The organism is Gracilimonas sp. BCB1 (assembly GCF_040117685.2).
Lineage (GTDB): Bacteria > Bacteroidota > Rhodothermia > Balneolales > Balneolaceae > Gracilimonas.
This window is the reverse complement of record NZ_JBEDYP020000015.1, coordinates 1-57,671: the sequence shown is the minus strand read 5'-3', so window position 1 is coordinate 57,671 and position 57,671 is coordinate 1. Positions and strand designations below refer to the sequence as shown.

The window sequence follows — 57,671 nt, the reverse complement described above, 5'->3', positions numbered from 1 at the left end:
GGGGCTTTTGCTCTTTTCTTCGCCGCCGGCGTTGCTTAAAAGAATGATATTTTTTCTGAATTGGGTATTTCATTAACAAATAGATTTAATTGCGCTCAATATTAAGAATTAATTACGGTTATTTATAGGTTCAATCTCAAACCATTATAACTCTTAGCATTCAATTGATCTGTTCAATTCGCAGATATTCATTATAATTCCGTTATCAAATAAAAAGAACACTATGAAAGAGATAACCGCAAAAATACCAGACCAAAAAGTGGATTTCTTTATGGAACTGATTGCTCAGTTGGGATTGGATGCAGAGCAACACGAAGATTTTGCAATTCCAGAGGAACACAAAGCAATTGTCAGAGAGCGCATAAAGAATTCTAGTCCTGAAGAATTAATTCCGTGGGAGGAAGCCAGAAAGCAACTTAGATTTAAAGACGATTAGTTGTGGAGAAATTGAAGGTGGTTGTGGAACCTCCTGCTTTGGAGGATATACAATCAGCAATTAATTACTATGAAGAAATAGAGATTGGTTTGGGGAGAACCTTCGAAAATGAATTAGACAATTTTATATCTACACTTAAGACGTTCCCCTTTTTCCAAAGGAGATATTCTCTGATGTGCACTGCCTTCCTCTTAAAAAATTTCCTCACATGATTCACTTTACGATTGACGAAAGAAGTAAAGTGGTAAACATTCGGGCAGTTTTTGGAACGGGTGAAAATCCGGAAAAATGGGAAAAGCGAAATTATGCTGAACTCTTCGCTTTTATCTCACCTAAGATTGATTCCCCTGCCCTGGTAGTATCACCCGGTTTTACTTTCACCTCAACGTTTCCGGGAACGACAACATCCATTCGTGACCCGAATTTCATAATACCAAATCGCTCTCCGGCTTTTATCTCATCTCCTTCCTTGATGTTATAGACAATCCTTCTGGCAAGGAAACCGGTTATCTGCCGAAAGAAAATTTTTGTTTTGGATGGATGAAGAACGCCAAAATCGGCTCGTTCATTGAGCTCTGAAGCATGTTCGGTCCAGGCCATCAGGTATTCCCCGGGATGGTATTTTACGTATTCGAGCGAACCGGAAACCGGATTTCGGTTTACATGAACGTTCAGTGGTGAAAGGAAAATACTAATCTGAGTGGCTCTATCTTTCAGGTACACCTCTTCATTCACTTCCTTCACGAAAACTACTTTTCCATCAGCCGGTGAGATAATCAGGTTTTCATCTTCAGGAATATTGCGGTCCGGATCCCGGAAGAAGAAGATAGTCAGACAGCTCAGGGTTCCCATTCCTGCATATATCACATAGGCAAACCAATGATCCAAAAAATAATAAGCGAATCCACATACCAATATGGAAACGGTTAGTACAAGCGCAATTGTGGGATATCCTTCCTTAGATAACATATTTATAGTCCGAAGTATCTGAATGCATCATTAAACATTACAAAAATGAATAATCCAATCATCAGGAAAAAGCCTATTTGTTGGGCAATCATGCGAACTTTTTCAGAGGGCTCGCGACGGGTAATGCCTTCGTAAAGCAGGAATACAAGATGACCGCCATCTAATGCCGGAATCGGTAATATATTCAGAATTGCGAGCGTGATACTGAGTAACGCTGTAATGTTCCAAAAACCAATCCAACCCGCCTGATCGGTTGCTTCACGGGTTATGCTGGCAATGGCAATCGGCCCGCCCAGGTTTTGGGTTACGGAAATGTCGCCTGTAATCATCCGGGTAAAGCCCTGTACAATTCCTACGGTTTGCTCAACGGTTTGATTGTAGCCTTCGGCAACAGATTCCCATAATCCATATTCGATTCGTTTCAGTCCCAGGGTTTGGATTTGTGGTGAAGCAATCCCGATTGTTTTGGTTTCAGGGTCCGGGGTGATGGCAGCGTAGAAAAGTGAGTCTTCTCGCTGGACGCCAAAAGTGACTGCTGAATCTGCATTTTGGATAATCTCCACCAGCTGAACCCAGTATTTAACGGTATCGCCATTGGCGGAAACAATACGATCGCCGGCTTCTAACCCGGCCTCCGCTGCGGGTCGTCCTGCTGGGACAGAAGATATCTTACTTGGGAAAGAGTAGGTCGGGTCTAAAAAGCCACGTGTTTGCAGGCTATCGAGGAAATTTGGGGTAACAGGAACGGAAATCTGTTGTCCGCCTCTCACCACCATGTAGGTCAGGTTATCCGAAGTAAGCTCCGATGCAGACACCAGTTCATTAAAATAAACCACTCGTTGCCCGTTTACACCTACGATCTTATCACCTGTTTCAAAGCCGATTTCATGCAGGATAGATGTTTCCGGAACATAAATTCCTTCCGTTTCATCGATCGGGAGAACGGCCTTACCCTGGCTGTAAGTCAACCCAAAGTAAATGAAGAAAGCCAAAATCATATTAAAGATAACCCCGGCCGTGATGGTAACTATGCGCTGCCATACAGGTTTACTTCTGTACTCCCAGGGCTCGGGTTCTTTCTCGAGGTGATCAGTGTCCATACTCTCATCAATCATCCCGGATATTTTCACATAACCACCAAGCGGAGTAGCCCCAATACAATAATCGGTGTCTCCTTTTTGGAAGCCCCAGACCCGGGGTGGAAAACCGATCGAAAAGCGCTCAACCCGCATTCCAAAAAACTTTGCTGCTAAAAAGTGCCCCAGTTCATGAATAAAAACCAGGATCATCAGGGCTCCGCCAAAAATAAGGAGCGTATTTAATAAGCTTAAAAACCAGTCCATGTAAATTATTTAATAATTGTATGCGCGTAGCTTCGCGTCTCTTTGTCTATTTCTTTTAACGTCTCTGCGTTCAAACTATCATTCAATTCGATGGTAGCCAAACTTTCTTTTACAATTTCAGGGATGTGAATATAACCAATTTCTTTGTTCAAAAATCGTTCAACAGCAACTTCGTTGGCAGCATTTAGAACCGCCGGAGCATACCCCCCTTTTGTGATGCTATCCATAGCCAGCCGAACGCAGGGAAACTTATCAAAATCAATGGGTTCGAAGGTTAAATTTTGGGCTTCATTCCAGTTCATTCTCGGAGTGTCTAAAGAGAGTCGTTCAGGGTAACTCAATGCATAAATAATAGGCACTTTCATATCAGGCAGACCGAGTTGTGCTTTGCTGGATCCGTCTATAAAAGTGATCATGGAGTGAATGATACTTTGAGGGTGAATGACCGGCTCAATTTTCTCTACCGGAAGGTCAAAAAGCCAGTGTGCTTCTATGATTTCAAGTCCCTTGTTCATCATGGTGGAGGAGTCGATGGTAATTTTAGCCCCCATACTCCAGTTAGGGTGATCAAGAGCCTGCTCAACTGTAACCTGCTGCATCTGATCTTTACTAAGCTCTCTGAAAGGCCCTCCGCTGGCCGTGATGATAATCTTCTCGATGTCGTCCATCTTCTCTCCCACCAAGCATTGCAGCATGGCGCTGTGCTCAGAATCAACCGGAATGAGCTCTGCCTCAGAATTCCTTAGTTCATTCATGATCAATTCACCGCCCACCACCAATGACTCTTTATTGGCCAAAGCCACTTTCTTCCCTGAGCGAATCGCTTCAAGCGTAGATTCAAATCCGGCAAAACCAACAAGGCTGTTTAATACGGTATCAACCTCGGGCAAAGAGGCTATGACCGGAAGATGTTCAGCCCCGGACATTAATTGGGTACCGGATACGGCTTCTTTCAAATCCACGTAATGTTCTTCATTACTGATTAAAGTATAAGCCGGTTTAAATTCCTGTACCTGTTCTGCCAGTAATTTCCAGTTGGAATGAGCAGTAAGAGCAATTATCTCAAACTTATCAGGGTGCTGACGTACTATCTCAAGCGTTTGTGTACCAATGGATCCCGTTGATCCCAGAATAGCCAGTTTTTGTTTCTTCAAATCCTTGTCGATTAAATTCCTTTTCAAATTAAGCAATGATTTCTAAAAACCCATTTCTTTTGCCACTTCATACATTTGTGCGTGAGCAATAACCGTATCATTTAATGTGGGTGCATATCCACCCGACAATAACAACACTAACGGCAGATTTCGTTGAGAGATGGTTTCGATAACTATTCGTTCTCTTTCCCGAAGGCCATTCAACGAAAGTGAAAGCCGGCCAAAATGATCGGCTTCCAACGGATCTATTCCACCAAGGTAATACACAAGATCGGGGCTGAAGTCCTCCAAAATGGTATCAAGTGCAGATATCAGGGCTTTATGATAAACTTTATCTTCGGTTTTATCCGGCAAACCCACGTCCAGATCCGAAGGGGGTTTTTTGAATGGATAATTCTTTTCTCCGTGTATGGAAAAAGTGAAAACACTTGGGTCATCTGCAAAAATGTAAGCAGTGCCATTACCCTGATGAACATCACAATCAATCACCATTACCTTATTCACCCACTTGGACTGTTGCAACACATTAATGGCAACAGCTACATCGTTGAATACACAAAATCCTTCTCCTAAATCAGGCATGGCGTGATGGGTTCCACCGGCTAAATTTCCTGCAATCCCATCCTGAAGGGCCATAAGCCCGGCATTTATGGTTCCCTGAACGGCCAATCTTGACCTTATAGCCAACGACTTGCTCCAGGGAAGTCCCATCCTTCGCTCCTCTTTCCTGTCCAGCGTTCCTTCCCAAATGGCCTCAGCATAACGGTGAGTATGAGCCATGATAAGGTTCGATTGGTCAACCATAGATGGTTCAATAATTTCCGATTTCTTTAAAACCCCTTTATCCAGTAAATAGCGGTGTAAGCCCCGGAATTTCTTCATTGGGAAGATGTGGTCATCCGGAATATCGGCAACGTAACCGGGGCTGTAACTAACTCTCAATGTGTAAACGTTCTTAGTTCAATTTGATAATTCCCATCATTCGCCCGCTCTTATCTTTCTGTCTGCGGTAGGAATAAAAGCTTTCTTCAGCAATAGTACAGGAATCATCGATCTCAATGTGTTCTTGTGAAATTCCTTCCCCTAACAGCTGCTGCTTAATGAATGCTTTCAGGTTAACATGAGGCTTGACGTAATTCGTTCTGTCTACAAACTGATCAGGAAACTTAGCAGCAACCTCTTCCCCAACCTCAAAATTTTCGAGTGAAATACACGGGCTCACAAATGCCTTAATGTGGTTAGAGTCGGCTCCAAGATTCTTCATTTTTCGAATTGTTTTGGGAACAATATCACCTACAGCTCCCCGCCAACCTGCATGCACGGCGCCAATTATTTTATTTTCGGCATCTCCCAGTAGAACTGCTGCACAATCGGCAACTTGTATGGCAAGAGCTAATTCGGGCGTGTTCGATACAAACCCATCCGTCTGTTCATAAATACCACCCTCTGTCACTTCTTGTATATCGGTTTTATGGACTTGTACTCCATAAGCTATCTGGCCGTCCTCCGCTCCGATTTCCTTCAACAACCGCTGTCGGTTCTTTAAAACAACAGAAGCTTGTTCTGAGGTATTAAGTCCCAAATTTAGGCCGGGAATATCTTTTCCGGGATGAACCGATTCCTGATTCCGCAGCGTAAACCAGCTGGAAATGACCTCATTGTTTAGTAAATCCGGTTTAATAAATTTAATTCGGGAAGACATCTTCTAACTTCATTTTGATGAGTCCGGTTGGGAATTCCTGTCCGGTCCAAAGTTTAAAGGATTTCGCGCCCTGGTAAATTAACATATCCAGCCCTTCGATAGGAATACCACCTACTTCCTTAGCTTGTTTCAAAAACGTGGTTTCGCGAGGATTATAAACTGCATCATAGCAGATTTTTCCTGCCAGAACTTCTACTTCATGGTCCTGTACTGGGGAAGCATCCGTGTTTGGCACCATGCCCAATGGAGTGGCATTAATTATGATAGCCGCTTGTTCCGCATAAGCAATCCAATTCTCATAATTGCACATGATGATATCTGAACGTTTATCATACCGGCCGGGGCGGCGGGAAACCATCACAATCTCTTCAATCCCAATTTCACGCAGTGCATAACAAATTGCTTTGGTTGCACCCCCTGTTCCGAAAATGATGGCTCGTTCACCGGCAAGGTCATCTTCATATTCTTCAATGGGAACACGGAAGCCGTATTCATCCGTATTTTCCCCAATAATTTTACCATCCCTTTTTACAATGGTGTTAATAGCCCCGATTTGTGCAGCTTCCATTCCCAGTGTATCCACAGCATCGAATAATGTTTCCTTGTAAGGAATGGTGATGTTGGCACCCAAAAATTCTAATCGGTTGAAGTGGGCAATCAGGGTAGCAATCTCACTGTTTCTGACGGCTACGGCATGATACTCCGCCTTCAATCCATGATGATCGAGAGCCGTATTATGCATTAAAGGAGAAATACTGTGGCTAATCGGACTGCCGATTAATAAATAATGGGGTTGGCGGCTTGATTCTGATTGTAAAAACTCGCTGAAATCCATACGTATTTAAATAATGACAAAAAAAATGCGCATCGGTGAGATGCGCATCAAGTAATGTAAATAATATAAAGATTGAAATACCTTATGCGGTAACTTCTTCTTCGGTCTCTTCCGTTGGCTCGATTGGAGTTTCTTTGAAGGTTCCGCCTTCAGCTAATTCCTTGAATTTCTCCAGGTCTTTTTTGAGCTGAGCAGGTGAATCTTCAATGAAAGAAGCCAATTCTTCTTCAGGATCACCGAAAAATGTTCGGTAGTCCAGAGAAAACTCAACGCGTGTGCGTTCGCCATTATCAAGCGGAGTAAATCGAATGGTTCCGGTTTGATTCAGATTACCATTAATTGTAATCCAGGCAAAGCGAGTATTACGAAGATTATCGATAAGATTAGTTGTCCACTGATACTCTTCTCCTCCAATGTCAGTCTTGTACTCGAAAGTCTGAGAGTTAATTCTTTCTACTTTGTCTATGCGTTCCAGGAACTTAGGAAATTCAACTGGATTAGAAAGGAGCTCGTATACTTTGGCAAGAGGTAGATCAATTTCGATTCTTTCGTGCGCCATAATTTATTACTTGGTAGTTATGATCGTTAGAATTGTATTCTTTTGATGAACTGGTTGTCATGGAAACAGGCAGGACTCATCCAGATTGCTTTAAATTTACGGATAAAAAGATTAAGCCTCAATGTTCATCACAGATAAATAATCGGATAACCGTAAAGTTTTTTAAAAAAGATGCACTTCCCTCCCGGATGTTACACCAATTTCCCCATTCAGAATTTATCAGGAGTGTAATCAAAGAGAAGATTCCAACTCAGAAAAAATATTTTCGTGTATGGAATCTTTATCCTGCCCCGCATTAATGGTTTTAAAACGGGGTTCTGTTTTAGCCAGATGTTCAAATCCATCAAAGACCCGCCTGAAAAATGAATCACCTGAGAGTTCCATACGGTCTTTTTCGAAGTTCTTGGTCCGCTCCGATGCCTCTTCCAGGCTGAGCCGCAAGTAGAAGGTAAAGTCCGGGATGAGATTGTGGGTTGCTGCCGCATTGATCTGATTAATCTGCTCTATCGACATACTCTTGCGCCCAAAACCCTGGTATGCCGTTGTGGAATCATAGAAACGATCCAGAATAACGATTACATCTTGGTCAAGCAGTGGGCGAACTTTTTCTGCTACCAGCTGAGAGCGAGCCGATGAGAATAGCAGTAGCTCCGTTACGGGATCAATATCCAGTTCAGGGTTGAGCAACATCCCTCTAATCATTTCAGATACATCAGTACCCCCCGGCTCCCGAAATACTTCTACCTGGTGTCCTGAATTGAAGAGTCGTTCTTTTAAAAGAGAAATCTGCGTGGACTTCCCGCTTCCGTCTATTCCTTCAAATGTAATTAGCATACAGTAAAGTTAAGGAGAATTCAGGAGTAGAAAAATATATCAAATTGATGGATTATGACTTTAGTACTCGTCGCACTGGTTCCGTCGCTCCGCTGCGGAACCTTAATCAGAGGCTCTGCCTCTAATGTGACTGGATACAATAGAGTAAAGCTTACTGTACAATCATTAGGCGGAGCCTCGGAGGAGCGTTTCGAAGCGGAGCGCCGTCACGAGACTTAATGTTATTCTCAAATAAATTTCTATCCCCCCTTAAACATTAAAGCCACCATTTCTTATCTTCGGAAAAAAGACGGATAAAACTCATTCATGCCCAATAAAAAACGTATTCTTGTTACTTCGGCGCTGCCTTATGCCAACGGACCTATTCATCTTGGTCACCTTGCCGGAGCTTACCTCACCCCCGATTTTTACTGCCGCTACAAACGCCGAACTGATGCGGACGTAGCTTTTATTTGCGGATCAGATGAACATGGTGTACCCATAACCATTGCGGCCGAAAAAGAAGGCGTTTCCCCTCAGGATATTGTGGATCGCTATCATGAGATGAACAAAAAGGTATTTAAAGAGTTTGGAATCACCTTTGACTATTACGGCAGAACCAGCTCCGAAGTGCATCACGAAACGTCACAGGAGTTCTTTACCAATCTGCATGATAAAGGCTTCTTTAAGAAAAAAACCGAAGAGCAGCTTTATGATCCCAAAGCAGATATGTTTCTCCCCGACCGCTACGTAAAAGGAACCTGCCCCAACTGCGGATTTGAGGAAGCGTACGGAGATCAGTGTGAGAACTGCGGTACTTCCCTTTCCCCTACTGAGCTAAAAAATCCGGTAAGTGCATTGACTGGTGAGAAGCCCGAGCTTAAGAAAACCGAGCACTGGTATATGCCGCTCGGGGATGTGCAGCCTAAGCTCGAGGAATGGGTTGAAAGCCGTGAAAACTGGAAGCCCAATGTAATGGGTCAGGTTAAAAGCTGGCTGAATGACGGCCTTGCTGATCGAGCTGCCACCCGCGACTTAAGCTGGGGTGTACCTGTACCACTTGATGAAGCCAAAGGAAAAGTATTGTATGTGTGGTTCGATGCTCCTATCGGGTATGTATCGGCCACCAAAGAGTGGGCGCAGGAACAAGGCAAACCGGAGCTCTGGAAAGATTTTTGGCAGGATGAAGATACCGAACTGTATCACTTTATCGGAAAAGATAACATCGTATTTCACTGCATCATGTTTCCTGTGGTACTCATGGAGCATGGAGATTATGTACTACCCAAAAATGTGCCGGCAAATGAGTTTTTGAATCTGGAGGGCAAGAAATTATCCACCTCAAGAGGCTGGGCTGTTTGGCTGCATGAATATCTGGATGTGGAAGAGTTTAATCCGGACCTGCTTCGGTATGCTTTAGGTACTACCCTTCCCGAGTCAAAGGACTCTGACTTTTCATGGAAAGATTTTCAGACCCGGGTAAATACCGAGCTGGCAGATGTGTTGGGTAACTTCACTAACCGCTCTCTCTCCTTTACCGCCAATTATGCGGAAGGGAAAGTGCCTGAACTCATTGAGCCTTCTGATTTAGATAAGGAAACGTTGGAGGCTATCAGTGAACAAAAAGATAAAATCACACAGGCGTATGAGAACTTCCGGTTTAAGGAAGCTATCAATGAAACAATGAATCTTGCGCGGATTGGTAATCGCTATTTTACCGAAACTGAACCGTGGAAAACGCGCAAAGACGATCCCGTCAAGTGTGGTAATACTTTATATGTGAGTCTGCAAATCAGTGCGGCTCTCTCCTGTTTGTTTGATCCAATACTGCCGGAGAAAATGAAACAACTGAGAGCACAATTTGGGTTAAGTGATGATTTCAGCTGGGATGATATCACCCCGAATATGCTCGAAAAAGAAACTCCTGTTACTCAGGGTGAAATTTTATTTGACAAAATTGAGGACGAACTCATCGAAGAACAAATTCAAAAACTACACGACAAAGCCGAAGCTGCCGATCCTAAGCCGGATGTTCCTGAACTGAAAAAGGATATCGAATTCGGTGACTTTATGAAGCTGGATCTGCGGGCCGGGAAAATCCTGACGGCAGAAAAAATCGAAAAATCCGATAAGCTGATTAAGTTTACCGTAGACATCGGGCTCGAGAAACGACAGATTGTGTCCGGAATCGCAAAGCATTACAATGCGGAAGACCTGCCCGGGCAGAAAGTAAGTGTAGTTGCCAATCTTGCCCCAAAGAAGCTGATGGGAGTAGAAAGCCAGGGTATGATATTAATGGCAGAAGATTCTGAGGGTAACCTCAGGTTTGTAGAAACCGACGCCGAACCCGGAAGCACGATTACTTAAAAAGGATAAAGAAACCTGAATACTGACTTCATTCTAAAAATAAGAGATTGAGTTCTTCTGCTGAAGACATAGAAAATTGCACCATCGAAGGGCTTGATAAATTTCCTTTGGGTTATACTACTCGAGGGAATCAAAGTGTATTCCGGCTTTTTGCTCCTAAAGCAAATTCTGTGGCTCTTATCATTTATGATGAATATGAGCATGATTCCGGGCTCCAATTTCCTTTAGAAAAGAACGACGATGGAATTTGGCAGACTTTAATTCAGGATACTTTTTACGGAAAGTGGTACACGTATAAGATAGAAGGGCCGAAAGACGATCCCTTTTTTGCACATACCGAACATCCTATCGCTGATCCCCGAAGCAGGCACGTAACATCAACAAACCATCACCTGCAATTTCCCAAAACAAAAATTACCGGGCATTCTTCATTTGATTGGGAAGGTGATAATTTTGTAACACCTGAAGATCCCCGGGATTTGGTCATATATGAAACTCATATTAAGGACATGGTAGCCCACTCCTCTGCCAAAACCTTTGTGCAGGGAATTTACAATGATTTTCGGGAAGCTGAAGTCGGGGGAATCAGTCATTTAAAAAGGCTTGGGGTAAATGCGGTTGAATTCCTCCCTCTTCAAAAGTTTGGATATTTCGAGCCTCCGTTTAATGAAGAAACGGAGGAAGGAGTAATGAATACATGGAATCCCTATTCCCGAAATTATTGGGGATACATGACCTCCTTCTTCTTTGCCCCGGAAACTATGTACGCCTCTGATGCAACACTCGAACCCGGAAGTGTAGTTGGCAAAAACCAAAAAGCTGAGCACGAGTTAAAATCTTTGGTAAAAGCCCTTCATAAAGAGGATATATCCGTCATTATGGATGTGGTGTACAATCATGCTTCTCATTATGACCAGAATCCTCTGAAATACACTGCTAAGGATCACTATTTCCGGCTGGATGAAAAAGGCAATTATCTGAACGATAGCTGGACTGGGAACGATATTGATACTACAAAAAAGTATGCCCGGGAAATCATTATCGAGTCTGTTAAACACTGGATGACAGAATATCACATAGATGGGTTCAGGTTCGATTTAGCCGGAATTATTGATTGGGATACTATTGATCGTATCAAAGAAGAAGCTCAGAAGATTAATCCTGGCGTAATACTAATCGCAGAACCCTGGGGTGGTAATTATAAACCCGCCGGTTTTTCAGATCATGGATGGGCATGCTGGAATGATAAAATCAGAAATGGCCTCAAAGGGTATCATCCAAAAGAGAATAAGGGGTTCATTTTTGGTGAAGCCAGTTCTCAGCTAACCCGATTTGGTATTGAGAATTTATTTCGTGGCACTTTGGAATCCGGAGAACAAGGCTTGTTCAATCACTCAGGTCATTCAGTAAATTACCTGGAAAGTCATGACGGGTACACATTGGGAGATTACATTCGCATTGCCCTTAACCCTTCCAAAGCAGACACTGTGTTTGAAGACAAAAGACAGCTCACCTCCCTTTCAGAGAAAGAATTGCAAATAGCTAAGCTTGGAGCCTTGTCTTTATTTGTTTCTCAAGGGATTCCAATGATCCACGCCGGACAGGAATGGGCGCGCTCAAAAATGATACAGGATCCTTCCGGTTTTGATCCCGGGAAAGGGAAGCTTGATCATAACAGTTACAATAAAGACGACGAAACGAATTGGCTGAATTTTAATGAAATCAGCATTAATAAAGAATTATTTGATTACTATAAAGGGTTGATAGAGTTACGATTAGATGCCCCTGCATTAAGAAAGTCAAAGCCTGATGAAATCAATTTCAAAGTATATAATGATCCGCTTCATATCACCTTTTCAATAGACGGAAAAAGTTCAGGTGATATGTATGATTACTTTGTATCATTGAACGCAAGTAAAGATCATGCCCACGAAATAATACTTCCTGAAGGATATTGGGAAATCGTTGTAAATCCCGAAAAGTCGGGTGCTTCAACCATTCAAAGCGTTGAAGAATCAATGATGGTACCGGCCACTTCCGGAGTAGTATTAAGAAAGTTGCGTGTGAGCTAAGCTTAAAATATTTTACCCCCTCATTTTAATAATCCTAAGGAGGAACACACTTGGCTGGAACAACCACAACCGACCGCGGTTCATGGAATTCAAAACTTGGCTTTATACTCGCAGCTGCCGGTTCAGCGGTAGGACTTGGTAACATTTGGGCTTTCCCCACGAAAGTTGCTACAGAAGGCGGTGCCGCTTACCTGTTAATTTACCTGCTATGTACCTTTGCTATTGGGTTTCCGGTAATGGTAGCCGAGATTTCAATTGGTAGAAAGTCCGGTAAAAACCCCGTTGGAGCATTTAAAGCTATCAGCTCCAGTAAATTTTTCCCTTTAGTGGGTTTATGGGGTGTGATTTGTGGAGTGATGATCCTCTCCTTCTACACCGTAGTTGCCGGATGGGCCTTTGGTTTCGCCTTTGAAGAAATCTTCTACTTCTTTGGGTGGTCGGGTGCAGCAGATTGGCTTACCGACACCAATAACGGATTTAAGAATGCCATTATAGCCACCGTTTTCATGCTGGGAACCATTAAAATTATTACCGCCGGTGTAAGTGACGGTATTGAGCGTGCAACCAAGGCTATGATGCCCCTACTCATAGGGATTATCATTGTGATGATTATTTATGTATTACTACAACCCGGCAGTGCTGAAGGTGTAAGCATTTACTTACTCCCGGACTTCAGTAAGATTAATGCCGGCCTTATTTTTTCTGCTATGGGGCAGGCTTTCTTCTCCCTCTCTTTGGGGATGGGTGCCCTTATCACCTACGGTTCCTATCTTAATAAGAAGGAAAACATTCCACAGGCAGCTGCTTATGTAACCCTGGCTGATGTTGGAATCGCCTTCCTTGCCGGTTTACTTATTGTTCCTGCGATGTACCTTGCTCAAAGTCAGGGTATCAACATTAATGCCGGTGGATCATTGGCCTCCAGTACAGATCTTGTTTTCCAAATCCTTCCTGCTCTCTTCCACACCATTGGCGGTTCGGTAGGAATGATATTAGGTGTGACCTTCTTTCTGTTGCTAAGTATTGCTGCCTTAACATCAACCATTTCGCTGTTAGAAGTTCCAGTTTCTTATGTAATCGATGAATTTGAAGTTCAAAGAAAAAGAGCAGCCTGGACAGTTGGTTTGGGTATATTGGTTGTTTCCGTGGCCGTTGCTTTCTTCCCTGCCTTAATCGGCTGGTTTGATTACCTGTTCAGCACCATCGGTTTACCCCTTGGTGGATTTTTAATCTGCTTGTTTGTGGGTTATGTATGGAAAACCGACCAGGCGCTAAACGAAATGGAATACGGATTTGCAGGAATCAAGCAAACCCTGTTTTCTAAAGTCTGGCCAATATTCATTAAATATATTTGCCCTGCAGCCATTCTCTATAATTTGATCTCGAATTTCATCTAAACTCATTTGTTATCCAAGCGGGCAGGTGCTATTTTTGAGCGAAATTTATCAGAGGAAAAATTAAAGAATGTCAAAAGTATCAACATCAGATTTCAGAAACGGTATGGTTCTGGATCTGGACGGAGAACTCTACTCCATTACTGAGTTTCAGCATGTAAAGCCGGGCAAGGGCCCTGCTTTCGTCCGTACGAAGCTTAAAGGAATCGTAAACGATAAAAATATTGACAAAACCTGGCGTTCAGGTGAAAATGCAGAAGCTGTCCGGGTTGAAACCCGTGAGTATCAGTATCTCTATAATGATGGAGAACTATATTACCTGATGCATACCGACACCTACGAGCAGATTCCCGTGAACGCTTCCCAGGTTGAAAGAAAAGGGTTCCTCATTGACGGTCAGAATTGTGTTGTGGTCGTAAATGCTGATGAAGAGTCGGTTTTGTATGTGGAACCTAAAGATCATATTGAAGCCACGGTAGAACAAACAGACCCCGGTGTTCGTGGCGACACCGCCCAAGGCGGAAGTAAACCCGCTACTTTGGAATCTGGAGCTACGGTTCAAGTTCCACTTTTCATCAACGAAGGCGAAAAAATTCGCGTTGATACCCGAACAGGAGAATATATAGAACGAGCTAAATAAGACTTATCATGGATTTAAAACTGATTAAAAACATTTTAGATATGATCGCCGAGAGTGATGTTAACGAAGTATCTCTCGAAGAAGGCGATTTCAAAATCAAAATTAAAAAACAAGGTGAAGTTCAGCAGGTCACTTACTCACAGCCTGCCGCAGCACCTCAAGCACCTGCTCAGCCTGCTGCCCCGGCTCAACCAGCTGCTTCTTCAGCTCCTGCACAGGGCGAGTCTGATGATTCAGCAGCGCAAGCTGAGGGTGATACTGTCACCTCTCCTATTGTTGGAACTTTCTATGAGTCACCATCACCCGACTCTGATCCTTTTGTGAAAGTTGGCGACAAGGTTTCTAAAGGCGATACACTTTGTATTGTTGAAGCCATGAAGATCATGAACGAAATTGAAGCTGAATTCGGCGGAACTGTTAAGCAAATTTTAGTTGACGATGCACAACCCGTTGAATACGAACAACCACTTTTCATCATCAAAAAAGACTAAGCGGCTTTCATGTTTAAAAAAATTCTGATTGCCAATCGAGGAGAAATTGCACTGCGAATTATTCGCACCTGTCAGGAAATGGGCATCAATACTGTAGCCGTTTATTCTACAGCCGATGCTGACAGCCTGCATGTTAAGTTTGCCGATGAAGCAGTTTGTATTGGCCCGGCTGCCGGTAAAGAAAGCTACCTTAAAATTCCAAGCATCCTGGCAGCTGCCGAAATTACAAATGCGGAAGCTATTCACCCCGGATACGGATTTCTTGCAGAGAATGCAGAGTTCTCCCGAATTTGCGGAGAGCATGACATTAAGTTTATTGGCCCATCACCTGAAGCCATAGGTAAAATGGGTGACAAGTCCGTTGCAAAAGCTACCATGATTGCCAACAATGTACCGGTTGTACCGGGTAGCGATGGGGAAGTGGATAGCTATGATGAGGCTAAAAAAGTTTGTGATGAAATCGGCTTCCCGGTTATTATTAAGGCCTCAGCCGGTGGCGGAGGCCGTGGTATGCGCATGGTAATGGAAGCCTCAGAGCTTGAAAAGAATTACAAAATGTGTCGAAATGAGGCTGAGACCGCCTTTAATAATCCGGCCGTTTATATTGAGCGCTTTGTAACCAATCCTCACCACGTTGAGATTCAGGTTTTATCCGATCAGCATGGCAATCATACCCATTTAGGTGAGCGTGATTGTTCTCTGCAACGTCGTCACCAGAAGGTGCTGGAAGAGTCCCCTTCCCCTCTTATGACCGAAGAACTTCGGAAAAGAATGGGTGATGCAGCCACTAATGCTGCCAAAGCGGTGAATTATGAAGGCGCAGGAACGGTCGAGTTTTTGGTTGATGACGACCACAACTTCTACTTCATGGAAATGAACACCCGTATTCAGGTAGAGCATCCCGTTACGGAAGAAGTTACCGGTATCGACCTGATTGAAGAACAGATTAAAGTTGCAGCCGGTGAAAAGCTGAAGCCTTTCACGCTGGAGTTTAATAATCATGCGATTGAATGCCGTATTAATGCAGAAGACCCGGAACATAATTTCCGTCCTTCTGCAGGTGAGATTACCGTATTTCATCCTCCCGGAGGACACGGAGTTCGTTTAGATACGCACGCTTATTCCGGCTACCGAATTCCTCCTCACTATGATTCTATGATCGCTAAACTTATTGTAAGCGCCCCTACCCGTGAGGATGCTATCAAGAAAATGAAGCGTGCTCTCAGAGAATTCATTATTGAAGGAATCAAGACCACTATCCCCTATCACATTCAGTTAATGGATGATGAAAACTTCATAAAAGGAAAGTTTGATACCAAGTATCTGGAAAGAGAATTTAAATACACACCCAAAGAAGACTAAACTACGATGAGCATACCAGCTGAACTGAAATACACCCGCGAACATGAGTGGATTAAAGACAACGGCGATGGGACAGCCACCATTGGTATCACCGATTTTGCTCAGGGTGAATTAGGCGATATTGTTTTTGTGGAACTGGAACCTGAAGGTTCCGAATTCTCCAAAGATGATACCTTTGGAACCGTTGAAGCTGTAAAAACGGTATCCGACCTCTATGCTCCTCTTGATGGCGAAATTATTGAGCTTAATGAAAAGCTTGAAGATGAACCCGAGCTGGTGAATGATGATCCTTATGGAGACGGATGGATGGTAAAAATCAAAGTTGCTGATGACGCTCAAATGGGTGACTTGCTCTCAGCTGAAGAATACGAAGAAGTTATAGCCTGACCCCTTTCCGGTACAGGCTTTATTTATTTTACTTAATAATTTTTTAGAAAAGCTTCATGCACAGCCGACATTCGGAATGGATTCTCATCCTTGATTACGGTTCTCAATTCACTCAACTCATCGCACGCCGGCTACGTGAGCTTCACATTTATTGTGAAATTCACCCTTACAATGTAGACCTGGATGAAGTATCCACACCTACTCCGGGCGGAATTATACTTTCCGGCGGCCCAAAAAGTGTGAATGATGAAGGTGCTCCGGATCTTCAAACAAAAATACTGAACTGGGATATCCCCATTTTGGGCGTTTGCTACGGTTTACAACTACTGGCCCATACCGAAATTCCCGGTAGTGTTGAAAAAGCAAAAAAACGTGAGTACGGACGAGCCAATCTCCTCATCGACAATGATGAAGACCTTCTGAAAGATATTGAGGATGAAAGCGTGGTTTGGATGAGCCATGGTGACCACATCCATGAGCTTCCTCCCTCCTACGAAATTATCGGGCACACTACGAACGCCAAAGTTGCGGCTGTCAGGCATAAAGAAAACCATATTTACGGGGTTCAGTTTCACCCGGAAGTTGCTCATACCGAACATGGGAAGCAGTTACTTCAAAATTTTGCTTACACTATTTGTGGCCTTAAAGGTGACTGGACTTCTGAGTCTTTTATAGATGAGCAAATTCAATCCATCCGTGAAAAAGTCGGAGACGACAAGGTGTTGTGTGCACTTTCCGGTGGAGTAGACTCCACGGTGGTTGCAACGCTTATTCACAAAGCAATCGGTGATCAGCTGCAATGTGTGTTTGTGGATAATGGGTTATTGAGAAAGAACGAATTTGAGTCGGTATTAAATCTCTACACCCAGGACTTACACCTTCCGGTTAAAGGTGTTGATGCCTCCAAACTATTTTTAGATCGTTTATCCGGTATTTCTGATCCTGAAGAAAAGCGTAAGATTATTGGAAATACCTTTATCGATGTTTTTGAGGAAGAAATTGGCGACGATGTTGATTTCAAGTACCTGGCACAGGGTACTCTTTATCCCGATGTAATCGAAAGTGTATCCTTCAAAGGCCCATCTGCTACTATAAAATCGCACCACAATGTGGGCGGACTTCCTGAGAAAATGAAGCTGGACCTGATAGAACCGGTACGAGAACTCTTTAAAGATGAAGTACGTGAAGTTGGACGTACATTGGGTATTCCCGAACATTTTATAGGCAGACACCCTTTCCCGGGGCCTGGGCTTGGGATCAGAGTCTTGGGTGAGTTGTCGGAAGACCGCCTGAATTTATTGAGAGAAGCCGATTACATTTTCGTTGAGGAGCTTAAGAAACAGAATTTATATAATGATGTATGGCAGGCACTGGCTGTTCTTTTGCCCGTTCAAAGTGTTGGTGTTATGGGTGATGAGCGCACCTATGAGTTCACCATTGCACTGAGAGCGGTAACCAGCCTCGACGGCATGACGGCAGACTGGTCACACCTGCCCTATGAGTTTCTAGCCCATGTGTCTAATCGAATTATAAATGAGATTAAAGGAATTAATCGTGTGGTTTATGATATAAGCTCAAAACCACCGGCCACTATTGAGTGGGAATAATTTAGTCAGAACTTTTTAGTCTCAGCTCAGTTATAAATCAGGTAACCAAATTATTTAAGATCTTGATGAAACGACTTTTATCTATTCTAGTACTTCTGCTCACTTTTTCTTTCTCTGTCTTTGCTCAATCCATAGAAACCGGTATTGAGTTTTATGAAGAAGGAAATTACGAACGTGCCCTTCGAATTTTTGAACAATCCGACAGCCCGAGCGCTCAATTATTTGCCGGAAAAAGTCATTATGCACTGAATAATTTTATAAAAGCCAAGGAATATCTTAGCAGGGTTGATAGTACAACCACTGAAATTTTCAGTGAAGCTAAATACACTGCTTCTCTGGCCGATTTTCAGCTAAAGAACTTTGCAGCTTCCCTGGATGCCCTGCATGAACTAAAACAAAATTCACGAGAACCTTCCATATCCCGGGCAGCTTTCTCTTTTTACAGGGATGTAGTTAACTATCTGACTCTTGAGCAGCGGTTCAATACATTCAGAGCTACTAAGTATGATGCCGTACGGCTTGACCTTGTTGAGGCCGGGGTTGGAAAGTTAGACCTGGTTTCGGCGCGTGCCCTTTTTAAGGCGTATAAAACCAGTACCATATCGGATACAACCAATTATGCTTCCATTGAAGCGCTGTTAAGTGATTCTGCTGCCTATATGCAGAGATACAACCCAAACCGATACACGAAAGCTCCATCTGGTCTGGCCTACAATATTGGTGTGGCTCTACCTCAGTTTGATATTGACTCTCCACAGTTTGAAATTCCTCAACACCTGTATTTCGGAATACAGCTCGCCGTCGAGAAATTCAATAGTGAAAATTCAGATTTAAAAGCTTTTCTCACCTACAAAAATACAGGGGCTGATGCGGCTAATGCTCCGGCCATTGCAAATGAACTGGCTTGGAATCACGATGCCGATGTTATCATAGGCCCGCTTTTTTCGGAAGTTGCGGTAGCTATGTCCCAATATGCGGAACTCTACGAAATTCCCATGCTTACCCCCCTCGCTAATTCAGACAGCCTGAACCTTGACCAAAACTATACTTACCAGCTGAATCCAACCTTTGCGATCCAGGGCCAGAGAATGGCACAGTTTGCTATCCGGGATCTTGGGTATGATACGTTGGCTGTGATTGCAGAACGAGGATCTTTAGGTGAACCTTCAGCCGTGGCTTTTCTTGATGAGGCTCGCAAACTTGGTGGCGAGGTGGTCCGGTATTACGTGGAGGAACTTGAGTCAGAAGGCTATGACATCAGTAAATATGCCAGGAACTTTGATCCCGAAGTTGATACGGTATTCAATTACAATATAGACGCCGTATATGCGCCTTTTACCGGGAATATCGCCGAGACCCTTATAAGTTCTTTACTCACTAATTTGGAAGCCATAGGAATCAACATGACCGTTTTGGGTTCAGAAGAGTGGGAAATGGCAGATATCGATTCCCGTAATCTGCCCGACACTGAATTTTATTATACCAAAACCTTTGAGCAAGACCCCGGCAATACTGATATAGAAGACTTTGAAAGTGAGTTTCGCCTTCGTTTTGATACCGAACCTAATCGATTTGCCCTGATCGGTTATGATGCAGCCAACGTTGCACTTCGAACCTTAAAAAGGGTGCAGAATCCGGCTTACTTGAAGGAAGGACTTAAGAAATTCAACAACTACCGTGGCCTCATCATGGACGTGAGTTTTAAGAATACGCACATAAATCAGGAAGTGAGTATCAAACAGATTCAGGACAGAAACAGGGCATCCGATAATTAACTAAAAAACCAGAAGGTTTTACCTTACCGGGTTTCTTGTTCGTTTGCTTTCTCCTCAGCTTCACGCTGCCTTTTAATACGATATTGCTCACGTAACCAGCGTCGCCATTTTTCACTTTCCGCCTGATGCTCACTAAATGTACGAGTGAAAATATGCCCGCCTTCCGGATTAGCTACCATATATAGATAATCATGATCTTCAGGATATAGAGTAGCCTCAATAGTTGATAGGCTAGGATTGGTGATTGGGCCCGGAGGCAACCCACTGTTCATGTATGTGTTGTATGGATGATCTATTTGGTAGTCTTCGAAAAGAAGTCGCCTGCGCTCCCCTAATGCAAAGTTTACGGTAGGATCGGCTTGTAAACGCATTCCCCTATTCAGACGATTCCAATACAGCCCGCTAATAATAGGTTTTTCATCCTGGTTTTTAGCTTCCCATTCCACAATGGATGCCAGAGTAATAGCTTCATTAATGGTCATATCTATTTCCTCAGCCTGTTCACGGTACTCTTGCGTTATCGCATTATCAAATTCACGCAATACTTTATTGAGAAACTCTTTTGGAGAACTGGTCCAGTAAATAAGATAAGTTTCTGGAAGCATCCGACCGAAAAGCTCCTCTTTGGTAAGGCCCTTCTCTGCCAAAAAAGTGCTGTCGTTCATCAATGATGTTAATGAATCGGCATCGAAATGCAGGTTTTCAGCTGTTGTTTGAGCAAGCCTGTCGGTTGTAATACCCGGTAATATCACCACTGAAACAGGGTCCTGAATACCACGGGCCATTTTTGACAGAAATCCGTTATAAGAATACTCCCCTTCAAATACATATCGACCACGCTGCATGTTTCTCCATCCAAGAATTCTTGCCGCCCACTCTATTTCGGATTTATCAAATCGGATTCCTTCGTTTTCTAAATATTGTTGCAACCCGGACAAACCGGAGTTCATGGGAAGAAGTATTTCTGTTTGTTCTTCAAATACCAGCGAAGAACCAGATGTGAGCCGAATAAGCCTTGAGCTCAATACCATTACTACGATAAGTACAAAAAGTAGAATCGTTGTAATGAATTCGGGCTTTGTTACCGCAAATTGTCTTTGAATATTCATGCGCTAAAGATACAAATTGATATACAAAAGGGAATATCAGAAGTAAAGCCGAACATCTTTAATAATTTATGAATCTACTGAAACATTCCTTTTTCAGGAACGTACTTGTTGGGCGAAGAGCAAAGAGCTTTTGGATGCTGCATAAGCACCAAATGCCCTAAAGAAAAAAACCCGGATCCTGATCGGTCCGGGTTTCTTTTTTTAAATAAGATTGTGTTTAGAAAGTTGGATTAAATCGTATCCAAAAAGACGTTCTCCCCTCCGATCCTGCTATTGGTTTTGCTACCTCTGCTCTAAACATCCCAAAACCTAAGCCTATACCGACATTATGAGAAAGTTCAGAGAAGCTTATCTCAAAATCAGATATTGGATTGGTTGATCCTAAATTACTTTGATTAAACATACTCGTTCCGGAGTCAAGGAAAAGTGAAAGGTAGAACGAACTCAAATCCGGCCACCCTTCTCTGTAATTGGTACTTCTACCCAGCTCTACTTCAAGATTGCTCAGCACCATTTGGTTTCCGGATAACGACTTATAGCCCAACGCCCGCATACTCCCTATTCCACCGAGAGCAAAATTTTTGAAGTCCGGAGCTTCCCCGGTAATACTTCCGGCCATAAGTCTCCACTTGAATAACGTAGAGTGATCTAAACGAAAGTATGATTTTGCTTCAACCTGGTATTTGTTGTAGAAAAAATCATTACCGGTTCCTCCAAGGTCAGCAATTTCGGCCCTGGCTGACACAGTTGACCATGCAGATGAATATTTGTTTATCGTACGCGGATTAAGTGTAAGGCCAAATGTTAGACTTTGCTGATTAATTTGATCAAATCTACTGTCAATACCCGGGTTTATTCTGAAGCTGGAGTATTTTGTAATTACAGAAAAATCTGTATTCATCTCCACAGAACTGAACTCATCCACATTATAGGACGCTCCTAATTCTAAAAAACGCAATGGCTTGAGAATAGCATAAAACCCATAGCCGTCGGCATTGTAATAATCGTGATAATCAAATCCTGAAGTAAATGACGTAAGAGCATTTTCGTAGATACCAGTTCGCCAGTAATCTTCTGTAGAGGTGGTATTATGAAGATCTCCACCGATGAGCAACCACTTTCTTTCCATACCTATACTTTTCTCCGCACCTATGGAATACTGCAATTGATCCTGAGCAACGGAATACCCAATCAACCCATGAAGGTCTACGTTTTCAATTCCCAGAAAATTAGCGTTATTCCAATCCATCTTTTCTTCCTGGTATCCAAGAAATAAGCCATCTACTCTGTTATGTCGAATCATTCCGGAAACGGGATAAGCTGAATAGATAGGGTTTTTCACTCCAAAATTACTGCCGGAATAAAATTTTTCGTCGACCCCCTCATACAAGTCAATACCTTCATAAAATTTGACATCGAGATCTTGTGCATGCAACCCAAATGTTACACTCAGTGCAATCAGAAATGCAGTTATTACTCTCATTGTAATGTACCTCGTATTATGTTTCTCTTAAACCACTATGAATAATAACGTTAAAAATACCCAAAAAAGGAAGCACAGAAATTAGGAACGAAAAATACTGATCATGAAAGCGATGTGTTCATTCAGTTCTTTTCCGATTAACTCCGCCCCTCTTCTGATGTCATCTCGGGGCACATTTGCCGCAAACCTGACATCTTTCAGCTTTTTAGCAACTGATTTTACCTTCATATCCTCAAACCCATTGGGCCTCATCAGTGAAACGGCATTCATAAAACCGGATAACTCATCACAGGCAAAGAGATACCGCTCTATCTCCGTCTCAGGTACTTTCCCGGTGCGTTCTGGTGCATGTGCTTTTATTGCTTGAATAACCGACTCAGGATAATCATACTCAGGAAGTATTTCATTTACTGCTTTATGAGGATGGTCGTCAGGAAATTTTTCCCAATCCAGGTCATGTAACATACCGGCAGCCCACCACTCTTCCACCTGTTGATCGTCTTTATTCAATGAGCGTGCATAAGCTTCCATTGCCTTTGCAACCATCATTGAATGATTCAACAGACTTTCTCCTTCTATAAATTCATTAAGCAGCTTTTCAGAAGCTTCTCTATCTATCAGCGCCATAACATCTGATCCAAATTTATGTTCGTATTAACAGTTGCATTAGTTAAACAAAATCATTTAACATTCAACAGTTATTTTTTAATAACTAATTAATTATTTAACCGAGGCTAACATGCGTCCATATTTACAAGCCCTTCTTATTAGTTTGTTTTTTTTCAGTTCCGGTTGTATCAGTAATGTAGAAGATATCTCTGAAACTCCCGATATTAATCCCAATGATATTAGCTATTCTGAAGATATTCAGCCAATATTTACCTCAAATTGTGGAAGCTGCCACATTAATTCTACTACAAACGGGGTTAACCTTACTTCCTACAATACTACTATCAATAGCATGGGTTCCGTAGCAGGCGGACCTATTGTTGTGCCCGGTGAACCGGAAAACAGCCCCTTGGTGGAAAAAATTAAACCGGACCCTTCTTATGGCAGTCGAATGCCTACCACAGGTCAGTTTCTAACCCCAACCGAAATTGCACAAATTGAAGCCTGGATTACAGCCGGTGCGGAGGATAATTAGTATGAAGAAACTTATAGCGACGTTCATTTTTATTTCAGCAATTGCCTCAGCGGCTATGGCGCAGTCTTACATGACGGAGGAAGGTTCTGCCGTGTTTTATTCCAAAGTGCCTTTACACACTTTTTCCGGTGAATCGGAAAACCTGACCGGAATTATTAACCTGAGCAACAGCAAAGTTGATTTCTATATCGACTTAACGACTTTGGAAACAGGAATTGAGAAGAGAGATCGTGACATGAAAGAAACCCTGGAAACGGAAAAATACCCCTTTGCTGAATTTTTTGGAGAACTGGTTTCAGATTTCAACCCGGACACCACAGCCGAACAACCCGTGACAGTTAAAGGAGAATTTAAAATTCATGGAGTGAGTCAAGAAGTTACCATCGATGGAACACTCCAAATGAAACCGGAAGGATTGGTTGTGAAAGCCAGCTGGATACTGTTGCTTGAAGATTATGATATCGTGCCTCCCAGCCTGCTTTTTGTGAAAGTGGATCAGGAACAGGAAATAGAAATTGAAGCTTTATTAAAACCGGTGGAAAACTAAGATGAATATTCGCAAAACAGCATTATTGATTCTGGTAACACTATTTGGGAGTTATTCGGTTTCGGCTCAAATGTTAGAAAGAAAACGAGCGGTTCAGGACGGACCGGTTGAAGATATTTTTCTTGCAGGAAGTATTGCCGGCCTGAGTACGGTTACCGCTCTTCCACAGAAGAATATGAATAGCATGGTTATGCACAATTTTGGACTGGTTTCGGGCGGAATTGAAGATTTTTACGGACTGGATGGCGGAGCGGCTGTCCGGCTTGGAATTGATTACGGAGTAACCGACAAACTGGATATTGGAATTGGCAGAACCGGAATCGAAGATGTGGTAGATCTGCGGGCCAAGTATGTTATTCTGGAGCAATTAAAGTCGGACAAAGTACCTGTACAAATAGCTATTAAAGGTGATTTGGGGATCTCAACCCAAAAGGAAAGGCGCTTTGACTATACCTTCACCGAACGGCTTAATTATTTCACTTCTGTGATGGTAGCACGGAAATTTAATGACAAACTGAGCCTTCAGGTTGCCCCAATGGTCTCTCACTTTAATACCGTAGTGAAAGAACAGAACAATGGTAAGCTGTACAACACAATAGTTGGACTTGGAATAGCTGGCCGATATAAACTAAATAACCGAAATGCCCTGGCTTTCGAATATCTGCCCGTGTTGGGAAACAGAAACCCGAATACCAAAGATCATGTTGCCGTGTCTTTTGAAATCGATACCGGCGGGCACGTTTTTCAGCTCTTTTTTATGAGCGGACGGTGGTTCACCGAACAACACCTGCTTGCCCGTACCGATACCAATATTCTTGATCTGGACTTCCGGTTTGGTTTTAATATAAACCGGTTCTTTGGCCTGGGTAAATAGACAAAACAGCTTATACGTAGGACTGTATTTCTTTTGCTACGCCACGGTTGTACTGAAAGGCCATATCTTTGTAATTCACCAAATCAACAATAGTACCGATTAAGCAAAGTCCACCGGTAAAGATGTACAGGATACCCATCCCTATTTGATTCAGTAAAAGACGATGCACACCTGCAATCAGGAAAAATCCAAGAATACAGGTAATTAAAACCGTTTGCGGGTCTTTTCTTCGTGAACGGTACACAGATGCAAACTTAGAAGCCTGTTCATCCGATAAGTCAGAAAATAACTTTCCAACATAAAGTGCTTCGTCCCCTTCTATTTCCGGTAAATGATCTATTACATTAGCCATGCTGTTCCTTATTCGTAGTTAGTTTTGATTCTTGATAAAGCTCTTTCAAAATGTAGATGATTCTTCCTGATAGGATGAAAACGGCAGCCGGTCCGGCAAAATGAGCTTGCAGTGCAGCCTCAAAGTCACCCCTGAACGTATAGGATACCGAATGTCCCAATCCCTCACCGGGGCAAAAATTTATACCAATCCATTCAAAAAAGCAGAGTGAGGTTCCGGCATTATCAGGACTCATAAGCGCAAGTAACAGAAGCCCGGCACTGAACATAAACCATTCCAAATGTTTTCTTATAAAGCGCATATCCCGACTACGCATGTTTTCAGGTTAAGTTTCTAATTTTTAGGTCTTAACTTTCTGGGAAAGTAATGAGAAATAGTGAAGAAAATCCGATTCGATCGATACACGTCACTGGTAGAAATTTCACTTCCTATGCTGATCTGCCAGAAGTTTTTGAATTTGTGTTCGAGCTGAATTCTTCCAGAGTAAAAGAACCCTTCCCTCTGTTCGTGTTTACCGAAAATTTCACCCGTTAACTGGGTACGATAGTCAAAATTATCGGGGTTGCGGAACCTGAAGTCAAGTCCTACACCCTGGGCAAAATATTGGTCGGGGGTATAGTACGGTATGCCGGTTAAAAAGCTTTCTGTGGCATCTGCATAACTCACTTCACCCACAGGCCTAACCCTGAATTTTGTTTCCATTAAATCAAGAAACAGGCGGATTTGCCCTCCGTATCTCAACACATCATTGGTATAATATTTCCCGTTTGCTGACAAGGCGCTAACTACTTTTCCATTGAATAAATAATCCTGCCTGTAGAGTTGAAGCTGAGCCTGATAGTAGTCGTTTTGTAGAGAAGTAGAAGTAAGCTCAGCCCCTCCGGTCAACTCGATGGAAGTGAAAGCAGAGTCTTTGGTAAAACTCATGCCTATGAGTCCTTCAGGAATGAATTCAGTGCCATCAACCAAAACGGTTGGTCCTATACGAAATTCAAATTGCTGGTTATCAGATCGGTGCGTAAACAGATACCCACCTCCCTGATAATTCCGGGCTTCATTGCCGGTAAGGTTTTCATCTGAAAAAACCAGATACTCTGATTTTATGGTGTGCGTGTTTTGTCTGCGGTTTCCAAATTGAAGGGAAAGGCCTCCGCGAGCAAAAGTGTTATCAAAGTTATCGTTTCTATATTCACCAAACAGGGAAACTCTTGCACCCTCTGTCCATCGGTATTCTCCCTTAAGTGATTTTTGCTGATCCGGATCGAAAAACTTTGGGTAATTTCTATAAAAACTTTTTTTCTCTTCATATGGCTTAAAACCAATTTCATTTCTGATCAGCGTATCAGCAATCAATCCTTCTTCTCTGTCATACTCAAATAGGGAATATAAAGTGCTGTAGGACTGCTCCTCAAAGCCCTCATAAAATAAATTGGAACCAACAAAAGAGCGAAGATTATCATTGTCTGGGTCATTGGTAACCAGTTCATTGGCTTTAGCAAGATATAATGCATCTAAATTGAGTTGTGAAAGCCAGAATAGCTTTAACTGTTCTTCAAAGTCAGGAGCGTTATTGGCCCAGAACAATGCTTTCTCATACTCTTGAGCTTCAAAACCGTACATGAGTGCTAAGTTGGAAGCAAACGGAGTAAGTTGATCGTAGGCCTGATCGGGAAACTCTTCCACAAGACCCATCGTGCTATCCGGATTTTCGTAGTAAATGGATCGTTGTATTGTGAAAGCATAGAGAGAATCTGTTTGAGGGCGCATATCCAGTAATTGCCTTAGATTCTTTTTCATCTCCGGCCAGCTCTCCTGACTTTCCATTGACTTGGTATAACTGAGCAGTGTTTCATAGTCGTCGGGTGCAAGTTCTAAGGCTCTCATTCTCCATCGGCGATTAAAGTCCTCACCAAACAACCCAAGCGCGGCTACCACCTGATTCTTAAAGGCTATAACTTTTGCCGAGCGGTGTACTGCCCATAATGTTTCCAGGAACATTTCGGCCCTGGATTGCATCCCCTCCCATCCATAATAGGTTATCAGGTGGTCAATATCTTCCTGAACCCAAACGTCATTTCGAAGTAATCGGCCTTCAAGAATATCTATGGCACGGGAAATCTGGCTAAACTCTACGCTAAGGGAAATGAGCCGTTCCTGATTCGCCACCGTTGGGTTTCCTCGCCATGCCTTCACAGCGTCCTCCAGTCGGGTATCCCGCCAATTTCCGGAATCGAATGCAGAACCTTCTGATGCTATTAAATTAAACTGACGGAAGTTGTTTATTTGATCCCGGACCAGACTATTGACGAATTGCCGGTCATAGTAAAAACTCTTGTCAAAATTAGGAACGAAGAATACATCACCTGAAGTTTCGAACTGATAAAGATATCCATCCCAAATTTCAGTCCTGTAATAGCTTAAGCCTTGTTTGATAAGCGCACTTTCAACTTCTCTCACCTGCTCCTGGGTAGCATACATATACCAGTGTGCATTATCGTTGGGAAAATGGGGCAAATAGTTATTCCTGAAACCGATGTTTATTTTAATAGACGGCCCGTTTAAAGAATAGCTGGAAAGCCGCTGCCTCCAGTCTTCGGTTTTCTTAGCTCCCATTGTAGCTGCAACAAACCTATTATTGGGATAGTGACGGTATGTATGCTTTATTCGTTGACTTAAAAGCTGATACAATCCGTACCCATATTCCGGATCCGATTTCCAGCCAAGTCCCAAAGGATTTCGACTCAAAAATTCATCTTCTCGACGCTGAGTAACCTGAAATACATCGTCCGGATGCACAAAGTGATTCCAGATTCCGGTAAGCAGTTGCATACCGTGTTGATCCATCAGGGAATTTTCATTCATGGTAAACCCGCTGCTTATTCTTGGATAGTTGAATAAAGCCGTTGGAGCATATGGATCGGGGTCAAATTCACGCCCTTGGCCTACCGAACGATCACCAAAATAGAGAGAGCTCATATATTCAATACTCGGCATCCCCTTTACAATGGCTTGTATGCCTATAGAATCAATCTGGTTTGTGGGTGGAACATAATTGGTGGGTAAAGGTCCTAAATTATCAATTCTCCATCGCTTACGAGCCGCCTGAAGTGCAGAAACCATGAAGTTCATATTGTCCCAGTCTTCGCTCCATAGCGAAAAATGATTATACCCATGAAATGCCAGCTCGTGGCGGGTATTCTTTATACTGTTGGCCAGAAAAATACTACCCTGAATGATATTATCATTATAGATGATAGAGCCCTGTCTCCACTCCTGGAAGTCAAATGGAGGTACTACATTTGCATTATAGTTGAATGCGGTCATCGCGGAGTAGCTCATGTTGAATGAATCGGCTAAGGCTACCATATCCGGCCACCAGATTTTACTTACAAACTCTGCATGGGTAAGATCATATTCCTCATCTATAGGCGGCATCTTTTCGTTATACAAGGGAGCGGGAAAGTCATCCAGAAAAATGGTACTTACATCTGCCACCTGGTATGGAACACCTTCCAATCCCCGCAAAATGGAAGAAAAAAGTATCCCCCGGTATATCTTCCCTCCAACCACATAACTATTCACAGTAACTACTTCACCAAGTCCGATTTTATTGGATATTATAAATGGTTGACCGAGATCAGTTGCGGTACTTGCTAAAATAGAGGTATTATCGTTGAAGTCTTCACCCTTCAGTCCAAAGTGAGGAAGCAAGCCATTGGGATTAAAACTTCTGTTCTGCATTCCCGGGAAGGCTTTGCTGTTTAGCCGGAAACCAACGTTTATTGAATCTGCATCAAAATCAGCATCCTGTTTAATGCCTTGCAGAAAAGAAAACCTGGGATTATTAATAGGGCCGAGAATTACAAGCGAATTTCCCCGGGTAACAAACTCAATTATTTCCTCCACATCCGCATCCGATAACTCTTGAATTCGTTCGGAGGTTACAACCAGACTTCGTACCGACTGAGGAATGGCAAATTCCTGAGTTAAAATTCCAAAGTCGATGGTGAAGTATGGAATCTTGGAGTAATCGAGTGCTTTCTGCACCTGTTCTGAGGCTTCTGTACTGAACTCACTTCCCTGATTCTTTATCACCATAACCAAAGGAGACTGCGATGATACGTCAATACCGGAAAGACCTCTGAATGAGCCGCCTTGCTGGCAACCCGTTATTACGGCCAAAGAAATTACCATGAACGCAAATACTGCGCTATGAATAATTCTGTAGGTTTTGGTTCTTATGTTATTTGAAGAGTCGTGCTGCACGTCCTTCCTCTGTTGGGTAGATATTTCTTAAAACTCCGCCTATGGTAGATTCATCGTCCCTATTTACAATTTCATAAACAATAGCCTCATCGGTCTCATAATAAACTCTGACTTTCCTTCCTTCAAGCCGGCGGAAAGTTACCAGCCATTGCTCAATATCCCTCATAATATTCTGAGCGTCATACAATATTCCCTGCTGAATGGAACCGTAGGGTGGTTTTTCCACAAATAAAAATATACTTGCCGGTGGTACTTCCTGTACTTCCGGACGTTGATCGTCTGGTACCATTAAATATTGCTGGTATAGTGAATCGATGACACCATAATTATTAAGAAAAAACTGATAATTCATAAAAAAGTGTCGGTTTTTAGACAGCTCTCGATCCAGTTCAGGGCCTACGGTAGCATAGGTATAGGGTATACGTTCATTAATGATATTGTAATAAGCGTTAAAAAAACCATTGGGTTCTGTTTTAGGCAGCAAGCTACTTTTACGCAATCCTCCCTGATAAGAAAACAGGAAAGCTACTATTCCCAATATTAATATTGGCATGATAAAGGGTGTGGTTTTTTTAACAGGTTTAATTATCCATTCCAGGAAAATGAATATAGAATGCATGCTCAAACCAAAGAAAATACATATCAGCATCCCATAAAAACTGTTCAGCTGATCAGGATCTATGTACACATACTGATAGTCGAAAAAAGGTGTATACAGGTATGAGATGAAAACAAAAAGCATCAAGAAGACCATCTCGTCCCCAATTCGCTTTTTCTTTTGAACAAAAAGCCGGATCAGGAAACATGTAAATAAAGTTATTCCCGCATAGAAATATATCAGGCTTAACTCCTCAATGGGTACTATCAGGTCTGTGGTAAAACTGAATACCTGTGTATTAAATAGCTGATCCTGAAAGAAAGTGCCGACGCTGAGTCCTGATGACAGGCAGTAAATGATGTAGGGAGCCAACGTGAGTATGTAAATAGAAATCAGGTACAGTGTTATTTTTCCAAACCTTTGGAAGAAATACTTTTTAGGGATAGATATAATCCCAACCAACATAAAGGGCAACAACACCATCAACAGCACAAATACGTTTGTTAGGCCCGTTGCCACTATTCCCATAAAAATATAGAACCAGGGCGTCTTCCCACCAGACCTTATATTCCGAAGAAAAAACAGCATGGTTGGTAATGCAAAACACAGAGAAAAAGAAAGGGACGTAAGTTCAGATTCAAGTTCCATCGAAACAGGCAGGAACAGAGTAGGAAACACGGCATAGATCAGTGCTGAGAGCAATGCGGCTGATTGGTGTTTTCTCTTTGTAAGATCCCGCATTACCCAGAAAATGATTACCGCCAAAAAGAAGCTGATCAATGCACCAATGATATGAAGAATCATTTCGGGGCTTACTTGTGTAATAGTGCTGAAAAAATTGATAATGGAATGCATTCCCTTTGGCGTGGGATAACCCGAAAAATATTCCTGTAGGCTCAGCCCTTTTACCGCATCCAACTCAAAGTACCATACTCTGCTGAACGGTGCTGAATTTTGAATAGATGGGATTATTCTAAGCACCGAGGCTAAAATTCCAATCACCACAGCAGCAACAGAATACGGGTTTTCAGGGCTAAAGGTTGGTTTTTTGAATACCCGTTGTTTGAGATCGGCCCACGTCAGGTTCTTTACTTTCTCAATAAAAAGTACATGGTTGGCTACAATACGGTTTTCACCCCGATTAAAAATATCTGTAACCGTACTTCCCTCCCATCTGCGTTGAAAGAAATGAACCAATAATGGCAACATAAAAAGAAAAAACAGAATACTGATAAAATCATAGATATGGAGACTTACCAACATAAAGGTACCAATGATAATCAAGCCACCTAACCCGACCCAGGAGAATACGATTCGGTCGATACCCTTTTTCTTACCCGCATGTTCAAAAAACAACGGCGTTACAAAACCAAACACAAAGAGAAAGCCTATAGTTAGTCGAATTACAGAAAATATAGCTTGAAAATCGTAGCTCATAAGCTCTTGTCTTTCAAAATGTTTGCTACCGAATCAGGCTGCACCGGAAGTTCACTCAAGCCTATATTACTGATGAAATACGGACGTCCCAGAGTATCCAGACGGGTTTTAATCTGTTTTCTTTTGTCTTCGGTGTCTGCAAAACCAACTATAAAGTAGGGTTTATCACTTTGGGTGGAATAGTGGTTCAGATATTTAAGACGCTCGTTGAATTCGTCAGCAGACCTTATCCGGTACCTCTTGTGTTCAAAATCATAATCGGATGCAAGCGCCTCGGTTAAGAAAGCATCCACATCATCACCGGTTTTTTCTAATAAGAAGGCACCGGCATTTTGAATGATCGTAAAACCAGGGTATCGCTGCCGGATTCCCTCGATCAACTGCACCATATAGGGCTGTAAGTAAGCTCTTTCTGTTGTGGGGGCAACGGCATCAACGGTATCAAGGAACAGGCCATCTACTCCCTTTTCCGTGATAGCAGGTAAAACGTCCATCAAAATAACGCGTCGGGCTTCCGCACTTTCCAGGTTAACAAAGAAACTATTCCAGTTCTCATTTTTACCGAGAAATCCTATTTCAGCAAGACGAGGGTAATACCAGCGGTTGGTATCCACTTCTCCCAGTGTAACGTATGCAATTATTTTTGTTCCGGTAGCCCGCAGTGCATCCATTTCCTCTTTGGAATAGAAGTCGGGCTCGATAATTACCATCTCGTAATTCCGCACCTGTTCCGGTGTTACCTTGGCGTAACATACCCCAAATGGTGTGTGATCTGCCATAGAAAAGGAAGCGCGTTTTGTGTTATTACACTGCGTGAAGAGAAGTGCCATTATGCAAATTGCCGATAACTTCAGTTTCATTCTTCAACACCTAACCTCACGCATTCTTGCCAGCCTAATGCCTGCAAAAGCTGTATGGCTGTTGGTATTAATACCATATCGAATTCAATATCGGCACGTTCCATCAGGTTTCTGGATAACAATTCTAACCATTCATCATTGGTTTTTGAATCATCACCTGCATTTGATTCGACAAAATCTACAACAAACTCGAACAGGCCAATAATTTTGCCTGTCCAGGGAATTGTTTCGGAATTCAACCCGCTTGGCGAGCCGTTCCCGTTCACCCATTCGTGATGGGTTCTGATACCCTCCAACACATCCTTATCAATGGAAAGATGCTCAACCATATTAGCCCCAATTATCGGGTGTGAAAGCTCACCGCCGATTGTTTTACCCGGCTCAATGCTGATTGCTCCAACATAACCGATATCATGTAGCTTAGCTGTTTTTGTGATGATCTCCATCTCGTCATCTTCGAGCCCAAAAAACATACCGAATCGCTGTACAAAGGCTACCATTCGCGGGGTGTGAAATCGTGTTTTCTCCCGGCTTTTTTCAATGGCACGTAACATCTTATAATAACCATCCATAAGCTGGTCTGAGAAATTCTCATTCTTATGCCGGTAGTCAAACAAGTTGGCAAACGACAGGCCAACTTCTTTTAGCAGATTTTCTATATCGAGCTTCCCGCTACCTTCTGTTTTCTCAACCATCAAGAAACCAGAATGATGCTCACCAGTAAAGTATTCAACATCTACCTGTTTACCCCATTGCTTAAGAAATTCTTGCCCAAATTCAGTGACTTTCAGTTCGCCACCCTTGTTTTCATAAAGTGCTTTATCTGCACCAGCCGTAAAATAACCTGCCAGTTTTTCCTTCATCCCGACGGATACCAAAAGCTTATGTCCGTTCGGGGTAAACTCTACAATACATCCGGAGGCTACTTTTCTGCCATGGACCACATACCGCAGTATAATTTGGGCAATCCCCTCTGTATTTAACTGTCCGCTTCCTAAATCCGAAACCACATTTTCGATCTTCTGCTCATACTCGCGCTGAGGGTTGCTCTCTTCTTCATCGAGGGTAATAAGCCAGTTAGCCAGTAATCTCCCTACAATAGATAATTTTGGAGTTATTTGATCCGGGCTTTTGGTATAAGGTCCGGCACAGTAAATACCCCACTGTTCTCCATCCTTTTTAAATAAAGGAATGTGTTCACACTGACCGATAGAATGAGAGGTTATACCCTGCTCTTTGAACACCTCGTCCATACTCATCTTCTTTTCCAGGTTCTGCAACTGGTACTCAAAATCTTTTAAGTATTCTTTTTGCTGTGGTGTTTGTTTGTGAGGCTCCAGCTCATTGCCGGCATCTCGAAGTATGTTCTTGGTAAGTACGTGTCGCCTGTCGAGCACCAGTTTCCCATCCTGCAATCGGTACACAAAATGAACCGGTGCACGGTACAATAAATCCATCCAGTTTACAATATCGCTGAAGGATGGACTTCGTTTCCTTGACAAGTGTTCAGCCGATAACTCCCAGAACTCGAGCTGCTGCTCGGTACCGAAAGCCTCCATAGAGAAAGCTTTACTTAGCCGATTGCCCACCGTATGTATGTAACTTCGAACGTCTTTAATCATAAGGGTACCTCAATATGCAGAGTAATAAAAGTAATCGAGATGTTTAAAAAATCTTTTTGCCAAAATTCCTGTAGATATACTAAATACTGCAGAGCCGGCTATCAGGCCAATCACAGCATATTCCAATCCAAAAATACGACTGCACAAAAACCCGGTTATAAAATTCACGAATAGTGAGCCAATCATAGCATACATCACCATCTCAGGTCTGTTTAAAGTGAAAAAGAATAAACTGTTCAACAGGCCGTATATCAAAAACAAATACCCGATACTAGCCAGCCAAAATACCTTGAATGTCATGGGGTTAGCGAAAAAATCTGAAATTTCGGGTACCTCATTTTCAAACATCCGCAGGCTAAGAACTCCATAATAGGTAACCAGAATTGAAATGCCTCCAACCGCCAAAAGCAGCATAATCTGCTTGATATAAAACCGTCTAAAAAACCGGTTAAAGAGCTTGATCTTCGAAATGACTGCTTTCTTCTGAGCAGGAATCAGGTTCCGGGAAAATGAATGTACGCTGAATTCCAGCATAGCAATGGTAATCACCAGGCTGATCAAAGCCCAGTCCATGCCAAGCTCATAGGGAGTATTAAACCAAATGATATATTCAGGCGGTGGCGGCCCGGCCGACCATGCCATTAGCCGATCCATGAATAGAAAGGTGAAGTAACAAAATCCATATACAAAGTAGCGATAGGTGTTGTAGTAACTCACCTCTCCCTCCGGCAGTGATTGTTTAAAGAGCTCCTGACGGAGAGCCCTGATTTTGAGCTTATAATAAATGTAGGCATACACCGAGATTATGACCGTGGCTGTTAAAATGCCCAGCCATTGAGACATATAAATACCAAGACCTGCAAAATCCATCCCGAAAATCACGAAAATGGTACCCGAAACAATCCCCATCAAAATCATAAAGCGTTGTTCCGTAGCAAAAAGAATAGATGCCGAAAGTAACAGCAGCGAAATCAATACCATATAAATCATGGATAGTATGATAAGCTGTTGCGGGTAGAACGGTAATATCAGGTTGATTCCAAAAATCGCTAAAGCCGAGATGAATACAAAGGGGATCGCTATTTTCATCACGGCTATAGTAGCCTTAGCAGCCAGGTAATAGTTGCCCTCACCTTTGTATTTAGAAACCAGCCTGCCTAAAGTTTGAATAAATCCTCCGGTCAAAATAAAGGAAATCATGGTTCCCAAAGCGACTACCGTTGCCTGGGCTTCATTAAAATCGAACCAGGCCCACAGGGCGTATTCAAAAACAATAATAGCAATGATTTGTGATAGCATAGGCATGGAAAAAACCATCCCTGCTGTATAATGTTTGGCAAACAACTTGAGCGTTCGCCCTATTCCTCCAAATTTAAATTCATCATCTTCTTCATCAGTGAAGGCCGAATCGGTTTCCTTGCTTTTAATCCTCTTATAGACTTCTTCACCAAGCTCAAAAACCGACTCGTATCCATAATCAGTTTTGGCATCCACATTTCGAACCCCAAGAGATTCAATGGTAGCCGCTACCGCCCACATGCTTATTGGATTGCCAATAAGATCATACACTCGTTCGGTAATTTCCTGTACCGCTTCAGCCTTTGGAGGATTTTCAAGTTGTATTTGATCATGTTCAGGCATATTCAAACTCCTCTTCTTTCACATGATCTAATAACTTTAGCACCGACTCTACCTGAACACGCTCTTTCCATGGAGTCCGTTCTTTTGAAGCAAGCTTGATATATGAATCGTAATATGCATTCACCGACTTTTCTGTAGTGAAAGTAAGCAGAACCCGATCCCGGGCCTTTCTGCCCAGCTCAAGTCGCAGATCGTCATCCTTCAATAATGTAACCACTCCTTTTGCAATATCCTGAGGATCACGGGGCTTGCATAAAATCCCGCATCCCTCAAGTGCATCTCGTATTCCTCCCACATCCGTAGCAACAACCGGTCGTCCACAGCTCATTGATTCAATGACGGTATATGGAAAACCTTCCGATATTGAAGTTAAAATGGAGATATCCCCTTCATTAAAAATCATACTGGGCTGGTCGTGGAACCCTCCAAAATGGAATGTATCATTCAGCTCTAACTCCGATACCAAGGCTTTACATCTGGCCACATATTCTTTGTCCACTTCAAGACTGCCATACACCTTGAACTGCACCTCAGGGACTTCTTTACGAACAATATCAGCCGCGCGAATCATCGTTTCGATATCTTTTAATGGAAAGACCTGGGCTACAGCTATTACAGTTGGAACATCCTTTGTTTGTCTGGGTTTTGGAGTGGGTTTGAAAAGGTCAGTATTTACTCCGTTGTAAATTGGAACAATATTTTGCTCTTCGGCCTCAAATCGTTTTTCCCATTCCTTATTTGCCGTAGTAACTGGTGAAATCTGATCAGCTGTATAATACACGGCACGGCTTACCAGTGTCGAAAGGTCTACAAGCAGTTTCTTTGAAAAGAATGGCATGTCAGCTTGTCCAACATTGATCAACCGCTCCCGCATATACACCCCGTGATCGGTTACCATACTTGGTATGCCTTTTTCATATTTAGCGGCTATAGAAATCAATGCCGGAAATCCGGCCAAAGTTGCATGAGTGACATCCACTTGGTCCGAAATGGGTGCAGCCACCGGCATTAAAAAGTGATACAACCAGCGCATACCGAACGTAATATCAAAGACCCGGGGCTGCTCGTTATACGATAAATCAGACTCTTCAAAATTATTTATAATCGACTGTTTAAATCCGGTCCACAATAAAGGCTGCCTTAAGGTTTGTTTATAGTCGTAGTATTGAAAGTATTTCCAAAATCCGTAAAGAATATCACTGATCCTATTTACATCAGTATAAGGGTCGAAAAGGCACTTGATGAAATCTTCAAAAATAGGTTTAAAATAGGCGTTGATAACCTTCTTGGATACTCTGGACTTCTTTTCGATTTGATATGAAAATGGTTGGCGGTCGTCGTAATAATCCGAGGGTTCGTCAACTCCCCACAGAGGTATATGGGTAATCCTCTTTATGTTTTCAGGGAGTCGGTACCGGCTTTCGACATAGGGATTACCGGTAATGGCCAGCAGCTCGAAATCCACCTTACCCACTAACTCTGTGCACAATATATGAGACCACGTTGATACACCCCCCCCGCTGAAAGGATAAGAACCTTCTGTTTCAAACAACACATATGGTCTGTCTTTGCTCACTCTTCTGCCGCATCCTCCTTTTGGGTCATATCTTTCATTAATACCTCATAGTCAGAAAAAACATGTTCCCATGTATGTTCTTTTTTTACTCTTTTAAAACGGTTATTTACATAACGTTCAAAATGTTGCTGATTTTCCCAGAGCTTAACAATGTTCTCGGCCAGAACTCCTATAGGAGCTCCGGGTGACAAAACAAGGCCATATTTTTCAGTTAAATCACCAATACGAAAACCTACAGGTAACGCTTTATGAGCTAATGCCTCTAACATGACCAGCGGTTGAGATTCGTTGTGACTGGTTATCGACAAAAAATCAAATTCAATAAAGTAACTTTTTGCAGACCGGTTCCAGATACACTCCACTTCAGGATATTCGGATGCCATTGCCCGAACCTGCTTTTCCAGTTTCTCTTCGTTGGCATCACTGAGTAGCATCCTAAATTCGGGGTTGATGCTGTGCTCTCTGAACGCATCAACCAGTTCAAAAAAAGCAAGCGGGTTTTTCATTTCTGCGCATCGCCCAACCCAACCAATTACCGGCCGTTTGGCTCTGCTTTTCTCCGGCTTGAGCCAGGATGCAGGAATTCCATTGGGAATATATTTTAAGGCCTTTGCTCCCAATTCTTTTTGAAAAGGAATATTTGATTCAGAAACCGAAACCACTTGCTCTGCATGTTTATATGTGTGTAAAGCAAGATCTTTGAAAGAGGATATCATATCGGTTTTATCACGGCTGTTTTCTGGAATTTTGTATCCACACTCCAGCGCAACAGCTCCCATTTCAATCTCCTTCCAGTAAATAGCATGTTCAGTCAGTAACAATGGGATATCGTTCTGAACAGACATCCTGCTTCCTATCCAACCTGCAAAACCGGTATTGGTTACATGTATGAGATCAAAATCAGCATTGGACAAAGTGTGTCTTGACAAGGAATTAATGTACCAATTCTCGAGAAATGCTAATGATTCACCATCCATTTGAGGGGGTGAAATTCGAATAAAATCGCTGATATTGTCGGTTAAAGGATACAGAGCTTCAGAAGGATTCTGCCCCTGAAATTCATCGGTAGCAATTTGTAAGATGGTGAAATCAAATTCCGAAAGATGACACAGGTATTGGTAAACCCATTCGCTTACCCCGCCTCTGTACCACGGATAGGTTCCTTCTATAATGAGCAGAACTTTCATATAAATAAATCAGGAGTTCGCTTTTTTGTACAGCCTGTATAGAATGGATCCCGATTGCTTAATTAATCTGGATACAAGTTCGAACTCAGTGGATGAAAAAAGTATAGACCTTTTCATCAGTAATACCCCAAACATTGGGGCATCAGAGGGAACTTTCATATTATTCATCAATAACTCCCGCTCACTAACCGCAAACAAAGGCACTGAAATTTCTGCAGCAAGCTCTTCTTTCTTCGAAAAGTCCACAAAAAAGCCAAAATCATCATTAAATACATGATTGGTCAAATACGCTTCTTTGTTTTCACGTAGATTACTGAAACCCTTCTCCTCACTTATATCTGTGACATTATCAGGTTTTTTCGAATTATGAGACTCAAGGTATAATAATTTGGATTGGTTATCCTGTACCATCCAAAAACCGGTAAATTTATTCGAAACGATTTCATTCAATCCTTTACCGAGGGTTTCCACAGTGTCTGAAAACGAACCGGAAATAGCCGTCTCCATTAACTTCATAACCAGACGGTCTTTCTTTTTAGATTGATCCTCATCAAGGCCGGCAATTCGTATATCCGTAACAATCTTCATGCGGATTATCTCGAGTACCCGCTCCCTGTCATTATTAAGAAGTTCCTTTTTTATGAAATCGGCAGCGCCCAGATCATACGCTTTTTGCTCTTTCTCTACCGTTGGTAGGTTGGTCATAATCAAAACAGGAATCTTTTTCTTTTTTTCATCCAGTCGAATAGACTCCAAAAACTCCAGTCCTGAAATCCCCGGCATATGAATGTCAGAAAGAATCAGGTTAACATCTTTTTCTGAAAGAATATCAATCGCTTCCTGCACATTATGTGCGTTTAAAACAGTAAACTCTTTTTTAAGGAGGTTTTTGATCATGAAGTGAATAGGTTCATCATCATCAATAACTAAAACCTTGTAATTCATATACTTTATTATTTAGCTAACTTTTTCTATAGGTATTTTTATAAAAAACGTGGTGCCTTCATCCAATTCAGATTCAACACAGATCTCCCCTTTGTGCAACTCAACATAGAACTGTACGATATCTAAACCAAGTCCTGTTCCTACTTCACCATTGGTTCCATTTCGGGATGACTTCTTGGCATTCGTAAATAAATCTTCCTGTAATTTTTTTGGGATACCAATTCCTGTATCCTTTACTTTTAATTCAACAATGCCGTCTATTTCGTTTGCAAGAACAGCTACTTCTCCGCCTGAAGGAGTAAACTTCAATGCATTAGAAACCAGATTATTGATCGCTATCTCAATCTTATTTTGATCGGCTTCCATCAATAAATTATCCGGATTCACAGTATAATCGAGCTTTACATTTTTAACAACGGATTTAGCCTTATTCATTGAAATAACCCGTTCAAGTAAATCCGTAATTGATACGGTTGAATAATCAAGTTCTTCCGGTTCTGTTTTCTTTGATTCCCGGTCTAGAACTTCCCGCACCAAATTCAAAAGATTGGTTCCACTTTCCTCAATCACAGAAAGCATTTGGGTTTGCTCCTCCGCAGAAATTTTGTCGCTATCTCTCATAAGCTTTACCAGCCCGATAATACCGGTAAGCGGATTCTTTATATCATGACTTACTGTACGAACCAAATCATCTTTTTTCTGATTCAAACGGCTCAACTCAATTTCACGCTCTCTCAAAATGTTAATTCGTTCGTTCAATTGCTTTTGAAGGGAGCGTATCTGCAAGTGAGTCCTGATCCTGGCCAGGGTCTCCTCCTTTTGAAAGGGCTTGGTAATGTAATCAACCCCACCATATTTAAATCCCTGAACCTTGTCTTCGGTATCAGATAGTGAGCTAAGAAAAATAACCGGAATATCCTCAAGCAACTGATTCGACTTGATAAATTTAACCACTTCAAACCCACTTATATCGGGCATCATAATGTCCAATAAAATCAAATCAGGCTCATGCTTCTCGGCTAATTCCATAGCTTCCCGTCCGTCTGAAGCTTCTATATGTTTATAGCCTTCTTTCGATAAAACATGAGATAACAGACGAAGGTTGGCAGGCGTATCATCTACGATTAGAATTAAACTTTCTTCTGGCTTCAAGAGCTAACTTTTTTGGGTTGAATCTGCCATAACTTAAAGAGCACAATATGGCAGAAAGGTAGTCAGTTTAAAAAAACCTTACTAATTAATTTACTTTATAAAACTAATTAAAAAAGGCCTTCGAAATTAATGAAGGCCTTTAAGAAATCACAAATAAATATATGTTTTTTCAGAACAGAATCACTAAGTCTGAAAAAACAGATCCTGGTTTTTAATAATCAATAATCAAAGTCGTCCATCATTTCTACCGGTTCTTTAGGCATGGCCAGTGAAAGACCAAAATAGACTAGTAAACTGGCACCCCAACCCATAAAAAATGCAGCTACAAATATAAACCTAACAACCGTGGCACTAATGCCAAAATACTTGGCTAAACCTCCACAAACACCAGCCCATTTTTTATCCGATCTGGATTTCATCAGTCTTTTGGAATGTCGGTAACCAAAATTATCTATGCCGCTATACGACTTACTTTTGCCGGATACGGATTTTGAGTCCAACGCATTGTTTAGCTTAGAATTTGAAGAATATGGGCTTTCTTCAGCACCGGGAATATCAGAATAGGAACCTGAAGAGGCAGCTTTAGCTTTCTTCTGAGCCTTTTTGATTTTTCTAGCTCTTTTTCGATCACCCACAAAGTATCCAAATCCAATCAGCGTTATTAATGCCCCTCCAATTATGGGCAGACCAACTATAGCATCGCTAACAAAATTTGCGAGCCCTTCACCGATGGGCAAACCAATCCATTGAATCAAAAAGGTAATAGCCAGAAACAGCATCACCATGCCCGAAATAGTTGCGATATTCCAAATACTTTTCCCCGTATCTTTTTCCTCTTCTTTCAGGAACTCCTGCATGGTTGAGTTTAGCTCAAAATCATTAAACTCCAGAGATGCGGTACCGGTTCTTGATGCTTGTTTTGTTCGGGTTTTGTCAGCCATAATAATTTTTTCCTCCGTTGTGCCCTACGGCAAAATTAGTGCATTGTTACGCGAAAATCACTTCATTCTCAGAAATTATCACGTCTAATTTTTTATCAAATTCCTCAGTAGGAATTTCATCAAAAAGAAAGGCGTCAAACACCAGTCCTACTTTTAAAGCATCGGTTTTACCTAAAAAACGATCATAGAAGCCCTTGCCATATCCAAGCCGGTTCCCTGCTCTATCAGCCGCAGCCATGGGGATTACAATTACATCAAGAGCTTCCTCATCAATCGGAGTAATATGCTTAGGTTCGTCCACTCCCCATTTATTCTTTTGCAAATCGGAAATAGAGCTGATCACAGAGTGTGTTAAAGTTCCTTTTTCAAAATTTGTTACTGGTACCACAACTCTTTTCCCTCCTTTTAATATGTCTTCCACTAACTTATCGGTACATACTTCCCGGCGTTGGTTCATGGATATGTAGGTATGAACCGTTTTTGCTTCCTGGTAGAAACCGGTATTCATAAAAGAAGAGATAATTAGTTCTGATTTCTTCTTCCACTCCCGGGCAGAAATTTGCTGCCTTTCAGCTAATACTTTCTCCCTCAATTCCTGCTTTCTTTGGGAAGCGGTACTCATAGCTCAATTAAGTGATGTTTAGTCAGATCCGGGCCTTCCTTCTCTATCTCAGCCAGTAGTTCATTCCATATACCTGTGCCGTACTTATTCATAAAGTAAACCGGTGAAACTGCTCGCTCTTGCAAACCACCATCCGGAAATAGATTCACTTTTATTTTTTCGATACGGCTTAACTGTATTTCTTCTTGTTTTTTGATGGAGCGATACACTCTGCCCTTTAGTTTATCCAGTTCATTGCCAAAGCCGGCTATGGTTTTCCCGACGGTACCATCCAGAGTCGGGTCAATTTCATTAATCACCTTAAGGGGTTCTTCTGCGGCCTCATTCAGCTTTTCCTTCCATTCACTAAATACCTGTTCTATATCATCGGTATCGGTTTGTTCTATAAATTCGGATTCAAGGTCTTCTATCCGCTTACCATATTCGCAAAAACTAAAGGGCAGCTTTTCTACAATTCTGGATATTGCCGACTCTACAATAGTACCACTGAATCTTGGGAAAATTGGAGGCATTTGCAGATCGAATTGAGAATAAAAGTCTTTCATCTGTCCGTAATAGGCCAGTTCACCGGGGCCGGCCACATATCCAAGAGTTGGTAAAAGCACATCCTGTATTACCGGGCGCAGAAAAACATTGGGAGAGAATTTTTCAGGATGGCTTTGAATTTCTTCAATAAGCTCATCTTCTGTCCAGCCTTTCTCACCGGCCTTCCAGCCATTCCCATCCCTGTTAAGCTTTTGTCTGCCTTCCATCTCTGATAGGTAAAACAGGTTGGAATCACCATTCATCACCTGCCGGTGAAACTCATTTTCGAGTTCTGCACTTTGATTCTCTATCGAATCATAAATCGCATCAGCCCCCGATATGCTAACAGAGAATTGTTTACTCAACAGTTTTTTAACAGAGGCAAAATTGCTACCAGCAATCAACAGACCTTCTTCAGCAAACCACTCATTTATTAAACCGGCAAATGCCTGGGCATGGGTTTTCCCTTCCTGGTAGTGTTCATTTATTTGGCTCCAAAGAGCATCTGAAAAATCAGTATCGAAAAGTTCTTCTTTAACCTGAGATTTCAATTCTTCAATTTGAGCAGTGACCAATTCATCAGACACAGGCTTTCCACTTCCCTGTTCGTTTAAATGAATTTTTGTGAAGTCTTTTCTGCCGGTTATACCTGTCCAGGATATTTCATCAAAATCATGATCTTCATCTGCCAGCCAGAATACGGGAACGACGGGACGACCTAATTTTTCCTGATAGCTGCGGGCAAGCAAAATAGCGGACATTGTTTTATAAATGGTGAACATAGGTCCACCCAAGATGCCCAACTGCTGGCCGGTTACTACAACAAGTGCATCTTTATCACCGAGTTTCTTCAACTGTTCTGCTTGTGAAGAGGAAATCCCCAGTTCTTCATGGTACTTTCTCAGCGCTTCTATGTAAGCATCTTTATAGTGAGCACCGGTGAGAGTGTTCGCTCTTTTTTTATATCAGCCTCATCCAGAGGATTAAACTCATAAAATGAGCTGAGCTTATCGTAATTAGTTAGGTAGGTTGTGAATAGCGATGAATAAGACAGTTCGCTAAACGAACATCCAGATAGGTCCAAAATTTATCCTTTCATTTTAGAAATGCGGTCACGTATCTTTGCCGCCTTCTCGTAATTTTCTGTTTCAATAGCCGTTTGAAGTTCTTCCTCCAACTTTTCAAGCTGGGTTAATTCTTTTTGCCCTGGTGCCGGCTCATCACTTTTCAGTGCTTCTTCCAAAGTTTGATTTTCCGGCTCCGTACTTATACCCGCCTCCTTCAATACCTCATTATTAACATAAATAGGTGCATTAAAACGTACAGCTAATGCAATGGCATCACTCGGGCGTGCATCCAGTTCTACCAACTGATTTTCACGTTCAAATATAATCTGGGCATAAAAGGTTCCTTCCGATAAGTCGTTAATGAAGACCTGTTTTACCTGAGTGTCGAAAGTTAAAAAGAAGTTTTTTAACAAGTCGTGAGTCATAGGACGGGGCGGTTTGATATTCTCCAGCTCCAGAGCAATTGCCTGAGCCTCAAAAGAACCAATTATAATTGGGAGTCTTTGATTTCCTTCCGCTTCAGTTAAAATTAAAGCGTACGCTCCTCCACTGCTCGGGCTTGTTGAAAGTCCCAGAATCTCCATTAGTACTTTACTCAAATCAACACCTTTTATATGCTTTTATAGGTTGGCTTTAGAAGGTAACGAATTTTAGTTAAGTCTTAAACCTGCTCGTTTATTAATGCAACTTTATTCAATCTTAAAAAGTTTAGCCGAAATTCAATCTTTTTTCTTCCATAAAAATTCAAATAAAGCCTATATTCTCGCCCAATTTCGTTGACATTGCGAAACATTGAGGGTAACTTTTCAGCCCGTTAACCGAGAACATTTCAGATATATGCTCGAAAATTATTTTCCGATTTTAATTGTAGGTATCGTTGCCTTAATTCTGGCAGCTGCTTTTCTGATCCTATCAAAGATTTTAGGGCCGTTTCGTCCCAATAAGAACAAATTAGATCCTTACGAAAGTGGAATGGATCCGGTAGGGGAAGCCAAAGACCGCTATTCTATCAGTTTCTATCTGGTAGCGATGGAATTTATAGTATTCGACCTTGAAGTCGTATTTATATACCCCTGGGCGGTTCGCTATTTAGAATTTGGTGCAGGAACGTTCATGGCCATGATGCTATTTATTGTAATACTATTCGTCGGACTTCTATACACCCTGAAGAAAGGTACCTTAGACTGGGACTTAAATCATTTTAAAGCTTAATAACTACCATGGGAATCGAATCAGCACTTGGTGAAGGTTTTTTCACAACTAAAATTGATGCGCTCACAAACTGGGCCCGGGCTAACGCCGCCTGGCCTATGCCAATGGGACTTGCCTGTTGCGCAATTGAGATGATGGCATTTGCAGGACCACGTTATGACGCCTCTCGCTTCGGTTCGGAGGTTATGCGCTTCTCTCCCCGTCAAAGTGACGTTATGATTGTGGCGGGATGGTCGACTTATAAAATGTCGCACGCCATTCGCCGAATCTGGGATCAAATGCCCGACCCTAAATGGTGTATCGCAATGGGGGCTTGTGCATCAACCGGAGGTATGCACCGTTGCTATGGAGTGGTTCAGGGAGTTGACAATTACCTGCCGGTTGACGCTTATGTTTCCGGTTGCCCACCCCGCCCCGATGCCCTGCTTCATGCGCTCATGAAGATTCAGGACAAAATTAAAACCGAGCACTCTGTTTTATTAGACACTTAAGATTATGAGTTTAGACTTGAACAAAACGGAACAAGGCGTAGTGGATGGCCTTTCTTCTGATTTTTCGGAAGATTTGATTGAAGTTTATCAATCCTGTGATCATACCTACATCCGGGTTGAAAAAGAAAACATTATCGACATTCTGAAATACCTGAAGGAAAAGCACCACTTTATTTTCCTGTGTGATATTATTGGAACAGACCGGTACACATCTGACGAACGGTTTGAAGTGATATACAACATCATGAATCTTCGAACTCAGGATAGAATGTTTGTAAAAACCCGGGTTGAGGAAGAAAATCCACAGCTTCCTACATCTACTTCCCTATGGACATCAGCCGGTTGGTTTGAACGTGAAATTTATGATATGTATGGTGTTAAGTTTGAAGGACACCCAGATCACAGGAGAATGTATATGCCGGAAGATTTCGAGTACTTCCCGCTAAGAAAAGAATTTCCGCTGTTGGGTATCCCCGGTTCTATTGAACTGCCTAACACAACCCCAGATACGGAGTAAGGCATGAAACTCAAAGACATTAACAGTAAGGTAGATCCGAAGTTTTTTAAGGAACACCAGCGAGGTATATATAAAAGTCTCGAGGACAAGCATACTACCATTGAAGAGATTGACAGCGAAGACCCGCTGAATGCTAAAATGATATTGAACATGGGTCCTCAGCACCCGGCTACTCATGGTGTGCTGCGCCTAATCCTTCAGCTGCGGGGTGAATTAATTGAAAAGACCAAGATTGACATTGGTTATCTGCACCGAGGGGTTGAGAAGATTGCAGAGAATAAGACCTATCAGGAATTCATGCCGTACACCGACCGGATGGATTATCTTTCGCCATATAGCAATAACGTAGCTTTATGTACAGCTGTTGAGAAACTTGCGGAAGTAGAAGTACCTGAACGAGCCCAATACATTCGAATGATTTGTTGTGAACTGGCTCGTATCTCCTCTCACCTGCTTTGGTTAGGTACCATGGTGATGGATGCCGGAGCTATTTCTTTCTTCATTTGGACCTTCCGAGAGCGTGAAAAAATCTATGATATTTTTGATGAAGTAGCCGGACACCGGTTCACCGTTTCTCACTCCAGAATTGGCGGTGTGGCCAACGATCTGACTGACGACGCCATTGCCCGCATTAAGGAGTTTGTTGAGAAATTCCCTCAGGAGCTTAAAGACTGGCATGGCCTTTTGGATAGAAATCGAATATTCATTGATCGAAATGAAAATGTCGGGATTCTTAAAACTGAAAATGCATTAGACCTTGGAGCAACGGGACCGGTACTCAGAGCATCCGGCTATGCTGTTGATCAGCGAATTATCAAGCCATATCTGAAATATGATGAAGTAGATTTTGAAGTTCCTACTCGTCTGGAAGGTGATAACCTTGCCCGATATTTTGTTCGGATGGAAGAAATGGCTGAAAGTATCAAGATCATTCAGCAGTGCTTTGACAAAATGCCAAAAGGCCCTGTTCGAACGAACAATGCCAAGCAGGCTTATCCTTCTAAAGACGAAGTTTATTATTCTATGGAAGGTATGATTCATGATTTCATGATGACGGATACCGGAATTTGTCCCCCTGCAGGAAAAGAAGTTTACCATGCCGTGGAATCCCCAAAAGGTGAACTTGGCTACTTTATTCAAAGCGATGGAACCGGACATCCATGGAGATTAAAAGTAAATACCCCTTCCCTCAGAAATCTTCAGGTACTGGAGCATATACTGGATGGTGAAATGGTGGCGGATACGGTTGTTATAATCGGAGGAATTGATCCTGTAATGGGAGAAGCAGATAAATAAATGGAAGAAACGTACGAATTTACAAAAGAAGACTTAGAGGAAATCGAAACCATAAAGGCGAAGTTTCCAACCGTAATGCCCGCTACCCTGCCAACTCTTTGGGTAGCTCAGCGTCGGTTTGGGCACGTGGAACCGCCGGTTCAACGCCTTGTTGCCGAGACTCTTGACTTGCCTGAATCTCATGTTCACGGTGTGGCAACCTTCTATACCCAATATTATAAAGAGCGCAAAGGTAAATACGTACTGGACGTTTGTACAACAACCAGTTGTCAGCTTTGCGGCGGATATGAAATGCTGAACTACCTGGAAGATAAACTGGGCATCAAAGCCGGTGAAACCACCGAAGACGGCATGTTCAGTATCCAATCGGTAGAATGCCTGGGTGCATGTGGTTATGCCCCAATGATGCAGATCACCAACGATGTGTATGTAAATCACCTAACCGAAGAAAAGCTGGATAAAGTTATTGACAGCCTGAAAAAGGATAAAATGCCTGAATTTGAATCGGTAGGAATGCCTCTCCTCGAAAAAAGAAATATTTAAGTAATTATGGCCTCAGACTGGAAATCATTTGAACCCGTTCTTATTCCCGATATACCAAATCTTGAAAAGATTGAGGTTTACGAGAAAAATGGTGGGTATGAATCGCTTAAAAAAGTAGTCACAAACAGCGACTGGACACCTGAAGGGGTCGTAAATGAAGTGAAAGCTGCTAACATTCGGGGCCGTGGCGGGGCCGGATTTAATGCCGGATTGAAGTGGTCTTTTATGCCCAAGCCTGATGGCGGACCGCGCTACCTTGCCTGTAACGGTGATGAATCTGAGCCTGGCACGTTTAAAGACCGTAAGATTTTTGAATACAACCCCCACCTTTTTATTGAAGGTGCACTTATTGCCGCATATGCCATGCAAATCACTACTATATATGTGTATGTGCGTGGTGAGTATATTTCCTGGGTAAAGATGATGGAGAAAGCACTTCAGGATGCCCGGGATAAAGGATATATAGGGGAAAACTTATTTGGAACTGATTATAGCGTTGAATTTGAAATAACCTATGGTGCCGGAGCTTATATCTGTGGCGAGGAAACTTCTATGCTCGAATCGCTGGAAGGAAAACGTGGGTATCCACGTGTTAAGCCGCCCTTCCCTGCTCAAAAAGGACTTTGGGGCCGGCCGACAACCATTAATAATATTGAAACGCTGGCCAATGTACCATTGGTTATCCAGAACGGGGCCGACTGGTTTAAAGGCATTGGTGCTGAAAATCACCCCGGCCCGGTTTTATATGGGATTTCAGGTCACGTGAATCGTCCGGGAGTGTATGAACTGCCTACCGGTGTACCTGTAATGGATTTGATTAATGATGTAGCTCAGGGAATTCGGGGCGGAAAGAAATTAAAAGCACTCATACCAGGTGGGTCATCTACCCCTGTTTTAAGAGCAGACCAATTGGAAAATACATCCATGGATGCCGACTCACTTCGGGAAGCCGGTTCTATGATGGGAACAGCCGGTATGATTGTGATGGATGAAGACACGGACATGGTTGATGCTCTTTGGAGAATTTCCCATTTCTATCACCACGAGTCTTGTGGACAATGTACACCTTGCCGTGAAGGAACCGGCTGGGCTGAAAAGATTTTATTGAAAATTAAAAACGGTGATGGTGAGATCAGAGATTTAGATCTTCTATTGGATCTTACTACACAGATGGAAGGAAGAACTATTTGTGCCCTGGCTGATGCTGCTGCATGGCCAATTCGCCACACCATTAACCGCTTCAGAGACGAATTTGAAGCTCGCTGCAAAAAATCAGTTCACGCAGTCGCCTAAAAGAAAATGATTGTTTTTGATTGAATCATCAATCAAAAATCAAAAATCAACAATCGAGTATGCCAGAAATATTTATAGACGGACAACGATACGAATTCGAAGAAGGCACCGAAAAAGGCCTGCTTCAATTTATTTTAGATAATGGCAAAGAAGTTCCCTTCTTCTGCTACCACCCATCTATGAGCGCTCCGGCTAATTGCCGACAGTGTTATGTGAAAGTTGGGACACCAGTTAAAAACCGGGAGACCGGCGAATATGAACTGGATGAGAATGGGGAACGCGAAATCCGATGGTTTCCAAAAATGCAGACTTCCTGTACCATGCAAATGCAGGATGGCATGGTTGTTGAAACCCAGGAAACCAGTGAGGAAGTAGCCCGGGCCCAGAAAGATACCATGGAGCTGATCCTGGTAAACCACCCTCTTGATTGCCCGATTTGCGATCAGGCCGGTGAATGTCCGCTGCAGATTCAAACTTATAAATATGGACCGGAAGGCAGCCGATTTGAGGTTAAGAAAGTACATAAGCCTAAGCGGGTTGAACTTGGCCCACGAGTAACTCTTGATGCCGAACGATGCATTAATTGTACCCGGTGTGTTCGCTTTACAGAAGAAATCAGTGAAACACATCAACTGACTATTACTTCCCGTGGCGACAAGAACTACCCCATTACAGCACCCGGACGTGAGTTTGACGATCCCTATTCAATGAACACCATTGATATTTGTCCGGTTGGTGCCCTAACCTCTACCGATTTCCGCTTTAAAGCACGTGTTTGGGAAATGAACCAGACCCCAAGCATTGATGTGACCAACGGTAAAGGAACCAATATCGATATCTGGACCCGGGATAACCTTGTACTCAGAATCACTCCAAGATTTAACGGGGAAGTTAACGATCACTGGATGCCGGATGACGGACGCCAAGCTTACCGAAGGTTTAACGAGAACCGTATCTCCCGCCCTGCCCTCAAGCTGGATGGAGACCATCAGTCGAAGACATCATGGAACAACGCCATTGAAACCTTTGCTGAAACACTGGAAGCCGGAAAACCGGAAGATGTTTTAGTTATCGGAAGTGCACACGCCTCTGTTGAAGAGAACTATGCGTTAATGAAAGTATTCAATCTTTGGGGTGTAAATAACTTTAAATTTGCTCCTCACATTATTGAGGGTGCTGGCGATGACTTCTTATTAACAGATGATCAGGCTCCAAATACAAACGGAGTTAAACTGATTGGTTATAAGGAAAGCAACAACTTGAAGTCTGAGGTGAAAGACGCTAAAATCGTTATCATGCTTTCAGATGAATTGATTGACCGTGAGGAGCTATCTGCTGATGACCTTAAAGGTAAATTCAGCATATTACTTTCAACCAATGAATGCGATACCAGCAAAGTGGCTGATCTCGTAATTCCTGTCACATGTATTGCTGAGCATGCAGCCAGCTACGTAAATGTAGATGGCCGAATTCAACGCTCCTTCCCTGCCAAAGAAACCAAATACACACACCGAAGCCTGGATCTGGAAATGTCACAAGGCCGGCTGGATCGCTACGGAACCAATTTTGATAACTGGGTAACCGAGGATAATAAAGTGGATTGTGCTCCTGCATGGGAAATCATGAACCGATTGGCCGGGCGATTGGGATTAGATATTGAGTTTGGCACTTCCCGTGAAATTATGGATGAGATAGCATCTTCAAACCCATCCTTCGAGAACATAAGTTACGAGCGAATGGATAATGAAATGGGCGTGAACCTTAACCCTTCAACCAAAAAAGAGGCAACTGCATAAATGAGTACAGGTGGAATTGATATTTTCGGATTGTTATTTATCCCTACCTGGGTTGCCGTTCTTAGCCTGGGTATTTTTACCTGGCTTAATTCAGCAGCCCTATTGGTATATGCTGAACGACGTATTGCCGGGTTAATTCAGAACCGCGTAGGACCAAACCGTGTAGGCCCCGCAGGTTTATTACAACCCGTAGCAGACGTAGTTAAGCTGTTGCTCAAAGAGGACGTAACCCCTTCTCAAGGGTACAAAGTGATTCACCATATCGCACCGGTTATACCCGTTTTTACGGCATTTATGACGGTTTCTGTTATTCCATTTGGTGAGAATCTTTATGTAACTGATATCAACGCAGGTGTTCTTTTTATTTTAGCCATTGCCTCCCTTGGAGTTTATGGAGTAACATTAGCAGGTTGGTCTTCCAACAGTAAATACTCTCTTCTTGGCGGACTGAGAGCCGCCGCGCAGATGATCAGTTACGAACTGCCCATGGGTATGGCTTTAGCCTCTGTTGTTTTGGTTGCAGGATCATTAAGTATGGTTGAAATTGCTGCTTCTCAGGAGTATCTCTGGAATGTATTTATTAATCCAATCGGAGCTGTGATATTTATTATCGCTGCATTTGCCGAGGCTAACCGAACTCCATTCGATCTGGTTGAAGCGGAACAGGAGCTTGTGGGAGGTTTCCACACAGAATACAGTGGTATGCGCTTCGGGATGTTCTTCCTTGCCGAGTATATGCACGTATTTATCGGAAGCGTATTGATTACCACTTTCTTTTTTGGAAGTTATCACCTTCCGTTTGCCGGATACTGGCTTCCGGAAATGACTCCAGTAGCAAAGGGAATTCTGGATGTATCCGTATTCATGGCTAAAGTAGTATTCTGGTGCTTCGTATTTATCTGGGTACGCTGGACCATCCCACGATTTAAATACAATCAGGTGATGAAGCTTGGCTGGGCTCGGTTACTTCCGTTGAGTATCCTCAATTTCATGCTGATTGCTGCCGGTATGTATGCATATACTCACTGGTTCTAACATTAGCTATCATAGCAAATTTTCTTAAAGCCGGTTATGCCGGCTTTTTTATTATACCCACCCCATCGCATGAATTGCCTAATCTAAAGATGTGATATAATCAGAGGTTCTTCCTTTCTATCCTTACTCCGTGTTCCGTTAGGAACATTAATGAAAAAAATACGGAGCAGGTTATGAAAATAATTAAATTACTTCTTGTTGCGCTGATGCTGATCTCATTCTCCTCTTGCACTATTTACGATAATGACGTGGAAGGTGAAGTTGATCTTGTCTATTCAAGCACCATCACAATTCGTGCAAATGATTTCGTTTCTGAAGACGAATTTGTATCAGTTGCGAACTACGGATGGGATAATCTTGATGTGGAAATGGTTGATTACGGAATGGTATTAGGATATATCCGGTTCGAAGGAACCACCGCCTGGCATGCCCTCCCTTATTCCATTCCATTTGAAGATGACCTCGTTAATCTCCGATACTATTTTGATATTGACAATTTCAGCTTGGTATTAGAGGGTGAAGCAGCTGATAATAATCAGGCAAATGAAGCCCTCTTCGATGGTGATATATTGCGGGTAATTGCTATCCCTCCTTCAGAAATTATCCGGACCAAAGCTATTGATTATCGGAACTATGAACAGATTAAAGAGTTATATAATATTGAATGATTACTAATAGGGTAACATTTCATACATCTTTTACTCTTATACTTAGAAAAATTAATACGAACTAACCAACTATCGGAGATACTTATGAATTTTTCAAAAGTTTGTACCATCCTATGTGCAATTATACTGGGCGTTACTTTTACGGCTCAGGCACAATCCATTCCTGAAACAGGATCTTTCGGAATACGTGCTAACTTAACCGGGCAAAACTCAATTGAGATGCCATATATGCTTAATGAATCCTTTTCCCTGGCACCCTACATCGGGTTCAGCACAACCCAGGATCAGTCAACTAACATTGGGATTGGAATTCGTCCCCGGTATTATACAAGTACAAGCAATGCTTTGAGTACCTATTTTACCGGTACTTTAGGATTTACAAACACTTCCTTCAGTAACGCAAATAACTCCATAACTGATTTTAATCTTGGAGTGGGATATGGGGCTGAATATTTCTTTTCGGATAAGTTTAGTGTTAGTGCTGATGGAAACCTGAACAGCCGGTTTGGGGATAGCGCTACAAATCTTTCAACTTCCGCCAGAGTATCGGCCACTTTTTATTTCTGATTATAAATAAACTTCAATACTTCAAAAGCCGCCTTGCAACAGGGCGGCTTTTTTAGTTTAATAGATATAGTTGGCAAAAACCAAGTCTCCGTTTAATCGGATGCTTACACTTTTGGTTTGATAAGTAGTTATCATCAAGTATGATTGAAAAAGATAAAAACGTTGAAATATTTCAGGCCCTGCCTGTACCCACCGCACTAATAAAGATTGACGAGCCGGCTTTTATCATTGTGGCCATAAATGATGCCTTCAGGAAAGTTTCAAGCAGGTCTGAGAGCGATATTGTTGGAAAGTCTTTTTCCGAAGCTTATCGTGACCAGCAAGAGCATCATAAATTTTCCGATTTTGAAGAGATTTTGTCATCATTTCGTAAGGTTTGTGAAACAAAGAATACTCAGAAGCTCTCTTCAATCCGGTATGATATTTTATCCGATGGAACAGAACCTCAACTCAGGTACTGGGAAATAACCGTAGCTCCATATTTTGATGGCAATAACAATTTGACCCATCTCCTCTGTACAGCCTCTGATGTTACCGAGAATATCCTAATCGAAGAACAAAAGGATATCATACTTAATCATACCGAGGGCGGCTTCATTCTTACTAACGATAAGCTTGAAATACTTTTATGTAATGAGCAGTTCTCCCAAAGTTATAAAGAGGTTTTTGGGATTGATGTAAAAACCGGGGTGTCGATTCTTAAGTACGCATTGCCTGAACGAAAAAAAGCAGTAGAGAAAATATATAAACAAGTTCTGACCGGAGAAACAATCGAAATAGAGCTCCCAGTTCCGATTGGGAATGATAAATTCAGGTATTTGGACGTTATGTATAAACCTGCAAGACGTTCCAATGGTGAAATTTTTGGGGCTTTTATTACACTAAGAGAAATTACTTCTGAGAAAAAAGCAAAACAGAATTTAGAAGAAAAGGAAGCTCGCTTTCGTTCACTGGTTGAGCAGGGTGGCGATGTAGTCGTTATTCTTGGAAGCAATGGCGACCCAAAGTATGTGACCCCATCTGTGGAAACGGTATTTGGTTATAAACCGGAAGAAGCAAAAGGTATAAATGTAAGTGAGGTAACCCATCCTGAGGATTTCCATTTAGTTGAAGAAGCACTAAAAGAAGCTGTTAAGAATCCCGGAAAGAATGTAAGAGTCCCTCCTGTTCGCATGAAGCAAGCTGACAATACCTGGCGATGGTATGAAACCGCTATCACAGACCTAAGAAATGAACCTTCTGTTGGCGGAATCGTGGATAACATCAGAGATGTACACGATCAGGTACTCACCGAAAAATTATTGGAACGCTCGAAAGAAAAATATGAATCGTTAGTAAGAAGTGTTGAAGGAGTTATCTGGGAGGCTAAAGCCGACACTTTTGAGTTTACCTACATAAGTCCTCAGGCAGAACATTTATTTGGGTATAAAGCCGAAGACTGGCTTAATGAAGCTAACTTCTGGGAGAAAAATATCCATCCTGAAGACCGACAGGAATGCGTTGAATATTGTCAAAGTAAGACCAGTAAAGGTGAAAATCATGATTTCGAATATCGCTTTAAAAAAGCATCAGGTGAATATACCTGGGTACGCGATGTAGTTACTGTAGTTAGTAAAGAAGGAAAACCAGACTTACTCCGGGGTTTAATGATTGACATCAATGAGCAAAAAAGGCTCATTAATCTGATGGATGAAACCTATCAAATTGCCAAAATCGGTAACTGGGAACTTGATCTGCAACAGGAAAAGTTATTCTGGTCTCCCTTCATTAAAGAACTTCACGATGTACCGGCAGACTATGAGCCGGATCTGGAGACTGCGATCGAATTTTATGAAGAAGGAGAAAGCAGAAATGAAATTCAAAAAGCTGTTAATAGAGCCATAGAACATAATGAATCCTTCGATGTTGAGCTGACCATTATTACTGCCAAAGGCAACAAAAAGTGGATTCGAGCAGTGGGAACACCTGAACAAGCGAATGGTGAGTGTATTCGTATTTTCGGAAGTACGCAGGATATAACGGACCGTAAAGTAGCCGAGGAAAATCTCAAGAAAACAGAAGAGAAGTACCGGAATGTGGTGGAACATAGTACCAATATGTTTTACACCCATGATGTTAATGGCGTTCTGAATTATGTAAGTCCACAATCGGAACATTTCCTTGGTTTCGAACCCGAAGAAGCTAAGAAAAGATGGGTAGAGTTTATTACAGATCATCCTATAAACCAAAAGGGTGTGGAAGTAACACAAAGGGCCATCGATACAGGAAAAAGACAGCAACCCTATGAATTGCAGCTCAGGACCGGAAAAGACGAAATCATCTGGGTTGAGGTAAACGAAGCCCCGCTGGTGGTTGATGGGAAAACAGTTTCAATTGTTGGATCTCTGACGGATATAACCGAGCGAAAAAAATACGAGGAAAAGCTTCAGAAAAGTCTGGAACGATACCACTTTGTTACCAAAGCCACTCGCGATGCTATTTATGATTGGGATGCCAAAGATAACTCTATTCACTGGGGAGATGGCTTAACTACGCTGTTTGGTTACAAACCATCGGATATTGATACTTCCGTTAACCGATGGATTGACCTGATTCACCCAGATGATGTAGAGGAAGTTAGAGACAAGCTGAAACTTACTCTTAAGGATGCTTCCAAGAATCATTGGTCATATGAATACCGGCTAAAAAAAGCGAATGGGGATTATGCACATGTAAGGGAAAACGGGTACATCAAAAGAGATAAAAATGGCTATGCATTACGTATGATTGGAGCCATTCAGGACATAACGGAGGAAGTTTATTCAAAAGAAGAAATACAAACATCCCTAACTGAAAAAGAAACACTGCTTTCAGAAATTCATCACCGCGTGAAGAATAACCTGGCCGTTGTTTCCGGAATGATTCAACTTCAAGCTTATGATACCGAGAATGAGGATTTACAGGCTAAACTGTTCGATAGTGTGGTTCGTATCAAAACGATGGCCACGGTGCATGAGCTATTGTATCAATCCAGAAGCTTTTCAAAACTTGAGTTTTCCGACACCCTTCAAAAACTTGTTGAGAACATATCCGATACGCTACGGACAAACACTTACATCGATACTACCATCGACTGTGAACCTATTAAATTGAATATTAATCAGGCGATTCCGGCTTCACTTATCGTAAATGAGGTAATCACCAATATCTACAAACACGCTTTCAAGGGACGTAAAAAAGGTAACGTTACCTTCACACTAAATGAAGAAGACAAACTGATCAGAATAAAGATAAAAGATGACGGAGTAGGATTTCCCGGAGATTTTGATGTGAACTCAAACACCTCACTGGGGTTTCACCTCATCCGGGTATTAAGTGAGCAAATTGACGCTGCGTACAGATATGAAAATGAAGATAATGGAACCATTTTTGAACTAACTTTTGAAAAACAAAACAATAAAGGCATAGGAAACAGGCACTTTAAATAAATGTAATTTTTTCCTAAAGAAATCTCGTGTACCTTCGATAACCCTATTTAAAATAGACATGCGCACTACGCTCTTTGTAAATAATTTACTATTCCACTTTTCTTAAGAGTTAGCACTTCATGGTTTCAACCTCATATACCCGTCAGATACTGGATAACATTCCAAACAGCGTTTTTGTTATTAAAGTGCATGACACCGGACTATTCAGCATACAAGATGTGAATAAAGCACAATTGGCTTTTATCAATTTGCAAAGAGATGAAATAGTAGGGAAATACACGCATGAAATATTCCCGAAAGAAATCGCTGATCACTTGAAAACGGTTTATCAGAGATGCATAAATGAGGGAGAGCGAATTTCCTATGAAGAGAAGATTGACCTGCCCGACAAGGGTGAGCGATATTTCCAGACTACATTGACCCCTCAAAAAGAAGAAGATGGTTCCATTGCCAGCCTGGTGGGTACGTCTATCGATATCACCGATCAAAAGCTAACGGAACAGTCATTAAGAAAAAGTGAAGAGCAATACCGGGGCTTTGTGCAGAACAGTACGGAAGGTATTTATTTATTTGAATTTGAAGAACCCATCGATATCTCACTCCCTCCGTTGGAACAAGTTTCCTTGTTTTTTAAACACGGCTACCTGGCTGCCTGCAACGAAGCAATGGCAGAAATGTATGGGTATAAAGATAGTAGCGTTATTATTGGAAAGAGATTAGCATTCTTTTTTGGCAATGATGATAGCGAGCACAACATTGAGTACTTCAGGAATATAATAGACTCTGAGTTTAACATTAAGGATGCACTCAGTATAGAGCTTGATAAAGATGGCAACAAAAAATACTTCCTTAACAACATTTCAGGTGTCATTGAAAATGGGAAGTTAAGCCGTGTTTGGGCTACACAGAAAGATGTGACCGTTGAAAAAACC

At 42.2% G+C, this 57,671-nt stretch carries 52 protein-coding genes (1 of these 52 running past the window's edge); 25 read left to right on the top strand and 27 right to left on the bottom strand.

All coding sequences use genetic code 11. The features are described from left to right. Window positions 1–73: the 5' end (the start) of a CDP-diacylglycerol--serine O-phosphatidyltransferase gene (gene pssA / locus ABFW99_RS12575; RefSeq protein WP_349353841.1), read on the bottom strand. It extends 758 nt beyond the left edge of the window; only the first 73 of its 831 coding nucleotides appear in the window; its start codon is at window positions 71–73; its stop codon lies off the left edge, out of view. A 150-nt stretch (window positions 74–223) separates the two neighbouring features. On the opposite strand from pssA, the gene ABFW99_RS12570 reads away from it, so the two are divergent. Beyond that, a complete protein-coding gene (locus ABFW99_RS12570; RefSeq protein WP_349353842.1) occupies window positions 224–436 on the top strand; it encodes a hypothetical protein in 213 nt (70 codons plus the stop codon). 303 nt (window positions 437–739) lie between these two features. Here ABFW99_RS12570 and ABFW99_RS12565 read toward each other — a convergent pair whose 3' ends face one another. From ABFW99_RS12565 to tmk, 8 genes are all read right to left on the bottom strand, one after another. After that, window positions 740–1,405, bottom strand: a complete 666-nt coding sequence (locus ABFW99_RS12565; RefSeq protein WP_349353843.1) for a phosphatidylserine decarboxylase family protein — start codon at window positions 1,403–1,405, stop codon at window positions 740–742. Window positions 1,406–1,407: 2 nt separating this feature from the next. After that, window positions 1,408–2,748 carry an RIP metalloprotease RseP gene (gene rseP / locus ABFW99_RS12560; protein ID WP_349353844.1) on the bottom strand — a complete coding sequence of 447 codons (1,341 nt, stop codon included), beginning with the start codon at window positions 2,746–2,748 and terminating at the stop codon, window positions 1,408–1,410. Window positions 2,749–2,753: 5 nt separating this feature from the next. Beyond that, on the bottom strand, window positions 2,754–3,902 hold the full coding sequence (locus tag ABFW99_RS12555; RefSeq protein ID WP_349353845.1) for a 1-deoxy-D-xylulose-5-phosphate reductoisomerase: 1,149 nt from the start codon (window positions 3,900–3,902) through the stop codon (window positions 2,754–2,756). A gap of 42 nt (window positions 3,903–3,944) precedes the next feature. Then, entirely contained in the window at window positions 3,945–4,844 is a 900-nt protein-coding gene (locus ABFW99_RS12550) for a histone deacetylase family protein (protein WP_349353846.1), read from the bottom strand. A 13-nt stretch (window positions 4,845–4,857) separates the two neighbouring features. Then, the gene (pgeF, locus tag ABFW99_RS12545; RefSeq protein WP_349353847.1) at window positions 4,858–5,604 is read right to left on the bottom strand and encodes a peptidoglycan editing factor PgeF; all 747 of its coding nucleotides are present in this window, start codon (window positions 5,602–5,604) and stop codon (window positions 4,858–4,860) included. Beyond that, window positions 5,588–6,439, bottom strand: a complete 852-nt coding sequence (aroE, locus tag ABFW99_RS12540; RefSeq protein ID WP_349353848.1) for a shikimate dehydrogenase — start codon at window positions 6,437–6,439, stop codon at window positions 5,588–5,590. Before aroE ends, pgeF begins: the two co-directional genes overlap by 17 nt. A gap of 82 nt (window positions 6,440–6,521) precedes the next feature. After that, complete coding sequence (locus ABFW99_RS12535; protein WP_349353849.1) at window positions 6,522–6,998, bottom strand: SRPBCC family protein; 477 nt, start codon at window positions 6,996–6,998, stop codon at window positions 6,522–6,524. 231 nt (window positions 6,999–7,229) lie between these two features. Next, complete coding sequence (tmk, locus tag ABFW99_RS12530; RefSeq protein ID WP_349353850.1) at window positions 7,230–7,832, bottom strand: dTMP kinase; 603 nt, start codon at window positions 7,830–7,832, stop codon at window positions 7,230–7,232. 306 nt (window positions 7,833–8,138) lie between these two features. Between tmk and metG the strand changes: the two genes are divergently transcribed. The 9 genes from metG (at window position 8,139) to ABFW99_RS12485 (ending at window position 19,906) form a co-directional block, all read left to right on the top strand. Then, window positions 8,139–10,178, top strand: coding sequence for a methionine--tRNA ligase (gene metG / locus ABFW99_RS12525; protein WP_349353851.1), 2,040 nt, complete (start codon window positions 8,139–8,141; stop codon window positions 10,176–10,178). A gap of 47 nt (window positions 10,179–10,225) precedes the next feature. After that, window positions 10,226–12,250 (top strand): alpha-amylase family glycosyl hydrolase, encoded by a 2,025-nt coding sequence (locus ABFW99_RS12520; protein WP_349353852.1) that lies wholly within the window; start codon window positions 10,226–10,228, stop codon window positions 12,248–12,250. Between the two features lie 50 nt (window positions 12,251–12,300). Further along, on the top strand, window positions 12,301–13,647 hold the full coding sequence (locus tag ABFW99_RS12515; protein ID WP_349353853.1) for a sodium-dependent transporter: 1,347 nt from the start codon (window positions 12,301–12,303) through the stop codon (window positions 13,645–13,647). Between the two features lie 67 nt (window positions 13,648–13,714). Continuing rightward, window positions 13,715–14,284 carry an elongation factor P gene (gene efp, locus ABFW99_RS12510; RefSeq protein ID WP_349353854.1) on the top strand — a complete coding sequence of 190 codons (570 nt, stop codon included), beginning with the start codon at window positions 13,715–13,717 and terminating at the stop codon, window positions 14,282–14,284. Window positions 14,285–14,292: 8 nt separating this feature from the next. Further along, window positions 14,293–14,775 (top strand): acetyl-CoA carboxylase biotin carboxyl carrier protein, encoded by a 483-nt coding sequence (gene accB / locus ABFW99_RS12505; RefSeq protein ID WP_349353855.1) that lies wholly within the window; start codon window positions 14,293–14,295, stop codon window positions 14,773–14,775. Between the two features lie 9 nt (window positions 14,776–14,784). Next, window positions 14,785–16,137: an acetyl-CoA carboxylase biotin carboxylase subunit gene (gene accC / locus ABFW99_RS12500; RefSeq protein WP_349353856.1), complete on the top strand. Its 1,353-nt coding sequence runs from the start codon at window positions 14,785–14,787 to the stop codon at window positions 16,135–16,137. 6 nt (window positions 16,138–16,143) lie between these two features. Continuing rightward, window positions 16,144–16,524: a glycine cleavage system protein GcvH gene (gene gcvH, locus ABFW99_RS12495; RefSeq protein ID WP_349353857.1), complete on the top strand. Its 381-nt coding sequence runs from the start codon at window positions 16,144–16,146 to the stop codon at window positions 16,522–16,524. Between the two features lie 56 nt (window positions 16,525–16,580). Next, window positions 16,581–18,131 carry a glutamine-hydrolyzing GMP synthase gene (guaA, locus tag ABFW99_RS12490; protein WP_349353858.1) on the top strand — a complete coding sequence of 517 codons (1,551 nt, stop codon included), beginning with the start codon at window positions 16,581–16,583 and terminating at the stop codon, window positions 18,129–18,131. Between the two features lie 65 nt (window positions 18,132–18,196). Next, entirely contained in the window at window positions 18,197–19,906 is a 1,710-nt protein-coding gene (locus tag ABFW99_RS12485; RefSeq protein ID WP_349353859.1) for an ABC transporter substrate-binding protein, read from the top strand. A gap of 23 nt (window positions 19,907–19,929) precedes the next feature. Here the strand turns inward: ABFW99_RS12485 and mltG are convergent, their stop codons facing one another. The 3 genes from mltG to ABFW99_RS12470 all read right to left on the bottom strand — a co-directional run bounded on the left by mltG (window position 19,930) and on the right by ABFW99_RS12470 (window position 23,125). Further along, window positions 19,930–21,015 carry an endolytic transglycosylase MltG gene (gene mltG / locus ABFW99_RS12480; RefSeq protein WP_349353860.1) on the bottom strand — a complete coding sequence of 362 codons (1,086 nt, stop codon included), beginning with the start codon at window positions 21,013–21,015 and terminating at the stop codon, window positions 19,930–19,932. A 217-nt stretch (window positions 21,016–21,232) separates the two neighbouring features. Then, a complete protein-coding gene (locus ABFW99_RS12475; protein WP_349353861.1) occupies window positions 21,233–22,498 on the bottom strand; it encodes a hypothetical protein in 1,266 nt (421 codons plus the stop codon). An 81-nt stretch (window positions 22,499–22,579) separates the two neighbouring features. After that, window positions 22,580–23,125 (bottom strand): HD domain-containing protein, encoded by a 546-nt coding sequence (locus ABFW99_RS12470; RefSeq protein ID WP_349353862.1) that lies wholly within the window; start codon window positions 23,123–23,125, stop codon window positions 22,580–22,582. Between the two features lie 112 nt (window positions 23,126–23,237). Between ABFW99_RS12470 and ABFW99_RS12465 the strand changes: the two genes are divergently transcribed. Genes ABFW99_RS12465 through ABFW99_RS12455 form a run of 3 tightly spaced genes read left to right on the top strand, consistent with a single transcriptional unit; the run spans window position 23,238 to window position 25,063 of the window. Continuing rightward, window positions 23,238–23,642 (top strand): c-type cytochrome, encoded by a 405-nt coding sequence (locus ABFW99_RS12465; protein WP_349353863.1) that lies wholly within the window; start codon window positions 23,238–23,240, stop codon window positions 23,640–23,642. A 1-nt stretch (window position 23,643) separates the two neighbouring features. Beyond that, entirely contained in the window at window positions 23,644–24,189 is a 546-nt protein-coding gene (locus ABFW99_RS12460; RefSeq protein WP_349353864.1) for a YceI family protein, read from the top strand. Window position 24,190: 1 nt separating this feature from the next. Then, window positions 24,191–25,063, top strand: a complete 873-nt coding sequence (locus ABFW99_RS12455; protein WP_349353865.1) for a DUF5777 family beta-barrel protein — start codon at window positions 24,191–24,193, stop codon at window positions 25,061–25,063. 10 nt (window positions 25,064–25,073) lie between these two features. Here the strand turns inward: ABFW99_RS12455 and ABFW99_RS12450 are convergent, their stop codons facing one another. The 15 genes from ABFW99_RS12450 to ABFW99_RS12380 all read right to left on the bottom strand — a co-directional run bounded on the left by ABFW99_RS12450 (window position 25,074) and on the right by ABFW99_RS12380 (window position 44,453). Beyond that, window positions 25,074–25,415 carry a TM2 domain-containing protein gene (locus ABFW99_RS12450; protein ID WP_349353866.1) on the bottom strand — a complete coding sequence of 114 codons (342 nt, stop codon included), beginning with the start codon at window positions 25,413–25,415 and terminating at the stop codon, window positions 25,074–25,076. Beyond that, on the bottom strand, window positions 25,408–25,716 hold the full coding sequence (locus ABFW99_RS12445; RefSeq protein ID WP_349353867.1) for a DUF2752 domain-containing protein: 309 nt from the start codon (window positions 25,714–25,716) through the stop codon (window positions 25,408–25,410). Before ABFW99_RS12445 ends, ABFW99_RS12450 begins: the two co-directional genes overlap by 8 nt. Before the next feature lie 32 nt (window positions 25,717–25,748). Then, window positions 25,749–29,597, bottom strand: a complete 3,849-nt coding sequence (locus ABFW99_RS12440; protein WP_440707510.1) for a DUF2194 domain-containing protein — start codon at window positions 29,595–29,597, stop codon at window positions 25,749–25,751. Between the two features lie 61 nt (window positions 29,598–29,658). Beyond that, on the bottom strand, window positions 29,659–31,716 hold the full coding sequence (locus ABFW99_RS12435) for a hypothetical protein (RefSeq protein ID WP_349353869.1): 2,058 nt from the start codon (window positions 31,714–31,716) through the stop codon (window positions 29,659–29,661). Next, on the bottom strand, window positions 31,713–32,495 hold the full coding sequence (locus tag ABFW99_RS12430) for an endo alpha-1,4 polygalactosaminidase (protein WP_349353870.1): 783 nt from the start codon (window positions 32,493–32,495) through the stop codon (window positions 31,713–31,715). Before ABFW99_RS12430 ends, ABFW99_RS12435 begins: the two co-directional genes overlap by 4 nt. 77 nt (window positions 32,496–32,572) lie before the next feature. Continuing rightward, window positions 32,573–34,198: an HD-GYP domain-containing protein gene (locus tag ABFW99_RS12425; protein ID WP_349353871.1), complete on the bottom strand. Its 1,626-nt coding sequence runs from the start codon at window positions 34,196–34,198 to the stop codon at window positions 32,573–32,575. 9 nt (window positions 34,199–34,207) lie between these two features. After that, window positions 34,208–35,839, bottom strand: a complete 1,632-nt coding sequence (locus ABFW99_RS12420) for a hypothetical protein (RefSeq protein ID WP_349353872.1) — start codon at window positions 35,837–35,839, stop codon at window positions 34,208–34,210. Beyond that, a complete protein-coding gene (gene pelF / locus ABFW99_RS12415; RefSeq protein WP_349353873.1) occupies window positions 35,832–37,415 on the bottom strand; it encodes a GT4 family glycosyltransferase PelF in 1,584 nt (527 codons plus the stop codon). The genes ABFW99_RS12420 and pelF overlap by 8 nt, the downstream gene beginning before the upstream one ends. Then, window positions 37,412–38,602 (bottom strand): DUF3492 domain-containing protein, encoded by a 1,191-nt coding sequence (locus tag ABFW99_RS12410; RefSeq protein ID WP_349353874.1) that lies wholly within the window; start codon window positions 38,600–38,602, stop codon window positions 37,412–37,414. The genes pelF and ABFW99_RS12410 overlap by 4 nt, the downstream gene beginning before the upstream one ends. Window positions 38,603–38,611: 9 nt before the next feature. Further along, window positions 38,612–39,547 carry a response regulator gene (locus ABFW99_RS12405; protein ID WP_349353875.1) on the bottom strand — a complete coding sequence of 312 codons (936 nt, stop codon included), beginning with the start codon at window positions 39,545–39,547 and terminating at the stop codon, window positions 38,612–38,614. Between the two features lie 12 nt (window positions 39,548–39,559). Continuing rightward, complete coding sequence (locus ABFW99_RS12400; RefSeq protein ID WP_349353876.1) at window positions 39,560–40,699, bottom strand: hybrid sensor histidine kinase/response regulator; 1,140 nt, start codon at window positions 40,697–40,699, stop codon at window positions 39,560–39,562. Window positions 40,700–40,917: 218 nt separating this feature from the next. Continuing rightward, entirely contained in the window at window positions 40,918–41,640 is a 723-nt protein-coding gene (locus ABFW99_RS12395) for a PspC domain-containing protein (RefSeq protein ID WP_349353877.1), read from the bottom strand. A 46-nt stretch (window positions 41,641–41,686) separates the two neighbouring features. Next, window positions 41,687–42,262: a 5-formyltetrahydrofolate cyclo-ligase gene (locus ABFW99_RS12390; protein ID WP_349353878.1), complete on the bottom strand. Its 576-nt coding sequence runs from the start codon at window positions 42,260–42,262 to the stop codon at window positions 41,687–41,689. Next, window positions 42,259–43,692 (bottom strand): bacillithiol biosynthesis cysteine-adding enzyme BshC, encoded by a 1,434-nt coding sequence (gene bshC, locus ABFW99_RS12385; protein WP_440707520.1) that lies wholly within the window; start codon window positions 43,690–43,692, stop codon window positions 42,259–42,261. Before bshC ends, ABFW99_RS12390 begins: the two co-directional genes overlap by 4 nt. Window positions 43,693–43,874: 182 nt before the next feature. Beyond that, on the bottom strand, window positions 43,875–44,453 hold the full coding sequence (locus tag ABFW99_RS12380; RefSeq protein WP_349353879.1) for a bifunctional nuclease family protein: 579 nt from the start codon (window positions 44,451–44,453) through the stop codon (window positions 43,875–43,877). Window positions 44,454–44,691: 238 nt separating this feature from the next. Here ABFW99_RS12380 and ABFW99_RS12375 point away from each other — a divergent pair, with 238 nt between their 5' ends. From ABFW99_RS12375 to ABFW99_RS12320, 12 genes are all read left to right on the top strand, one after another. Continuing rightward, window positions 44,692–45,066 carry an NADH-quinone oxidoreductase subunit A gene (locus tag ABFW99_RS12375; protein WP_349353880.1) on the top strand — a complete coding sequence of 125 codons (375 nt, stop codon included), beginning with the start codon at window positions 44,692–44,694 and terminating at the stop codon, window positions 45,064–45,066. A gap of 8 nt (window positions 45,067–45,074) precedes the next feature. Beyond that, entirely contained in the window at window positions 45,075–45,557 is a 483-nt protein-coding gene (locus ABFW99_RS12370) for an NADH-quinone oxidoreductase subunit B (protein WP_255135729.1), read from the top strand. A gap of 4 nt (window positions 45,558–45,561) precedes the next feature. Next, on the top strand, window positions 45,562–46,074 hold the full coding sequence (locus tag ABFW99_RS12365) for an NADH-quinone oxidoreductase subunit C (RefSeq protein WP_349353881.1): 513 nt from the start codon (window positions 45,562–45,564) through the stop codon (window positions 46,072–46,074). A 3-nt stretch (window positions 46,075–46,077) separates the two neighbouring features. Beyond that, the gene (nuoD, locus tag ABFW99_RS12360) at window positions 46,078–47,370 is read left to right on the top strand and encodes an NADH dehydrogenase (quinone) subunit D (RefSeq protein ID WP_349353882.1); all 1,293 of its coding nucleotides are present in this window, start codon (window positions 46,078–46,080) and stop codon (window positions 47,368–47,370) included. After that, on the top strand, window positions 47,371–47,913 hold the full coding sequence (locus ABFW99_RS12355) for an NADH-quinone oxidoreductase subunit NuoE family protein (RefSeq protein WP_349353883.1): 543 nt from the start codon (window positions 47,371–47,373) through the stop codon (window positions 47,911–47,913). It abuts the gene before it with no gap. 6 nt (window positions 47,914–47,919) lie between these two features. Then, a complete protein-coding gene (gene nuoF, locus ABFW99_RS12350; protein ID WP_349353884.1) occupies window positions 47,920–49,206 on the top strand; it encodes an NADH-quinone oxidoreductase subunit NuoF in 1,287 nt (428 codons plus the stop codon). A gap of 59 nt (window positions 49,207–49,265) precedes the next feature. Next, window positions 49,266–51,002 (top strand): 2Fe-2S iron-sulfur cluster-binding protein, encoded by a 1,737-nt coding sequence (locus ABFW99_RS12345; RefSeq protein ID WP_349353885.1) that lies wholly within the window; start codon window positions 49,266–49,268, stop codon window positions 51,000–51,002. Next, entirely contained in the window at window positions 51,003–52,037 is a 1,035-nt protein-coding gene (gene nuoH, locus ABFW99_RS12340) for an NADH-quinone oxidoreductase subunit NuoH (protein WP_349353886.1), read from the top strand. Window positions 52,038–52,210: 173 nt separating this feature from the next. Next, window positions 52,211–52,705, top strand: coding sequence for a hypothetical protein (locus tag ABFW99_RS12335; protein WP_349353887.1), 495 nt, complete (start codon window positions 52,211–52,213; stop codon window positions 52,703–52,705). 84 nt (window positions 52,706–52,789) lie between these two features. After that, window positions 52,790–53,272, top strand: a complete 483-nt coding sequence (locus tag ABFW99_RS12330; RefSeq protein ID WP_349353888.1) for an outer membrane beta-barrel protein — start codon at window positions 52,790–52,792, stop codon at window positions 53,270–53,272. A 140-nt stretch (window positions 53,273–53,412) separates the two neighbouring features. Beyond that, a complete protein-coding gene (locus ABFW99_RS12325) occupies window positions 53,413–56,739 on the top strand; it encodes a PAS domain S-box protein (protein ID WP_349353889.1) in 3,327 nt (1,108 codons plus the stop codon). Window positions 56,740–56,858: 119 nt separating this feature from the next. Beyond that, a partial coding sequence (locus ABFW99_RS12320; protein WP_349353890.1) for a PAS domain-containing protein occupies window positions 56,859–57,671 on the top strand: 813 nt, incomplete at its 3' end.

Bases quoted from the DNA above. Each gene is read 5' to 3' on its own strand.
- ABFW99_RS12570 (WP_349353842.1), top strand. From the start codon at position 224: ATGAAAGAGATAACCGCAAAAATACCAGACCAAAAAGTGGATTTCTTT.
- ABFW99_RS12565 (WP_349353843.1), bottom strand. From the start codon at position 1,405: ATGTTATCTAAGGAAGGATATCCCACAATTGCGCTTGTACTAACCGTT.
- rseP (WP_349353844.1), bottom strand. From the start codon at position 2,748: ATGGACTGGTTTTTAAGCTTATTAAATACGCTCCTTATTTTTGGCGGA.
- pgeF (WP_349353847.1), bottom strand. From the start codon at position 5,604: ATGTCTTCCCGAATTAAATTTATTAAACCGGATTTACTAAACAATGAG.
- aroE (WP_349353848.1), bottom strand. From the start codon at position 6,439: ATGGATTTCAGCGAGTTTTTACAATCAGAATCAAGCCGCCAACCCCAT.
- ABFW99_RS12535 (WP_349353849.1), bottom strand. From the start codon at position 6,998: ATGGCGCACGAAAGAATCGAAATTGATCTACCTCTTGCCAAAGTATAC.
- tmk (WP_349353850.1), bottom strand. From the start codon at position 7,832: ATGCTAATTACATTTGAAGGAATAGACGGAAGCGGGAAGTCCACGCAG.
- metG (WP_349353851.1), top strand. From the start codon at position 8,139: ATGCCCAATAAAAAACGTATTCTTGTTACTTCGGCGCTGCCTTATGCC.
- efp (WP_349353854.1), top strand. From the start codon at position 13,715: ATGTCAAAAGTATCAACATCAGATTTCAGAAACGGTATGGTTCTGGAT.
- accB (WP_349353855.1), top strand. From the start codon at position 14,293: ATGGATTTAAAACTGATTAAAAACATTTTAGATATGATCGCCGAGAGT.
- accC (WP_349353856.1), top strand. From the start codon at position 14,785: ATGTTTAAAAAAATTCTGATTGCCAATCGAGGAGAAATTGCACTGCGA.
- gcvH (WP_349353857.1), top strand. From the start codon at position 16,144: ATGAGCATACCAGCTGAACTGAAATACACCCGCGAACATGAGTGGATT.
- guaA (WP_349353858.1), top strand. From the start codon at position 16,581: ATGCACAGCCGACATTCGGAATGGATTCTCATCCTTGATTACGGTTCT.
- ABFW99_RS12485 (WP_349353859.1), top strand. From the start codon at position 18,197: ATGAAACGACTTTTATCTATTCTAGTACTTCTGCTCACTTTTTCTTTC.
- mltG (WP_349353860.1), bottom strand. From the start codon at position 21,015: ATGAATATTCAAAGACAATTTGCGGTAACAAAGCCCGAATTCATTACA.
- ABFW99_RS12475 (WP_349353861.1), bottom strand. From the start codon at position 22,498: ATGAGAGTAATAACTGCATTTCTGATTGCACTGAGTGTAACATTTGGG.
- ABFW99_RS12470 (WP_349353862.1), bottom strand. From the start codon at position 23,125: ATGGCGCTGATAGATAGAGAAGCTTCTGAAAAGCTGCTTAATGAATTT.
- ABFW99_RS12465 (WP_349353863.1), top strand. From the start codon at position 23,238: ATGCGTCCATATTTACAAGCCCTTCTTATTAGTTTGTTTTTTTTCAGT.
- ABFW99_RS12460 (WP_349353864.1), top strand. From the start codon at position 23,644: ATGAAGAAACTTATAGCGACGTTCATTTTTATTTCAGCAATTGCCTCA.
- ABFW99_RS12455 (WP_349353865.1), top strand. From the start codon at position 24,191: ATGAATATTCGCAAAACAGCATTATTGATTCTGGTAACACTATTTGGG.
- ABFW99_RS12450 (WP_349353866.1), bottom strand. From the start codon at position 25,415: ATGGCTAATGTAATAGATCATTTACCGGAAATAGAAGGGGACGAAGCA.
- ABFW99_RS12445 (WP_349353867.1), bottom strand. From the start codon at position 25,716: ATGCGCTTTATAAGAAAACATTTGGAATGGTTTATGTTCAGTGCCGGG.
- ABFW99_RS12435 (WP_349353869.1), bottom strand. From the start codon at position 31,716: ATGAGCTACGATTTTCAAGCTATATTTTCTGTAATTCGACTAACTATA.
- ABFW99_RS12430 (WP_349353870.1), bottom strand. From the start codon at position 32,495: ATGGCAGATCACACACCATTTGGGGTATGTTACGCCAAGGTAACACCG.
- ABFW99_RS12425 (WP_349353871.1), bottom strand. From the start codon at position 34,198: ATGATTAAAGACGTTCGAAGTTACATACATACGGTGGGCAATCGGCTA.
- ABFW99_RS12420 (WP_349353872.1), bottom strand. From the start codon at position 35,839: ATGCCTGAACATGATCAAATACAACTTGAAAATCCTCCAAAGGCTGAA.
- ABFW99_RS12410 (WP_349353874.1), bottom strand. From the start codon at position 38,602: ATGAAAGTTCTGCTCATTATAGAAGGAACCTATCCGTGGTACAGAGGC.
- ABFW99_RS12405 (WP_349353875.1), bottom strand. From the start codon at position 39,547: ATGAATTACAAGGTTTTAGTTATTGATGATGATGAACCTATTCACTTC.
- ABFW99_RS12395 (WP_349353877.1), bottom strand. From the start codon at position 41,640: ATGGCTGACAAAACCCGAACAAAACAAGCATCAAGAACCGGTACCGCA.
- ABFW99_RS12390 (WP_349353878.1), bottom strand. From the start codon at position 42,262: ATGAGTACCGCTTCCCAAAGAAAGCAGGAATTGAGGGAGAAAGTATTA.
- ABFW99_RS12375 (WP_349353880.1), top strand. From the start codon at position 44,692: ATGCTCGAAAATTATTTTCCGATTTTAATTGTAGGTATCGTTGCCTTA.
- ABFW99_RS12370 (WP_255135729.1), top strand. From the start codon at position 45,075: ATGGGAATCGAATCAGCACTTGGTGAAGGTTTTTTCACAACTAAAATT.
- ABFW99_RS12365 (WP_349353881.1), top strand. From the start codon at position 45,562: ATGAGTTTAGACTTGAACAAAACGGAACAAGGCGTAGTGGATGGCCTT.
- nuoD (WP_349353882.1), top strand. From the start codon at position 46,078: ATGAAACTCAAAGACATTAACAGTAAGGTAGATCCGAAGTTTTTTAAG.
- ABFW99_RS12355 (WP_349353883.1), top strand. From the start codon at position 47,371: ATGGAAGAAACGTACGAATTTACAAAAGAAGACTTAGAGGAAATCGAA.
- nuoF (WP_349353884.1), top strand. From the start codon at position 47,920: ATGGCCTCAGACTGGAAATCATTTGAACCCGTTCTTATTCCCGATATA.
- ABFW99_RS12345 (WP_349353885.1), top strand. From the start codon at position 49,266: ATGCCAGAAATATTTATAGACGGACAACGATACGAATTCGAAGAAGGC.
- nuoH (WP_349353886.1), top strand. From the start codon at position 51,003: ATGAGTACAGGTGGAATTGATATTTTCGGATTGTTATTTATCCCTACC.
- ABFW99_RS12335 (WP_349353887.1), top strand. From the start codon at position 52,211: ATGAAAATAATTAAATTACTTCTTGTTGCGCTGATGCTGATCTCATTC.
- ABFW99_RS12330 (WP_349353888.1), top strand. From the start codon at position 52,790: ATGAATTTTTCAAAAGTTTGTACCATCCTATGTGCAATTATACTGGGC.
- ABFW99_RS12325 (WP_349353889.1), top strand. From the start codon at position 53,413: ATGATTGAAAAAGATAAAAACGTTGAAATATTTCAGGCCCTGCCTGTA.